The following is a 57,671-nucleotide window of genomic DNA, read 5'->3' on the forward strand; positions in this document are numbered from 1 at the left end:
CCGTTCAATTAACGGCAGTTCAAAACGTCAAAGTCACGACGACGATTACACCAGTTGATAGTGCTGGTAAGCCGATTCCTAATAGTTCAGCGACCACGGTCAATGACTTTCCTGGCACGACCGTTAACGCACCAACTGTTAAGGGTTATACCCCGACAACACCAACAGTCACCATTCCGGCCGTTAAAGACGGTAATGTCAACGTCACTTACACGCCAAATAGCGTGACAGGTAACGTGACCATTCCAAGCAATAAAGGTGATCAAACCGTTGCTCACGTCACTGGTCATACCGGAGATGACGTTACTGTAAATGTGCCAACTGTTCAGGGTTACACACCTGATAAGTCGACTGTCACAGCCACGGTCAATCCAGACGGTTCCATCACTGTGGATGGACCAGCTGCTAAAACTGGTGATAAGGGTTACGTCACTTATAACCCGAACCAAGTTACTGCAGCCGTCACTATCCCAAGTAATAAGGGTGATCAAATTGTTCAAGGCGTGACTGGTAAAACGGGCGATAAAGTCGATGTTACTGTACCAACGATTGCTGGTTACACGCCTGATCAGACCACGGTGCCGGCGACTGTCAATCCAGATGGCACGATTACCACGACTGATAAAGTCACTTATACCGCCAGTCCACAGTCCGTTAACTTGAACTACGTTGATGACAATAATAAAGAAGCCGTCGTTGGCAACCCAACCAAGGTTTCCGGTGTCACGGATGGGAGCACGACTTGGAAAGCCGTTGCGCCTTCGGGGTATGATTTTGCTGCCAACCAAGCAACGACCGGTTCCATCACGTTTAAAGCGACTGGTAACAGTGATATCACCATTCACTTGGTTGAACATCACGATACCGGCACCATCACGACCACCAATACCGTGACTTTGACGGGTGTGCCAGCTGGTGCGCCAACGACTGCGTCTGGAATCACGACTTGGAATACTGATACCAACACCGCCACTGGCGTCACCACTTATACGCCGGCAGATAATCCAGCGGTTACCCTGCCAAGTGTTGAAGGGTACACGCCAGCACAATCGAGTGTCAACTTTGACGTGGCTGCTACGACGACTAAACCAGCTGGACAAACGGCTACAATAGCTTATACGCCAAACAGCGTCACAGCTGATGTTACGGTGCCAAGCAGTCAGGGTAATTTGACCGTTCACAACGTCACTGGTAAGACTGGCGACCAAGTTTCGGTTAAGACGCCAGATATCCAAGGCTATACCCCAGATAAATCAACCGTGACTGCTACGGTTAACCCGGATGGCACCATTACGGTTAACGGGCCGAAGGCGAAACCGGGAGATGCCGGTTATGTGAACTATTTGCCAAATACAGTTACCAATACGGTGACGATTCCTTCTAATAAGGGCGATCAAAAAGTAGCTGGCGTCACCGGTAAGACTGGTGACACAGTTAACGTGAAAGTGCCTGATATTGCTGGTTACACGCCAGACAAGATCACCGTTCCTGCCACGGTTAATCCCGATGGCACGATTACCACGACCGATAAAGTGACCTACACACCTAATAGTCAAACCATTGTCGTCAACTTCATTGATGATCATGGTAACGTCTTAGGTACCAGCACTTTAACGGGGGTTACCGATGGTTCAGTGGATTACAGTCCGGCCTTCACCGAAGAGCAAAAGCTGATTGATCAAGGCTATACTCCTGCTAAAGGTAATTTGAACGGCTTAGCTGGTGCAACGCAAACCTTTGGAACAGATCAAGTTGCTTACACGGTTCAGTTGAGCAAGGTGACTGCGATTAAAAAGACCCAAGTACCTGGGGACGCACCACACACCACCACTACGCAAAATCCAAATGGTGATCTTGGAGTGACACCAGATGAAAGTGGTTCAACGCATGTTTATACTAAGGTTCAAGTGCCGACGGATGCGCCACATACGACGATGGCCAATAATCCGAATGGTAGCTTAGGTGTGACACCAACTGAGGATGGCAGCACCCATGTTTATTCAAAGGTTCAAGTACCTGGGGATGCGCCGCATACGACGATGGCCAATAATCCGAATGGTAACTTAGGCGTCACACCAACTGAAGATGGCTCGACTCATGTTTATACCAAAGTCAGTTCCCCAGATGGGCCATTTGTCACGCCAAACGATTACTATGACAACACGAAGCCAACTGCGCCAGTTACTCCAACTAATCCAACGAACCCGAAGAATCCACAGCAGCCTCAGCAACCGAATAAAGGAAATTCAGGCAGTGGACAGCAACCCGAGGGCAACGTCATTGGTAGGTTGAAACAGCACCACAATAATGGTAACGATCAAACAATGCAGGGTGGTTCAAATACCACTGGTATGAATACTGGTCGAAATGGGAATGGTGCTTCTAAGATGTCTGCGGCTGGCGGTAATCAGGCTGCTAACGTCGCCAGTGCCACTGTTGAACCAACTCAGAGTGCTCAAAATAGGACTCAGAACACAACTGATCAGCAAGGTAAACTACCTCAGACCAGTGATGCTAATGAACGTAACTCAACGCTCTCTGGACTGGGCATCCTAGCACTTTTGGGTACCTTGGTCAGTGGTGCTTGGTTCCGTCGTAAGAAGACTAATAAGTAACGTTAGACTGAGCTTTAATCACTAAAGAGAACCCCTATTTTCATAGAGGTTCTCTTTTTTAGTGCTGATTTTCGTTAGTTTATTCGGTGGCTGTTTTTCAGCTCACATTTAGTTTAAAAAGCGAATGGCTTCGCACTATCAACCTTCACTTTGTAAAGACGATTTTGGATGGATTCCCCAAGCAGCAACCGCCACAACCAGACTGAGGCCAAACAATAACGCGTAGCACCACCAAGCACTATTTGCTGTGGCGGCGGCAGTTGTACCCCGCATTGCCAACATAGCCGCCATCAAAGTGGTACCCAGAGAGCCAGCGTATTGTTGCAGAGTGTTAAAGCTGGCATTGCCATCGCCGATATTTTGCTTCGGCAGTTGTTGTAAGCCAAACGTTAGTGTGTTGTTAAATACAGCACAGAAGCCCAATTCATAAAGAATATTGCCAGCAAGCATGATCGGCAAAGTTAGGTGACCAGCCAGCAGCCAGGTGCCAGCAGTACTGATCAGCATTAAAGAACAGCCGACAGCTAAAACAAACCGAATCCCGTACTGATCGAACCAGCGGCCAGTAAGTGGTCCTAAAAAGGCGGATAGCACAGCGCCGGCCATCAATATTAGCCCCGCACCAAACGAGCCCAAATGCCAGACGATTTGTGCGTAAGTCGGGATCAGTATCGTTTGACCGATTTGCATGAACTGAACCAAAAAGTAGATCAGTACCGCACGGATGAAAGTTCTGTGGGTAAAAATACGTACGTCAATTAACGGTTGCCTGATATGGGTAGCCATCCAAATAAAACCGGTCAGCGCGATAAGACCGATTACCAGCGCTGCGACACCCAGTAGTTGACGAATTTCGGTGATGCCAATCACGAGGCCGCTCAGTGCAACGGCAATCAGGCAAAATTGGACCAGTGGGAAATGGCGTTTATCCGTGGGTGTCTTAATGGTATTTACAGCGGCTAGCGTGCCAAAAATGATACCAACCGGTAAAATGAACCAAAAAATCATTCGCCAGTTCAGCATCTGGTTGACCAGACCGCCGTAAGTGGGGCCAAGAGAGGGGGCTAGGGCAATGACGACGCCACCGGTCCCAACGTAGATTCCTTGACGGCTGGCTGGAACTTGCCGCATGATGGTACTGAAAAATAAGGGAATCGCTATACCTGTAGCAACGCCTTGGATGACCCGGCCGGTGAGTAACCAGATCAGATTCGATGCCAACGCGCAAATCACCCCACCGATAACAAATAAGCTGGTACCAGTGATAACCAGTTGTCGAGCAGTAAAGCGGGTTTCTGAAAATGCAGTGACGCTCATCGTGATCGCCACCACGAGCAAATAAGCGGTGGTGACCCACTGTGCAGCAGTTAGACTGACGTTAAACTGCCGCATTAGCGTTGGAAAGGTGACGTTGAGTGAGGTTTCAACTAGAATGCCGCAAAAGGCCAATCCCGCGAGACCCAAAATAGTAAGTTTAGTGCGTAACGAAACAACTGTCAAAAAAAGACCTCCTGAGCCAAAGCCTCTTACACGGGGCTTTGGGACCGAGGTCCTTACGGTTTATCCGAGCCACACATGTGTGGCTTTGGCGAAAATATCTAGTGCTTACTTTAGCAAATTTAAAAAATCCTTGCAAGTGCAATTCACCAGGCGGTTCATGCACTAATGATTCTGGTCATACAATTCAACTAATCGTTGTCTCAAAGCATCATCGTAAGCGGTCAGATACAGCCCGTACTTACCACGCTTCATTAATACGTTTAATACGTTAGCGATGAAGGTTTTGTACTCCTCGCGGGTAAATTTGATATCCTTGCGCTTCTTGAAGACTTCCTTATGTGAATACTTTTCCGGAATGATCGTCATGGTATCAGTTTTAGCATCATAGCCAAAGGAAGGCCCAATAATCATGCCGACGTAGTTCAAATCAAAGCCTTGCAAGGTATAAATCGTTCCAACTTGAGTAATTGAGCCTTCACGCTTTGCCCAGTGCGTTCGTTGCGGATCCCACTCATCCCATGGCAGACTGAAACTGTCCATTTCGACGTTGTGGCGCCCGTCGATTCGTGGAAAACCAGACGTGGCCACAACCCGGCTCATACCATACTCCTTGTTGCGCTTTTTAATGTCTTCAAATAGTGCACCGGCAGTATCGTAAACCTTGAATTCAAAATCACTATTGTCTGGAAAGGGCTTGAGTGGTTTTTCTTCGGTTAAGTCATCCATCCACTGCACCTGTTCATCGCTGGCAACCATTCGATACTGAAAATTCATGTCGAACATTTTGTACGGGTGGTTGCCAATTGTTTTGAACAGGAGGTCTTTATCCCAGTACATCTTAGTTTGGAAAACCTGGTCGAAGTCGTAAACGACGACCACCACTTTAGCAAGGTTCATCAGGTCGGTCAGTTGGTTGGGACCGCGATAATGCGCGTAGGGCTCAGGCTTTGAATAGAGCAGGTGCGCTTCATCAACGAAAATAATGTCGTACTTTTGGTGGTTTTTTTGAGCGTAGTTGATCAGCGATGTTGGGCGACGAATGTCACCGGCCTTCATGTGTGGAATTGACTCGGCCAGATCGCGGTAAGCCTTATAAAGTTCGGGGTGATTGACGACCAGAGAGGTTTTGTAGTGCTTATCCGTCATGTATTTTCGAACCAGCTCCATCAGCACGACTGACTTTCCGGTTCCAGCGGCACCGTCAATAATTGCCACGGACGTCTTTTTGTCATTTAATGTCTGTTGAATATAATCATTAATATTGGTGATCACAGTTTTTTGATCGTCGGACAGGTCATCCACGAAAAACTGCTCCTTTAAAATTTCATTCATTGGAAGAACTCCTAATTATGTTTTCATTTACGATTTTATGATAATGTCATGACCGTTTTCAGTCAGACCCATATTATACTGCTTAGTTGGGGTGGATTTCCAGTCAATGGCAGGCCCTTCTAAAATTCTACGGGGTAGGTGGCAATGGCTCCCAATCAAAAAGCGACACTAGTAAAATCCCCATTAAGTTGGGGATTCAGCTGGTATCGCCCTATTGTAAAATCAATTATTCAATTCTATGCGGCCAGACTAGGGTGATCAACGCTTAAAAATAATTGCCCCAAAGTCTTCCGTGCCCTTGTAATTACCCGTAAGTCCATAAGTGTGTTTGGGAATAAAATCAAAGTGCTTAGAACTATAGATTTTGATCTTAATCAGCTGGGAAGATTTCTTTGAATAGTGCAGGCGACCATAATAGATAGTTTTGCTGTGACGTTTGAGACCGGTCAGGTTCCAGTGGTAATAGTGGCCATAGCTTTTAACGGTCATCCTATTACCCTTAAAGATCGTTTTATCGTGGTACCCACCTTGAGTCCCGTCAGTTGTCCGGTAAAAAACGTGGCTGCGAATCGAACGTGGCAGGTAGGTTGTTTTGGCGCTTGCCGTGTTAGCAGCCGTCCCTAGCGGCATGATAAAGGCAAGTGAAAATAAGGCCGGTGCGATGACTTTTTTCATCATAATAATATCCCCCTAAATAGATGTTTGATCGATTTCATTATATCCTAAAAGAGATAGGTTATTAAGGAAAATTCAGTTGCCATGGTACAATTATTAGGAGAATTAATTTCTGGATACAGGATAACAACTAGGATTCATAAGAGTTCCAACGAAAGGGGTGTTGGTAATGAAACAAGAGTCACTGTTTTCTGATCCGCAAAGGGATACACCTCTAGCAAGCCGTGTTCGTCCAAAAGATCTCGATCAGTTTGTTGGTCAGCAGCATTTGTTAGGACCGGGAAAGATTTTAAGAGAAATTATTGAAAATGACCAAGTTTCTTCGATGATCTTCTGGGGGCCGCCGGGAGTGGGCAAAACGACCCTAGCTGAAATCATTGCCCATAAAACTAAGTCGCAGTTTCTTAGTTTTAGCGCGGTTGACAGCAGTATCAGCAAAATCAAGAAAATTATGAAACAGGCTGAATCAGACCGTGAAGTCGGTACGCGAACAACGGTCTTTGTCGACGAGATCCATCGCTTTAATAAGGCCCAGCAGGATGCCTTTTTACCCTATGTCGAACGGGGCGTGATCACATTGATTGGGGCAACGACTGAAAACCCGTCGTTTGAGGTTAATTCAGCGCTGCTTTCACGCTGCAAGGTATTTGTGCTTAAGGAACTGACCCAAGATGATATTGTTCAGCTACTTAAAAATGCGTTGAACAATCCCGATGGGTTCCCCAAGCAGCACATTGAGATCGGTGAAGATGAGATTCAAGCAATCGCTAACTTTGCGGATGGGGACGCTCGGATGGCATTGAATACACTCGAAATGGCCGTTTTAAACGGCATTAAAGATGGCGATAAGGTGACCATCAACATGGACGATTTAAGTCAGTTGATCACCAAAAAATTTGTGCTCTACGATAAGAACGGCGAAGAACACTACAATATCATCTCAGCGCTGCACAAATCCATGCGTAACAGTGATGTGGATGCCGCTATTTACTGGTTATCACGGATGCTGGAAGGCGGTGAAGACCCGCTCTACATCGCTCGTCGACTAGTCCGGTTCGCCAGTGAAGATATTGGTTTGGCTGATACTAATGCACTTAACGTGGCAATTAACGTTTTCCAGGCCTGTCAATTCATTGGGATGCCAGAGTGCGACGTTCACCTGGTTGAGGCTGTGACCTACTTATCGCTAGCACCAAAGTCCAACGCGATTTATAAAGCGCGCCTGGCAGCAGCTCAAGATGTGAAGCACACTGCTAATGATCCCGTACCACTGCAGATTCGCAATGCACCAACTAAATTGATGAAGGATCTGGGCTACGGTGCGGGGTACGAATATGCCCACAGTACCAAAGATAAGTTAACGACGATGAATACGATGCCGCCGTCAGTTGCCGGGCACGAGTATTACGAACCGACGGAGCAGGGAAACGAGAAACGCTTTAAGGCCCGTCTTGAGCAGATCAAAGCCTGGCACCGACAACATGATGGTCAGGAGGATTAGCAGCCTGATTGTTAAAATGACGAATGGGTCTCACTGGAATGTTCCACATGAAACATTTCAGTGAGACTTTTTGGTGGTTGATTATCAAATGCTTTGACTGATGTGCTGAGTAAATTCAAAATTGACTTATCGCCTGATATATTAAATCCAGGAGGGGTCAGATGATTGGCATGGAAGCCTTTCATCAAGTGTTTATCTGGCGAACAAATAGGGTATTGGCGGATGAAAATTGCTAGACCACTATCCACTTCTTATAGTCATTCACATGCTATAATCTGGGTGATTATGAGAGGAGGGGAGTGGCATGAACAACCTAAGCCAGTACTTGAAGCATGAGGGTTCGCATTTAGCTGTTGCTGAGGAACAGGAGATCAAAAAGCTGCAGACGGCACTGCGATCGCTGTGGATCAATATCGTAACCTACTTAGCCATTACCGCCATTGAGTTTTGGCTGGCTGATCTGGGCCACTCTCAGGCGCTGCGGGCAGATGCGATGAATAATTTGTCGGGCGTTATTTCAACGCTCTTTCTAATCGTTGGCTTGCATACCGCGACGGACTCCGATGATCACTTTTTGGTGGGTAAGCGCATCCCGTTACTTAACGGGCGAAATGATGACCGAATGCAGCTCTCACGGTTCCGGATGGCAACGATTTTCACGTTGATCACCAGTTTTATCATTATCTACATGTCAGGGCAGATCATTTATCAAAGTTCGTTTGCATTACTCACGCGCGGTATTAGTCATCACCCCAATATTTTCTCGGCATACGGGGCAGCTGCAGCGACCCTAATGATGGGTGTGGTTTGGTACCTGAACTGGCATAATGGGAAACGGTTGAATAATTCTGTTTTGCTGGCAGCTTCAAAGGACAGTATGGGTGACGTTGCAACTAGCTTGGGGACTTTAATTACTGTCACAGCCGCTTCGCTTTTTGATTATCCCTGGCTGGACAGCATTGTTAGCATTATCATTGGTTTATTTGTCCTGTGGTCCGGACTAGTAATTTTTCAGGAATGTACGTTGAACCTTGCTGATTACGTTGACCCTAACTTAGAAGACCGGATCAAAGCAGCGGTTGCTCATTTTGATGAGGTTCACCGGATCCTGGAATTTCGCAGTCGGTATAACGGGGATGTCCTGATCGTTGAAATGCTGATTATGGTGGATGCCAATATGAATGTGATGGCACTGTATGAACTGACCGAAAAAATTGAGAAACAATTAGAAAAACAGTTTCAAATCTTCGATGTTACGACGCAAGCAGTACCTGATCCGGGGGATATCCTAGATGAATCATGAATGGAAAATCCGTTTGATGCAGTTTAAAAACATACGGAAAGTTTGCCACTATTACGGTATTTTTAAAATAGCTAGAAAGCTGATTAATTCAGCTTATTACAGGGATTAAATCGAATCTTCTTACAGGATACTCGCATGAATCATTGCCCATTAAATAACGATATGTTATTCTCAACTTGGGTAATTCCTCTGCCGCCGGGCAGCACACCGCAAGCACATCCAGCAAAACTTGATCTGGGTGCAGTTGCGGTGTTTTTCTGTCATGGGGAGCAACAATTTCTTGTTTCTACCTCAAAGAGTTGACCGGTTGATTAATATCTTTAAAATGAAATAATAGTCTTATTGAATTTTTTTGTAAGGGAGGTTAGCTCATGAAACGTATCGTAACTGGAATCATCGCCCACGTGGATGCAGGCAAGACGACTTTATCAGAGGGCTTGCTCTACCAGGCGGGTGCGCTTCGGCAATTGGGGCGAGTCGATAACGGTGATGCGTTTTTAGACCCGGACGCGTTGGAGAAAAAGCGTGGTATCACGATCTTTTCGCATGAAGCGCAATTTGACTACCAGCAACTGCATGTGACCCTGCTGGACACTCCCGGACACGCGGATTTTGGTGCCCAGATGGAGCAAGTTTTAAACGTTCTCGACTACGCTATCCTGGTGATTTCAGCTACCGATGGCGTCCAGGGTTATACGCGAACACTGTGGCGGTTGTTAGACCGGTATCAAATCCCAACGTTTATTTTTGTGAATAAAATGGATGCTCCAGGGGTTGATCAAGTGGCTTTAATGACACAGATCCAGTCTGAGTTGTCAGCTGGTGCACTGCCATTTGCTGGGGAGATTAGCGATCAGTATGATGACCTGGCGTTGCAAGACGATACTGTGCTGGAGGATTATATGAGTTCTGGTACCCTGAGTCAGGATACCATCCGGCAGATGATCAGCAAACGAGCTGTATTTCCAACCTACTTTGGAGCGGCCCTGAAACTAAATGGGGTTGAGACGTTAATGGCCGGCCTTCAAACGTGGACGGTTGAACGGGCAGCGCAACCTGATTTTGGAGCGCGAGTCTTCAAAGTTTCCCATGATGAAAAAGGGGAACGACTGACGTGGGTCCGAGTTTTAGGGGGTGCGCTTCATCCCCGAGATGAGGTGCTACCCGACCAGAAGCTAAATGAATTAAGGGTGTATAACGGGGTTAAATACACGGTGAAATCCTCAGTAACTGCTGGTGAAGTCTGTGCAATTACTGGGCTGACGGGAACCCGACCTGGTCAAGGCCTTGGCGTGCTGAAAGATAGTTCTGCACCGCTTCTCCAACCCGTTTTGAACTATCAAGTCGATCCTCGAGGAAACGATTTACACGCCTGTCTCACAGCTCTTCAGCAATTGGAAGATGAAGATCCCCAGCTGCACGTTACATGGTCCAATGAACTGCGGGAGATTCGGGTGCAATTGATGGGTGCCATGCAGCTGGAAGTGCTTCAGCAAATGCTTCACAATCAATTTCACTTAGACGTTGGTTTTGATACCGGCAGTATCCTTTACAAGGAGACGATTACTGCGCCGGTGGAGGGTGTCGGCCATTTTGAGCCGCTCAGACATTATGCCGAAGTGCATCTGCTCATGACACCGCTTAGCCCTGGCAGCGGCATTACATTTGATGATAACTGTTCGCTGGAAGTGCTGAATAAAAGCTGGCAGCACGCAGTCTTGACTAATTTGGCTGCCAAGGAACACGTCGGGGTTTTAATTGGTGCGCCCATCACCGATATGCAGATCACGTTGATCGGTGGTCGTGGCAGCATCGTGCATACTGTGGGCGGTGATTTTCGAGAAGCTACCTGGCGGGCAGTGCGTCAAGGCCTAATGATGGCAAGACAAGCGGGTCATGCTGAACTGCTTGAACCGTGGTATCAATTTTCGTTAACGGTGACGCAGGACCAAGTGGGACGGGCGATGACGGATATTCAGCGCATGCATGGTGAATTTAACATCCCTGAAGATTCGGGTGGTGCCGTTGTGACCATCTCTGGTACGGCGCCAGTCTCTGAAATGCAGGGTTATGCGCAGGATGTCAACGCCTATACGCATGGTCAAGGCGAGTTAGAATGCGTCGTTGACGGTTACCGGCCATGTCATAATGCGGATGAAGTAATTGCGGCTACTGAATATGAACCGACTGCTGACCTGGACAATACGCCTGATTCCGTATTCTGTGCCCACGGCGCCGGTTATCCGGTCAAGTGGGATCAGTTGCCCGTTATGGCCCACTATCCGTACGCTACGCAGTGATTTTTTAAAATTATCAGCAATAAAAAAGATTTAAAAAGTTAGATAAGTGTTCGGCTAAATTGTTTAATGATTGTCAGGTGGGCGTCTATATCTAGTATAATTATCAGGCGATAACACAATATATAGTTGACTTCAACTAAAAATCACCATATATTGGATACTGTTGTCGTTTCACATCTGCGATATTTCCGCGCGGTATCCATTTTGTGAAATGAATTATTGTCACCGCTGTTTTGCAAAACAGTTTGGTGAATGAACACATATTTACTGGAGGCGCTCGGTTTGAAGGAAAAGTTTCAAGGCAATTATTTACAGTGGATCATGAGTGAGTTAAAGGGGTGGCAGACAATCGTTTGGGCCATCTTTGCATTTGGTTTTGGATTTCAGACCAATATCTGGTTGTCATCACCAATTACACTGCTGACGACGATCACTTATGTAGCGACTTTAGTGGGGTTGCTTTGCACTTGCGCAATGGCAGCTGGGAAAGCCATCAACGGTTTACTTGGGTTCATCTCAGCATTTGGTTTCATCTACGTTAACTGGACTGCGGGTCACTACGCTAGTGTTTTGGATCAATTGATTTTCGTGGTGTTGATTGACGCGCCACTGATGTTTACTTGGAAGACTTGGGGTCAACGATTCCAGGCCAAGGTCAAGTCACTGAACGGCAAGGGTTACGTGGTATCAATTATTGGGATGCTGATCGCTTGGGCCATTCTTTACCCGATTTACGTCGAACTCGGGGATTCCAACCCGGTTTGGGATTCATTGGTTCTGGCCATTGGTGCGACAGCATCGTTGCTGTGCACGCTTCACTTTGCGCAACAGGCTGATTTCTGGTTTGGTGAAGACCTGTTTAACATCGTGCTGTGGTTTACCGCATTGCAGGGTGGCTATTCTCAGGCGGCCTTAGCCATGCTGGTCAGCACGTTGATGTACTTCTCGACTGCGGTATACTCACGGTTCTTCAGTCCATGGCATGAAGCTCGCGTAGTTATCAAGGCTAAGCGGCAAACGAACACGAATTTGAAAACTAATGAAATTAATGGTTAGTTAATAAAATGCACTTTTGGGGCTTTGAGCTCCAGAAGTGCATTTTTATATGATCAATGTGTTTCAGGCCAATGGTATATGGACCAAATCCTTGGTTAACAAGTTCGATGCGGGTGAGTTTAATCTTCTAAGGTATAACGAGATCCTTTTCTTCCCATCAAAAACTCCTCCTAAATAGGCAAGCTTTAATTATTTGCTGGTCTACTTTAGGGGGAGTTTAGCCCACAGCCTCTTGGCGGTTTCAAAGCTAGATTGGTGCTTTTTATTTCATTGAAACGACAATGCGGGTGCCAACTTGATTTAATTAAATAGGCTGAGTAAGCGATCAATGTTAGCCTCAAATTGGCGTTGCTGCTGTTCAGTGTTGCGTCGAACCGACATCAATCCCAAATGACCGATAATAAATTCAATTAATAGTTCAGCATTAGCAGCTGCCTGTTGCGGATCAGAAGTTAAAGATTGAATTATTGGCGTAAAAAGGGAGCGTAAACCGGCCAACGCATCTTGAACGTGGGAGTCCTGACCATAAGTCGCGATCCCAGATACCATGTCACTAAAGGGAATCCCTGATTGAGTGAACTGGATAAAATCCACTGACAACTGGTGCAGCGCTTCTTTACCAGAGTGTGGTAACTCCAGTTGGGAGAGGGCAGTCGTTAATTTTTCAATATATAAGGCGAGGGTGCCACCTCTAACATCGGCAAGATTGTTGAGGTAACGATACATTGATTGGGGCTGGATGCCCACTTCTCGTGCTAGACCATTATAGGTAACTTTGTTTAAGCCGGACTTACTGGCGATTTTTAGCGCCTGTTCTAAAATAATTTCACGGGATAGTTGACCACGTTTCATGAAAAGGTTCCTTTCTCTTGACAAACTCATGATATGAGTTTAATATACAACCATGTTAACTCATACCATGAGTCTATACTTTTGAAACCAACATCACAACTAAAAGGAAGTCTTTAATCATGTCTAAACTAACTCGAAACGGCGCCATCTTAGATTATCAAGTTACTGGTGAGGGTCCTGTTTTGATCCTAATTCCCGGTGCAAATGGGACTGGGAATATTTTTCAACAAGCGGTTCAATTCTTGAAGCATAAGTTCACAGTAGTCACGTTTGATCGCCGCGGTTATGGCCAAAGTAAATTAACTGAGCCTCTGCCAGATGAAGTGACAGACACGAATAGTCGCTACCGGCTCAAAACCGATGCCGGCGACGTGGCAGCCTTGGCAAAATTAGTCAGCCCGAATGCCCGCGTTGATATTATGGGCACTAGCTCAGGCGCCATTGTTGCCATGGAAACGTTGCAAGATCATCCTGAAATCGTGAATCAAATTACCTTTCATGAGCCGCCAATCAACAGTTTCATGCCGAGTGCTAAGAAGGATCAAGCAGATAATGAAAAAATCGTGGAGACTGCATTTAACAAAAGTATTGTAGCGGGTATGCAATTGTTCGGCCAAATTATGAATATCAGCCCACTTGATGCCAAGGCAATGAACAGTCGACCAGCGGTAGTCAATAGCGATAGTGATGATCCCGCGGTTGCCGGTACTAAGCACTGGTTCAAATATGAGGTGCGACAGTACACTAGTAGCCCAATGGATATTGAGGGCTTTAAGAAGTCTCGTGACCGAATTCATTTATTAAACGGGACGGATTCCGTCGGTTCGTACCCGCAAAAAGTTAACCAGTTCCTAGCAAATTATCTGCAGCTGCCAATTTACGATATTCCTGGTGGTCATCTTGGCTATGCTCAAAAACCAGAGGGCTTTGCAACGACGCTAGAGGCGATTTTACTTTAAACGATGGGGCAACGGTGACCGAGAGTCGGTGATGGTGATGACTATCTTCTAATTATCACTTGTGATGCATGTTTCACGTGGAACACGAATAGCAGCCGATGGGTTTGAGGATGTGCGTTACCTTCTCGGATGTTGATTAAAAGACTAAGCGTTGCTGTGACAAAACTTTAATTGTTAAAAGTATGACTAGTTACTTCACTCCAAAATTAATCTTAATTTTCAAACCGCTCAAGACTGTTATCTGGCATAAACGAGTATCATAGCTAAGATATTAGCCAGGTCAACAAATAGCGCCGTGGATTCCTAGTATTGGGATCCACGGCGCTATTTACCTAAATTTTGGGACCTTACCAGGTCTTGGCGCACTTTTTTTCGTCTTCATATTTAACGGGTTATCCCGCCCAAAATATTTCGATAAATCTCCAAACTATGACCAGCTATAATTATTTCATAATTAATAATAGTTGACGGTTGTAAAATATTTGCTGATGATTTATCCTGGAAAAGAGATTTTACCATGTCACTATGTAAAGAAGGGGATTAGATGCTGCAGTTAAAACACATCAGCAAATCTTACACCGTTGGCGACACTGTTACCAAAGCTCAAAACGATGTTAGCGTTGCGTTTCGACAAAAAGAATTCGTTGCGATTCTTGGCCCTAGTGGGTCCGGAAAAACCACCATGCTTAACATCATTGGCGGGCTAGATCGATACGATTCCGGTGACTTATTAATTAAGGGCAAATCAACTAAAAACTTTAAGGACTCAGACTGGGATGCTTACCGCAATAACTCAGTGGGATTTATTTTTCAATCGTATAATCTGATTACCCATCTATCGATTCTGGAAAACGTTGAGATGGGCATGACGTTGAGTGGTGTTTCAACCAGTGTTAAGCGTCAGAAGGCTACCGATGCTTTGATCCGCGTTGGTCTAAAGGATCAGATTCATAAACAGCCCAACCAACTTTCGGGTGGTCAGATGCAACGGGTGGCGATTGCCAGAGCGATTGCGAACGATCCTGAAATTCTGCTGGCTGATGAGCCAACTGGGGCTCTAGATTCCGAAACAAGTCTGGAAATTATGGATCTGATTCGTGACCTCAGTCATGACCGATTGGTAATTATGGTCACGCATAATCCTGATCTAGCGAAGCAGTACGCTGATCGTATCATTAGGTTTGCGGATGGGCAGATACAGGCCGATTCTGCGCCGTATGAAGAACAGCAAACAGATGCTGATTTTTCGTTGACTAAAACCAAAATGAGCTATTGGACGGCGCTTAAGCTGTCATTTACTAACATTAAGACTAAAAAGGGGCGGACGTTTTTAACGATTTTTGCTTCTAGTATTGGCATCATCGGTGTGGCTGTCGTTTTAGCTCTTTCAAATGGCTTTCAAAAACAAGTCAACCAGACCCAGAGTGAGACGCTGTCGACGATGCCGGTTACGGTAGCACCAGTCAACACTGATACGAATGCGATTCGCTCGAACGAGAACGCTTCTAGCGATGCTAAAGGTCACCAGGTTCGGGCTGAAAAGAGTAACTTGGAGCGGGCTCAACATACTAATAAACTGAATCAGAACTACTTGAATTATTTAAAAAAGATGCCCAAAAAAGATGCCAGCAACATTGCCATTAGTTACGGAACTGGCATGAATTTGATCCGAAAAGTCAACGGTAAGTACCAGCAGGTGACCTTTTCTAACGCGGATCCCAACAATGCGGCTAGTTCGGCGGGCTTAATGTTCAGCGGTGGTAGCAGTAGCAATACGGCCAGTGGTGTTTATCCGGTAAACCGCGATGGGAAACAATCCTTCCTAAGGACCTATTATCGGCTCTTGGATGGTAAATACCCGACAAAAGCTACCGATATTGTACTGGTAGCTGATAAACATAACGCCATCAATATTAATGGTCTGCGAAACCTTGGCGTCAACGTAAAAGATGGCCAAACCTTAAAGTATCAAGATTTGGTTGGTATGAAGATTAAAATGGTGGCAAATGACGATTACTATCGGAAATTACCAACGGGCAGTTTCTTACCAGCACGAGATTATAGTGCGATGGCTAATAAATCAGCTACCCGAACTTTAACGGTCAGCGGAATTATTCGGGTAAAATCCAATAATTCAGATGGTATCTTGCCAAGCGGTGTCGCTTACAGTGCTAATTTGACGCAAACGGCACTGTCAATGAATCGTAATTCAAAAATTGCTAAGGCCCAAAAAGGTCAGCGAAGAAACGTGACGACTGGACAAAGTATGAACGGTGCCACTCGTAGTGCGATGTTAACGAGTCTGGGTGCTTCAACGACACCGACAAACATTCAAATTTATCCCACAAGCTTTAAAAAGAAGGACCAGGTTTTAGCGTATTTAAAAGCGTATAACAAAGGAAAGCCGAAGTCTGATCAAGTCCGCTACACTGACTTAGCTAGCACCATTTCGGCGATGACCGGTGGCGTGATGGATGCCATTACCGATGTTTTAGTGGCGTTGGCGGGGATCTCTTTGATCACTTCAATGATCATGATTGCCATTATCACGTATACCAGCGTGTTGGAGAGAACTAAGGAAATTGGGGTCTTAAAGGCCTTGGGTGCACGTAAAAAAGACATCACCCGAGTCTTTGATGCGGAGACGTTTATTCTCGGCTTTGGTGCTGGGATCTTTGGTATTCTCATTGCCTATCTCCTGACGTTCCCAATCAATTCGCTGTTGCTCAACATTACTGGGCTGTCAGGAGTGGCGGTCTTGAACCCGATCCAAGCGGTGGTATTGATTATTATCTCCACTATTTTGACGTTGATGGGCGGACATATTCCAGCCCGAATGGCGGCTAAGAAAGACGCAGCGATTGCTTTAAGAGCGGAATGATGAGAGTTGAAAGGAAGCATTTAGAGTGTTATTTGAAGAAGAACGGCCAACCACCAAAACGGTTGAAGAAATGCTGGCAAAGCAACAGATTACGGAGTTAGTTCACTATGAACGGTATGCCCGAGACTATGGGTTATGGGACGGCATGGCAACTTGTTACACGGATGATGCCACAATTGAGATTTCCTGGTATAAGGGTGATATCAAGGGCTTTTTGGCGGCATCAAAGCCCTCACCCGATGCTCAAACAGATTCTCTACCGGCACACAAGATGCATGACACCTTGGTTTGGCTGCACGGCAATAAAGCAGTGGCGGTCGTCGTGACAACGATGACGGGCAGGACGCCGGTTCAAGGTCAGACAATGGACAATCTCATATATGTACGTCTGGTTTATTCGCTTAAGAAAGTTAATGGCGAATGGAAAATTTATAGCATGACCCCCATCTATGAACGCGATACTTTGCTACCGGTGACCCCTAAGGATATTAAACCAGTGCCTGGTGCTCGTGACAGTTATAAGAACCTTGCCATTGTGTTGAAGGACCTTGGTGTCAAAGCTAGTGATGATCTGCCAGGACTTGACCAGCCGGCTTCCGTACAGAAATTTTTGAAACAGCTGAACGATTGGTATCGAGACGACAAATAGGAGGATCTCATGCGACGAATAATTACGGTTGAAGAGCACTTTGATTTTCCAGATTCTCAGACGATACCGGAGCAGACTGAGCCTGAAAATGATGCTCACGTGAATCCAAAGGGCAATGATCCAGCACTTGTCACGACCTTATTAGCTAATTTTGACCAAAAGTTAGCCTATATGGATCAGTACGGTATTAGTTTACAAGTCCTTTCTGATCCAAATGCCGTTGCCTCAACGATAACGGATAAGCAGAAAGCCGTTGCAAGCGCTCAAAGAACTAATGATCATTTAGCGCAAAAGATTGCTCAGTATCCAGGACGCTTTGCGGGGTTAGCAGTACTGCCCCTGATTGATCCAGAAGCGGCTGCCGAAGAGCTCCATCGGTCCGTCACAGAATTAGGCTTTAAAGGTGCTTTGATCGGTGGTGTGCCTTTCGGGCATTTCTTGGATGAACCGCAGTATTTGCCAATCTTTGAGGCGGCTGAAAAACTAGAGGTGCCTATCTATCTCCATCCAGGCATGCCAAGTAAGGCCCAGCGGGAGCTGCTGTATGAAAGTCCGTCTTACTCTGATAGCCTGGCTGGGATGTTAGGTTCAGCCGGCTGGGGATGGCACGCTGAACAGGGCGTTCAAATGATCCGACTGATTGCGGCTGGCATCTTTGACCGGTTTCCAAACCTCCACCTGGTCTCAGGTCACTGGGGCGAGATGGTGCCCAATTTTCTAGAACGATTAGATGAATTCATCGGTAAGATTCCAACGCCACTAGAGCGAAAATTTTCTGATTACTACCGCCAGAACGTTTTTGTGACGGCCTCTGGAATGTTTACCAAACCACAGATGCAGTTAGCGGTTACTGAGATGGGTGCAGATCACGTTTTATGGGCCGAAGATTTCCCGTTTCTCCGGCGCAAGCAGCAAGTGACCGACTTTTTGGAAGCCGCTGATTTAACGGATAAGCAGAAGGATCAAATTGCATTTCAAAACTCCCAGAAATTATTCGGGCTTGCGAAATAAAGGATTGATAACTTGTTGAGTGGCAGTTAGAACAAGCGTCATAGTAGACTCCTTAAAATGGGGTTCTACTATGACGCTTGTTTTATCACTCTAATAATCGATGTTTGGTGGTTGATCAGCCGCTTTTAATTTTAACTAAGATGCAGTAATTTCTCCGCATTGCCATGGGTGAACGCCTCAAGCTGACGTGATGATAAGTCGGTCTGATCAAGGAAAGAACGCGTATTTTGCGGTTGTTTGTAAGGGTAGTCAGTGGCATAAAGCAGGTGGTCAGCGCCGACCTCTGACAGGACAAAGTTGAGTTGAGGATTCGTTAAAATACCGCTGGGTGTCACGTAGACGTTTTGACGATAATACGTTGCAAATGATTGCTTTAGATGTGAAATGGGATCAATTTCGCCAGCCAGTCGCTCCAAAAAGAAGGGTACCAGCTCGCCCCAGTGGCCAGAAATCAATTTTAAATTTGGTAATTGATCAAAGATGCCAGAGGTGATCATCCTAATAATTTGGATGCCGATATCCATGTGCCAGCCGTAAGCGGTAGTGGAAAGGTTGCCGGTAACGATGTCCGACCACTGATCACTCTCGAAGTAGTGCTGCGTAATGGTGCTAGGGATAAAGGACGGATGCATGTATACCGGGACATCCAGATGGCTAGCCATTTCAAAAATGGGTCTAAAGAAGGGGTCGTCAAAAAAGTGACCTTTATAATTACCCTTCAACAAGACGCCTTTCAGGTGACAATCGTTAACAGCCCGTTTTAGTTCCGTGGCGGCAGCTTTTGGGTCGCCGACTGGCAGCACTGCGAAGCCACTAAAGCGACTGGGATTAGCCGAAATCACTTTAGCCAGTTCATCGTTAGCCTCCTGGCAGAGCGGCACGGCGTACTGGGGATCCAAATTTTGCGGACTGGCATTACCATAGGATAAAACTTGGCGGTTAATATCATATTGATTCATGAAGTTTAGTCTCATTTTGGTGGTATCCTGCATGATCTCAGCGGTTGGTAAAGTCCGTTGTAAATAAGACTGCATCTCGGTACTCATTTTTGGCATGACGGGGACACCAGGTACTTGCGCTAACTTCTGGCTGATGACAGGTGACTCGAAATGTTCTTCGATTGTAATTATTTTCATTATACGACCTTCTCTATGACTCAAATTGCAACTTATCGCTTGGCTTGATAATGCCAGATTTAACCATTAATTGAATGCTTTTTCGTAAATGCTCAGCCAAAGCAGCTTGTTCTGAATTATTGAGGGTTTGAATGTGACCCTGAATGCGTTTTTCAATGATTTGACGGTGCTTTTGCATGACAGACTGGCCATGATCGGTGCCAAAGACGTTGACCATTCGCCGATTGGTTTGATTATGCTCTCGGCGGACTAAGTTGCGTGCTTCTAAGTTTGTAATCAACCTAGTGAGCTGAGCTCGGGCGATTCCGGTTTCTTCTGCTAAGTCACCCATGCTGATACCAGGGTTAAGGTAGACGTTTTTAAGCGTCATACTTTGTAAATTTGTCAGGCCAAATTCACTTAACGTCCGGTTTTGAAGGATCGCCTGGTTCAACGCCGTGAATAATTGTCCTAGTTCGTGAGGATCGGTGTTCTTTGCTGCCATTCTCTCTGCCCTTCTTTCCAAATCCAGTCTTAATTGAAACTTTGAATTTTAATTGTTGATTATTAATAGTTGACTGTTATAAACTATATACACACATCCAGGAGATGTCAATTTAAACCACCGGTATTTTGACGATGGAAGGTTATAGATAATGATTTCAATGCGAAAGGATGACGATTTTGGCAGAGAGTAAGCAAGTGATGACACTGATCACCGGAGCGGATAAGGGCATTGGTTACGCAACGGCGGAAGCGCTGGGTAAAAAAGGCCAGTTTATTTTGGTTGGCGCTCGAGATCAGGAACGCGGACAAAAGGCTGTTCAAAAGTTAGCAAAAGCCGGCGCTCAAGCGGTCTTCGTCCAGCTTGACGTGACTAATAAGGATCAAATCAAGGCGGCAGCTGACAGAATTAAAGCGGATTACGGTTACTTAAATATTTTGATTAATAATGCCGGTATTGCCCTTGGGAATCATGCACCAGCTTCTAAAGCCAGTACGGATTCTATGCGCCAGGAATTCGACGTTAACTTCTTTGGATTGATTGATGTGACCCAAGCAATGTTGCCTCTCTTAGAGAAGGGCAAGCCAGCAAAGATTATCAACGTTTCCAGTAATATGGGTTCCTTAGGGTTGGCGACCGATCCCAGCTCCCGTTTTTACAAGGTTAATTCGGTTGGTTACCAGGCTTCTAAAGCCTCCGTTAATTTCTTTACCATTACGCTCAGTAAAGAGTTGACTGATGAAGGGATTACGGTCAATTCCGTTAACCCAGGCTGGACCGCGACTAGTTTTGGTGGTCGGCCAGCATCGGCACCAAAGCCGGCCGGGATGCAGGACGTCGCGACCGGCGCAGCGCAAATTATAAAGCTGGCAAGTGCACCGCTAGATGATCTACAAACGGGGACGTTCACCGAAAATGCCGGCAGATTACCGTGGTAATGAGTTTTAATATCCCGGACTCATATTCGTAAAATGCATAGCAAGCGATCAGGGCATTCAATATCCGAAATTACAATTGTACTTGGATGAGCAAGATAGATATACTTCAGTTGGATATGTAGTAGAACCTTAGCACATGCGACTGGAGGTCATAAAATGGTTGTTAAGATCACTCAAGATATGAAGTTTAGTCCCGCTTATGACTATATTGATAACGGTATTGAGCACGGTGTTTTAAGTCCGTTTGAGACTAAGGAAATGGTTTTAAAGAAGGGTCAGCAGATTGCTGAGGGGTTTAAGCCCTTAGATGTTGATATCAAAATGTTGAAGGATGTGCCCGTTAAGTTGCGCGATGGGGTCACGATCTATACCGATATCTATATGCCCACAACAGTTGGTACTTTTCCGACTTTGATTGCTTGGAGTCCATACGGCAAGAGTGCGGGGACGGCGCCGCGCTACAAGAATTTGTTTAATATGCTGGGTATGGGTAATCAATGGAACTCGGGCCTGACAAAATTTGAAGCCCCAGATCCTAACTATTGGGTTGCACACGGTTATGCTGTCTGCAACCCAGATATGCGTGGAATTGCGCATAGTGAGGGTAATACGACCATGATCGGTTCCCAGGAAGCTGAGGACGGTTACGACTTGATTGAATGGTTAGCAGCGCAATCTTGGTCAAATGGTAAAACTGCCATGACCGGGACTTCATATTTGACCTTCTCGCAGTGGTACATTGCCGCAGAAATGCCACCGCACTTAACCTGTATCAACCCAACTGAAGGATTGTCTGATGCATACCGTGATTTAGCCTTTGTTGGCGGTATTCCAGACGAAAACTTTATCAATCGGTTAGCGGTTAACCACGTTAGCGCGACAGGAGCCAAACGGGAGGATTTCACTAAGGAAATGAAAGCTTACCCATTGGCGGATGCACCAATTTGGCAGGATAAAGTGGCCGACCCAAGTAAGATTGAAGTGCCAGCCTTCGTGGTCGCTAGTTACTCCAGTACGCTGCATACCATGGGCACTTTCAGAGCCTGGCGTGCTTTGGGTTCAAAAGAAAAGTGGCTACGAATTCACGATCGGCAAGAGTGGCCTTACTACTATGATAAGGACAACATGGAAGAGTTAAGACGGTTCTTTGATCATTACCTATTGGGTAAGGATAACGGATGGGAACAGACGCCTGCCGTTCGTTTTTCACTGCTGGATCTAGAAGGGCACAATAAGACCGACATTCCGGCTGAAACATTTCCTCCTGCTGGTAGTCACGAGACCCGTTATTACGTGAACGCTATCACTAGAACGCTGCAAACGGCGCCAGTAGAGCAAGATGTTCCCGTAAAGTATCAGGCTGGTGGATTGCCAGGACGAACATCCTTTCAGATGACCTTTGATAAGGACACTGATTTTGTTGGTTATCCGAAAGCCAAACTGTTCATGGAAGTGGATGGTTATGACGATATGGACATCTTCGTTTGGGTGCAAAAAATCGACCGATTGGGTAACGTGCTCAGTGAATTTGTCATTCCCAACCATGGAGCTGCCATGCAAGACTTCACCCAAGATGGCGCTTCTGCACTACGCTACAAGGGCTCTTGGGGACGGCTGAGGGCTTCCAAGAGACACTTGGATGAGAAGACTTCAACACCGGATATTCCTGCTTATAGCTTTGACCGGGTTGAAAAATTATCGAAGGGTGAAATTGTCGCATTAGATGTTATTTTGAGTCCAATGGGATTATCATATAAAGCTGGCGAAACACTGCGTGTGGTGGTCAGTTCGAAGGATGAACTTGGCGCTGTCATGCCGGGTACACCGGGTTGCACACCGGATAATCGGGGTGTGCACATTTTGCACACTGGTGGTCAGTACGCTTCGTATTTGCAATTACCGCAGATGGCCGAACCAATCGTGAAGTAAAAATATAACTTGTTGGAAAGATATGTTTGTAGTAACTTTGTTGTGAAGTTATTACAAGCATATTTTTAGATTGGAGCGCCTAATGAAAATAGCTAATTTAAAGTATTTTGTTGAGGTTGCTACTGAAATGAGCTTTACCCGGGCGTCGGAGAAACTTTTCATTTCGCAGCCGACTCTGAGCCGACACATTCAGGAACTAGAATCAGAACTTGGTGTGAAGTTGTTTGATCGCCAGAGTCATACCCTAAAATTAACCGAGAATGGCCGGCAATTTTTAAATGCAACGACCGATGTTTTAGCACAGGTTGATAACTTAGCGCATATGTTTGACGACCAAGATGAAGAGTCCCGGTCAAGAGGCATCTTTAATATTGGTTATTTATCAAACTTCAACTTCGGATTCATGTTTGAGCTGTTGAATCAGTTTAAGGTCAGTCATCCTAACGTTCAATTTATAATGAACCAGGATATTCCAATGAACTTAGCCGATGGTCTAAGTAGCGGCAACTACGATTTAGTCTTTTGTCAGGCCTCATACTTTTTAAACAGGGTGGATATTAAACGCAAACTCTTTATGGAAAATCATCTGCAAATTGCAATTCCGTTACAGAATCCGCTTAGTCAACGGACAAAGGTAAGCTTTGCAGACCTAAAGGACGAAACGTTTATTTTGTTAGAACGGCAAAAATCACCGGTAATTGTCGATTATGTGATTAATTTAGGTTTGAAGAACGGCTTTAATCTAAGAGCGGACTACTACGTTAACACACTCGATGAAGGGCTATCAATGGTGGCGGTCGGTAAAGGAATTGCTTTTTTGTATTCGGGAATGAACAATGGCACTCTGGAGGATCGGTATCATATTAAGATCGCTGATTTAAAGGAGGAAAGTCTAGATCAAAATATTGTTGCGGCAATCAGAAAAGATAATCAAAATCAGCTTTTACAGAATTTATACGCCGCAATTAAAGTTGCTGGGCACTAGCTTGTGAAGTTGATGATCTGCTTTATAATCCCGGAAAAGATGGCATTATTTAGGGTTGAATGATACAGCGGGACCCCATTTAGCTAGAGAATAGCTTGTGAGGTTTCATACATAAAATAAATGACAGACTAAAATTGGCATTTTCATGCAAAATAGCAATTATACAAGCTTAATTTGACGGGTTATGATAATTATGAACAAAGGGAAATCTCATGAATACTCATCTTTGTTTACAAGTGAACTTTAGTATTGGAAAATGTATGCGCATACATTTCGGCAAATAGCGAACTGAACGAAAGGGGAAAAAATCATGTTGAAGCAAAAATTTGCTCGTCCCGTTTCCGTTATCGGAACAAGTAGTCTTCCTCAAAGAACCTTTGATGATCCAGAGTACAAGGATCTGTCGGTCTATGAATTATGGGCAGCCGCTTGTAATCAAGCCATGCAAGATGCAGGGGTAAAACCTAAGGATATTGATAAAGTCGTTTATTCTCAGATGGCTAACTTCGTTACTTGTGGGAATGTCATGGCGCCAGTTGGTTCACTGGAAGAGTGGGCTGGATTAGCTGGTAAGCCGATCACCCATATCGAACAAGCCTGCGCTGGTGGCTACCTCGCCTTTAACGAAGCCGTTAATTCGGTTGCATCGGGTAAATATGACATTGTCATGTGCGCCGGTATTGAATCGCCCAAGCATTTTAACGCGCGTAATCAACCCGCTTACATGTTACAGCCAATTCAAAAGTATGATGGTTGGTGGTCACCAGGTCGGGCCCTCTTTGATACCGCGTACTCACGGTTTGACGGTGTCAGTGACAACTTACTGACTGAGGAACAAGGCAAGTACTATATCAAGCACTATGGCATCGACGAAAAGACCTTGGATGATACCTATAACGCCATGGCAATTAACCTGCGCTATAATGCCTCTCACAACCCTCGTGCTTTAGCCCGCACGCCATATTCTGAAATTGCTAAAAAGGCTGGATATGACGACGTAATGGCCTACATGCGTTCAAAGAACAATCCAAAGATCACTCAGTACATTCGTAAGAGTGGCAGTGTTTTGCACAACGTTGAAGCTGGTGCGATTATCGTTTGCTCTTCTGACATTGCTAAGAAGTATCAAGATCATCCAATCACGGTTATCGACCACGCTGAAGTTTCTAATACGCAGCGCTTTCCATTCTGCTTCCACCAGATGAACGTGGACGTTCGTGATGCCCTTTATGGTGGTCAGGATAACTTCAACCCAGATGATTTGGACTTGATGATCACCACGGTTATGACTTCTGGTGAACAACTAGACAGTGCCGAAGTCTTCGGTTACTTACCAGAGGGTGAAGGCTACAAGTATGAACTCGATGGTCGGACAAGATTTGACGCTGATAAACCAATTAATCCACACGGTGGTGACCTTAGCTTTGGGCATGGATTTGGCTGTGCCGGTATCAATATGTTAAGTGAAGCTATTTTCCAGATGCGTGGTACTGCTGGGACAGACCAAGTTCCAAAGCCAGTTAATGACGTGCTTGTTCGCGGCATGGGTGGCGGCCACACAACTGTTGGTATTTTGCTAGAGAATCAGGACTAGGAGGAAGCCGTTATGTACAAACTACGTCCAATTTTAAAACCATATTATGACAATTTGGAAAAGGGTAAGATCTTAGGCATGAAATGTGCAGACTGCGGCGACGTTGTTTGGCCACCGCTGCCAACGTGTCAGAAGTGCGGCAGTACTAATCTCGACTGGATCGATTTAGGTACTGAAGCCGTCATTGATGAGATCCGGTTTGAAGATTCCAGTGTTGCTGGTGATTATACGTTTAGAAAAGCCGATGAATTTTTTGTTAGCAAAGAACCATACTGCATCTGTATCGGCCACTTCCCAAAGGGGACCCGTCAATTTCATGCAGCATTGTATGGCGTCACTGAGGCGAATAAGGATCAGCTGATCAGTCAGCTACCGATTACAGCTGATGCTGAATTTATTCAACTTGACGGTGGCTTTAAGTCGGTCGGCTTCAGAGTCCGAGCCTAACAGAAAAGAGCTTGAAAGTGATCGAGCTTTCAAGCTCTTTGTTGAATCTGCTTCAAATACTGACTGGCTTCAGCTGTAAAAACACTGAGTAATGGATTACGATTCTTCTCACGATAGGCTAGCACAAAGTTAAAATTGTCGATTTGACCAGCAATGTCGAGAAGCTGAATGCCAAAATTTTTGATTGGGCTGCTAACTTTATTCATTGAATGCAAAAAGGTGATTCCTTTGCCGGCACCGGCTAACATAAGTGCTCTCTCAGCATCGTTAACGTAGTAGGTCGCGTTTGGTGAAAAACCGTTTTGCATGCAAAGACTGATCATATAATCAACGATAAAGGGTGACACTTGGCGGTTTAGCAGGATAAAGTTTTCGTCGGCGAGCTCTTTTGGATCAACGGATTTCTGCTTGGCCAATGGATGATCATGAGGCACCGCCAACTTGATTTGATTTTTCTGCAGATCGAGATAGTCGATTCCAGTGAAGCCTTCGATACACGGGGTTAAAGTAAAGACAACGTCACACTGATGCGTCACTAGTTGGTTGCGAAGCTCAGCAGGGGTACCACGAAAGAGCGGCATCTCAATATCGGGATATTTTTGACTGACCTGCTTGACGATATCATACATCAAGGATGTGTCCAAGAAGCTTTGATAGCCAATCTTTAAAATACCCGCCTGATTATCAGCGGACGGGTTCACGGTATCCTTGAGGTGGTCAACTTGATTAGTGATCTTTTGGGCCTCCTTAAAGAAACGCTTTCCAGCTGCAGTGAGCTTAAGTGCGTGATGACCGCGGATAAAAAGGGCTGTACCCATCTCGTTTTCTAGGTCGCTGATCTGCCGGCTCAAGGTGGGCTGAGTAACAAATAAGTGTTCAGCGGCCTTGGTGAAACTGGCATAGTCAGTTACCGCAATAAAGTAGCGTAATCCTAACAGGTTCATTTTCGATGACTCCTTAAAGTGGGCCGATTCCTGGTCCAGTGATTAACGTTTATTAGCATCATTATATTTTAAGTAAAATTACAAGTAAATCGTAATCTAGTTGAAAAGGAGAACTAAAGTATGGGACGTTTAGACAATAAAGTGGCAATTATTACTGGCGGAGCCAATGGTATTGGTTTGACAACTGCCAAGCGCTTCGCAGCTGAAGGGGCTCAGGTCGCGATTACCGATGTGAATGTCGATCATGGTGCCAAGGCTGCCAAAGAAATCGGCCACGGTGCGATTTTTATCAAGCACGACGTTTCTCAGGAGGCTGACTGGCAGGCGGTATTTGCAAAGGTCTTAGAGACGTTTGGTAAGGTTGATGTTGTGTTCAACAACGCTGGTATTGCGGCGTTTAACGATGCTGAGCATGTGACCTTGGATGAGTGGCATAAAGTGATGGCTGTCGACCTTGACGGTGAGATGCTGGGGGTTAAATACGGCATCCAGAATATGAAGGATCATGGCGGCTCCATCATCAACATGTCATCCATTGAAGGCCTGATTGGATACCCGAATTTGTTTGCCTTTACGGCGGCCAAGGGTGCCGTTAGAATGATGACCAAATCAGCGGCGCTATACTGTGCAAAACAAAAGTACGGGATTCGTGTCAATTCCATCCATCCAGGGCCGATCCACAAACCAGAATTGGATAATGACCCTAAGGAACAAAAGCTGATTGGTGCCCACTTGGCATCATTACCATTAGGGCGGTTTGGTGAAAAAGATGAAGTTGCCGGTTTGGCACTCTACCTGGCATCGGACGAATCGACCTTCTCAACTGGGAGTGAATTCGTTATCGATGGTGGTTATACTGCTCAATAATTTGAACGATAGTCTCTGAGTATTTAAATGATTTAGGTGGTTGATGATGTTTCATGTGAAACACTGTCGACCACCTTTTTATATTGTCAGGCAAACAGAGATTCCCTCGGTTTAATAAGGCTGGATTGGTTTCAAACTATCTTCGAAAAGGGGGTTCAATAACTGGCAAGGTTTCGATGCAGGCGTCTGCTTTTATTCAGGAACCGCAGTTAATAAACTGCAGTGTTTAGACTGCTTTGACCCTAGATAAAGATTCAGTTTCAGTCGACTGATCGGTTAACTTAATGCACTTAATGAGAAGTAAGAAGCAACTAGAGCGCCCAGTCATGGGAAGCTTAAAATGCACTACAAACAGTCTTTCCAAGTTCAAAATACAAGGGGGCACTTAATGAGTCAAGTCCGACTATAAAAAGGAGAAATAATCACTACAAACAGCACGTGACCCACTCACAAGCGACAAAGAAAAGCCACCGAATATGTCGATGGCTTTTCTCATCCAGTTTAGTTATGGCTGTAACTTTAGCTGTTGTTATTTAACTGATCCTTCAGGTTGAAGCAGTGCCTCTGACTCTTTGGTGATTTGTGTCAGTGTGTGCATGTCGCCTTCAAGGTCCTTGTATAATTGACGATAGAGTTTGTAGAACTTGTTGTAAGCTTCGTGACGACGCTTGTTTGGTTCGATCTTGTCGCCAAGAACTTGCCACTTTTGAACGTCGTTAACGGTCAAGATACCAGTTCCAAGTCCGGCTAGCATAACGTCGCCTAAGTTAGCTTCGGCATTTTCAATTGGTGTCCGAACGGCGTAGCCAGTAACATCAGCAAACATTTGTACCCAGTCTGGTGAGTTAGTGACACCACCAGCGATAACAATGTAATCACCTAAGTCGCGGCCAGTACTTTCGATACTATGGCGTAATGCGTAGCAAACGGCTTCTTGGAATGCATGGAACAAGTGGGCCTTCGTGTGAACTAGTGAGAGACCAAAAATCATGCCCTTAGCGTCTGAGTTCCAAACTGGTGCCCGTTCACCCATGAAGTATGGCAGAACAACCAAACCGTCACTACCAACGCTAATATCATGAGCTTCTTTACCTAGAGCAACGTAGGCGTTATCGCCACCGTTTTCTTGTTCAGCGACTTCTTTTTCACCCAAGTTGTCACGGAACCACTTAGTAATGGCGCCGGCTGTTGCTGAACCAGAGAAGTTATAAACTAAGTTCTCTGATTTGTAAGGGTATGGCCATACAATTAAGCCCTGACCTTTGATGGGATCCTTGCTGACCAAAGCAGCGTTCATTGAAGAACCAATGGCGGCAACGTAGCGGCCGGGTTCAAAGACGCCCATGCCAACGTTAGCAGCACCAACGTCAACACCACCGGAAACGACAGGGGTGCCTTCGTTGACACCTAAATCAGCGGCAGCTTCTTTAGTAATGCCACCAACAATGGTCGTTGAATCAACGATCGGTTCTGGCATCATGCTTTCAGGAATCCCCATGTCCTTCAGTAATTCCTTTGACCAAGTATGCGTGTTGATGTCATACAAACCACCCAAGTTACCAGCGGCAGTATGGTCGATGCAAACAGCACCAGTCAATTGATAGATGGCAAAGTTGCTCGGTGGCAGGAACATGCGAATCTTACGCCAGTTTTCTGGTTCGTGATTCTTGATCCATAAGATCTTAGTGTAGCCGTAGTATGGGTCAACCACATCGTCACCGGTGATCTCTGTCAGTTTTTCAGTTGAGATGTGGGATTTGACCCATTCAGTTTCTTCCTGAGCACGACGGTCCATCCAAATCAGGTCTGGACGAACTGGCTTCATATCAGCGTCTACTGGGACCCCTGAGCCACCATATAGACCACTGATCCCGATGCCCTTAATATCGTCAGGAGACACGCCAGATTCTTTCACAACGGCGCGAATTGAATCTTTGACACCCTTTACCCAAACGTCAGGCCATTGTTCAGCCCATAGAGGCTTGGGAGTTAATACGTCATATTCTTCAAGATCTTGAGCTAGCAGCTTACCAGTAGTATCCATTAAGATACTCTTGGTACCTGAAGTCCCAATATCTGTACCAATTAAGTATTGCATAGCAGATAACTTCCTTTCGTTTCGTTAGTTTGAAATGTTTGAAGCGATGTGAAATGAAAATACAGTTTGGTGAGTGCAGTTTACCTGAACTGCATTTTGCAGACAAGTCACGCAACTCGGAGGTGCTTGTCTGTGAGATACTTGTGTGTAGCCAGACTCTGACCAAGCTCCCAAAACTAGTTGGGGCCCTCGTCAGAGTCGGCCTGCACGCCGACCTCTAAATTTCCTGTTAGAAACGTTTGGTTTACCAAGCGGTGAAGGCACCATCGACAAGGTAATCATCACCAGTAGTGAAGGTACTGGTATCACCAGCCAAGTAAACGGCGATACCTTGTAATTCATCTGGACGACCTAAACGACCAAGTGGTGCCCAGTCGTTCCAAGTCTTGATCAATGGCTTCAAGTCTGGTGAGCTCAAAGTCAAATCAGTACCCATGTAACCAGGACTAATAGTGTTAACACGAACACCCTTTTTAGCCCATTCAATCGCCAGCGACTTCGACAATTGAATAACACCATTCTTAGTTGCGTTGTATGAACATTGTGGTTGTGGCCGGTTAACGATGTGAGCTGACATTGAAGCAGTGTTGACGATTGAACCGCCGCCCTGCTTGATCATGTAACGACCAGCTGCTTGTGAGCAAAGGAAGACGGAGTTAAGGTTCAAATTAACAACGGTCAACCAATCCTTGTATGACATTTCTTCGGCTGGGATGTTCTTGCAAACACCAGCGTTGTTGAATGCGGCATCCAAGCCACCCAACTTTGAAACCACTGTATCAACCATGTTTGTAACTTGGTCAGGATCAGTGACATCAGTTTTAACGGCAATGACCTTTCTGCCAGTATTTTTAGCAATTTCATCAGCAGTTGCTTGAGCTTTGTCACCATTGATATCAACGATAGCGACATCAGCACCAGCTTCTGCTAATCCGGTTGCCATGGCCTTTCCTAAACCTTGTGCACCACCGGTAACGTAAGCTTTTTTATCGGTTAGTGCCATACGATCTAAAATACCCATGTTTGTTCCTCCTTAGGAAATTAAAGTGATTAAAATTTGCGGGTTTCAAAATAAATCAATTAAATAAATTCATTTTGTAAAAGCGCTTTATTTAATTCACGACTAATGTAAACCCAGACGATTCAGATGTCAACGATTTTTTTGAAAACGTTTTCTAAATTGCAATTTGGTTGCCTTAATGGTAATTTTAAATTAAAAGTATTTGAAAGGAGTAACGCATGAAACGTAATGAGAACAATGAATCTAGCCATTATAGCGAAATGTTTGAATTAATTTATCGATCCGAAAAAATTTCCAAGCAAGAAATTGCGCAGCGTTTAGATTTAAGTTTACCCACGGTCACACAGACGCTTCGTCAGTTAATGGATGATGAGCAGATCGTCACCGATGGTAAATTTTCGTCCAACGTTGGTCGGCGTGCAGTGGTTTATTCACCAAATAAGGGCAAAATTTATGCGGTGGGCATTGAGTTGTTTGCTGACCACGCCACGTTGACGTTATTGGATGTCATGTACACGGATCTGGGTCATGAAACGATCAATTTACAGTTCACCATTCAAGATGAATATTTCAACCGATTGGGTCACTGGCTCCACGACTTTTTGCACGACCAAAAAATTGCGGTGGAAAAGATTGTTGGGGTTGGTGTTGGTATCCAGGGATTAATTTCAGCGGATGGCCGAACGGTGCTTTATGGTAAGATTTTAGATTGTACCGGCTTAACGAGTGATGTTTTTGAGCGAGCTTTTCAACTACCAGTGACGTTATACCATGATGCGGACTGTGTCGCGATTGCTGAACAAGCGCTCTCCGGTGACCATCAAGATGCTATTTACCTATCAATTGGTGAACACCTAGGGTCGGCCATTATCATTAATGACCAGATCTATACCGGGCAAAATGGCCGTAGTGGGACGATGGAACACATAACCCTGAACTCACAGAATGGTAAGTTATGTTATTGCGGACGGCGTGGCTGTCTCGAAACTTTCTGTTCACTGAGTGCGCTGCTTAAGAGTAACGAAACGATTGATTCGTTCATTACTCAAGTTAGAGCCGGGGATCCAGAATGTGTTCAGCGGTGGAAGAATTATTTGAATGATCTTGCTGAAGTCATTAATGATTTACATATGTTCGTTGACAATCGACTGGTGATCGCGGGTGTCTTAGTGAGGTATCTCGATCAATCAGTTGTGGATCAAATTAGTGAGAAACTAAAGAAGATCACGGCATTTCCAGAAGATCGGCCATACGTTGAACTAGGCATTATTAAAGAAAGAGCAGTTTCGATCGGGGCTGCGGTACCGTTGATTACACAAGTTTTACAGGATATTTGAAGGGTCAATAATTAGCGGGTGTGACGAAAATTGGTAAGCATAAGCAAATAGCGTCGCGGATTCCTGATTGGAATCCGCGACGCTATTTGCTTACCTGGTCAGAATTTGAGTTTTGACGCATGAATTCGCTAGATAGCAGTCTTGAGATGATTGAAAATTAAGATTGATTGGGGCGTAAAGCACCTGGTCACATTTTTAGCAATCCTAGCTTTATTGCACTCCTTTTATTGTTCAATTAATCACATGGGTAAGTTATAAAAAATTTAGTAAATTTATTTTAAAAGGGTAGAATCGCTTTATGAAAGCGTTTTAGTCACCCCTGAGACGGTTTAATTTCAAATTAATTCCAAAACTATCTTGCAAATTGAAACCGGTTACACTTATAATACTGCAGAAAAGTAATTTGATTTTATAAAATGATTTTCTAAATCAAATTAGTTTAATTTGAAATGATGATAACTTAGGAGGGATCCCATTGAGAAAATATTTATCATACGCGTTTGGGGCGTTCGGACATGATGCGTTCTATAATACGTTGAGTATTTATTTTATGATGTTTGTGACAAGTCAACTCTTCACTAACTCAAGTGATATTAAAATGGTGGGCTTTGTGACAACCTTGATTGTTTGTATTCGGGTTGGTGAAATCATGTTTGACCCTGTGATTGGTGGGGTGGTTGATAATACCAACACCCGTTGGGGTAAATTTAAGCCCTGGATCATGATTGGTTCAATTATTGCGGCTACAGGTTTAATCCTGATTTTTTCAGACTATTGGGGCTTAACCACTAGTAACCCAATTCTCTATCTAATCATCTTCGGTATTACGTTCCTGATTATGGATATTTTCTACTCGTTTAGCGATATTGCCTTTTGGTCAATGCTGCCTGCTTTGAGTATGAAGAATAAGGAACGAACGATGTATGGTACCTTTGCCCGGTTTGGTTCAACGCTTGGTGCCCAAGGTGTTATTATCATTATTACACCAGCCATTATCCTCTTTTCTAAGTTATTTGGTGCCAAGAACGGCCAGCAGACGCAAGCTGGCTGGTTAGGTTACGCCTGCGTTGTTGCGGTTCTGTGTGTCGGTGGTGCTTTATTGACCTGCCTCAACACCCATGAACAGCACAATAAAATTCGGAGCAACACTAAGCACACTGGTGTCATTGAAGTGTTTAAGGTGATTGCACGCAACGACCAATTACTTTGGATCGCGCTGGCCTACTTCTTGTTTGCTTTCAGTTATGTGGTCACCAATTCACTGATCATGTACTACTTCCGTTATCGTTTAGGTGATGCCGGAGCCTATACTTGGGTCGGTGTGATTACTTGTATCCTTGGGGTCATCTCAGTTGCCTTATTCCCAACTTTGGAAATCAAGATCAAACGGAAGGCCATTTTCGTTGGTGGCATTGGTTTAATGCTCATTGGTTATATTGTCTTTGTTCTCGCTGGTACTAACTTATACTTGGTACTGCTTGCGGTTGCACTGTACTTCTTCCCGTACCCGTTGATTTTCTTAGCCACGTTAATGGCGATTACCGATAGTGTGGAATATGGTCAACTATTGAGTGGGACTAGAAATGAATCAGTGACCCTCTCCGTTCGGCCATTGATCGATAAACTTGCCGGTGCTGCTTCAAACGGTATCGTTGGTATTGTTGCCGTGATGGTCGGAATGACTGGCAACGCCAAACCAAGTGATATTTCCGCTTCAGGTGTTCAAACCTTTAATTCATTTATGTTTTACATCCCAATGGTTCTGCTGTTGATTTCAGGTGCGATCTTCTTTGTAAAGGTTAAATTATCGGAGCAAAAGCATACTGAGATCGTTAAGAAATTGGAAAAGAAATTAGATGCAGAACCAGTTAACTCGTAGTTCATTTCAAATTAAAAATATTTGTATATGATTGTGACAGTCAATAGACGAGAGTAGGACAAAACTCGTTTAGAGCCCAGAATATAAGTAAAGAGCGCCGTGGATTCCAGGTTTTGGAATCTGCGGCGCTCTTTTTATATAGCCAGGATCTGAGTTTTGACGCACGTTTAGACCATGGACAGTCTCGAGGCTAAGTCAAATTTTTAACTACCTCTGCGTTAAGATATTGGTTCGATCCTTACCAATATTAACTTTTGTGCCAGCCTCGTCTTTTTTTAGGAAAGCGGAACGGCTTAATTATCTTGTTAAATTAGGTTGGCTATTTCTCATTCTGACTGGTTTTTAAAAATGGTGCCACTTCATCCATGGCGAAGTTTTCAATGGTGAGGGGTGGTCGGTTAATTACCTTTGCTAGAGTGTCAGTGGTTTGTTTTGCATTTCCCAGACGAGTAATGACGTACAGCATGACCATCACGTTCACAAATTCCTTCTTGATCCCCCGCTGGAGCATGACGTGTCGAAAATGCAGGAGACCCGGGTGCGAATAGGTAAATGTTTGACCGAGTTTAGCAGACAATTTTTCAGCAACTTGGTTATACGTCAACGATTCCGGACCAGTTAACGTGAGAGCTTGCCCGAGATACTGCGGATCCTGTAAGGCAACCGCAGCTGCTGCCGCGATGTCTCGACAATCAATAAAACTCGTTCGCGCATGGCCTGCTGGGATAAAAAGGTCGTGACGCATCTTCAGATCTTCACCATGTGAGGTAATCAAGTTTTGCATGAAGAAGCTTGGTCGTAGAAAGGTGTGCGGGATGTCTAAGTCAACAATCATTTTTTCGATTTTTCGATGCGGTACCATAGGATTCTTTTCCACGCCCATGAGGGAAACGAAGACTACCTGTTGAATTCGGTGCGCTTTGACAGCTTTTAAGAACGGCAGCATATCGTGTTCGGGGTCTGCCAATTGGGGTGGCCGAACGAAGAACACTTTGTCAATTTCCTGTAATGCTGGGCCAAAAGTGTCAGCTTTCAAAAAATCAAATTTCACGGTATCAACATCTAATTGCTGCATCGCTGGTGTGGGCTGATTGAAAATGCCTGCTCGCACAGAGATGCCAGTGGTGTTGGCCAGGATCTGCACGAGTGGCCAGCCAATGTTACCAGTACTACCGAGGACTAATATTTTCGTCATGATTTTGTTCTCCTTCCAAGATGGTCAAAATAGCGCTTAATTGTTGTTGCTGTTCAGGACTCAGTGGCGATAAGAAGTGGGCAATTGTTTGATCAGCGATCTTAGCACACTGCTGGTAGGTCGATGAACCTAGCTCAGTCAGTAAGATTTCTCTAGCCCGTTTGTCCGCTGGTTTAGGATGCTCTTGAATCAGCTTCTTTTTAAGCAGTCGGCGCACAACACCAGAAACTGTTGGCTTATCCATCTCTAGTTCCTGCGCCAACTGAGCGGCAGTTTTTGGTCCGTCTGCACGGGCAAGTGCTGCGATTACGGCCCATTGTGTGACGGTCAGCTGCTGCTTTTCTAAAGCGTGTTTAAGCTGGCTCTTTAGGACTTTAGTTTGATCCATTAATAGGTAGCCAAGATTAACCATGTTTCTACTCCTTATCAATATAGTAAGTACACTAACTATATTAGATTAATTTACCCGAAAGTCAATTGCTATTTCAGCAAATGCCCTAATACTGAGGCGTTGAATTGTAATTGCTCGGCCTTAACCGTGTCGATTGGGGATTCTATCGCTTAGGTGTTAAAAAAATTCTGATTATTGACTTGAAAGCTTAGAAATTTAAAGAAGAGGTATACTCAAGTTAGTTTTTTAAGGGGAGGTATCTTCATCATGCGTAAGATCTATTTTTACGGGGCAATGAGTCTGGATGGCTACTTAGCGGATGAACATGATAGTATCCAGTGGTTATACGATTCTGATGCTGGTGGTGTCTCAACGTTTGAGGATTTCCAGCAACTTTTTGATACGATGGTCATGGGGAGGATTACTTACGATGTGACGCTGAAATTACTAGATGGGGCGCCATATTTACCTGGCAAAGAAAAAACGTGTTCTCAAATAGCCGTCGAGGTGACTTTCAAGACGGCCATTTTGTGAATGAGAATCCGGTCAGATATCTGCAGCAATTGCGCCAGCAAGAAGGTGGCGGTATCTGGATCGTAGGCGGGGGCTGGTTAGTTAAGGAACTGTTGGCAGCCCATTTAATGGATGAAATGTGGGTTCAAATCGCACCCGTAATGTTAGGCCATGGCAAACGCTTATTTGAACCTGGCGATTATGCTCAGCGTTTAACAACAGTCGGGATCACTAAAATGGGCGAATTAGTGGAAATGCACTTTAAGTGTTAACGATGACGGTGTTGGACAAGGATGCAAAACCTTGAGTACGTTACCCGGTGTGACTGTCCCAGTCATCCAAGTTAATTTCAGCCGAACTATCGCTTTTAAATTGCACACAATGTGTTAGAATAATAGATAAATAAGAACCATTCTAAATTGAACAGGACTTATAATCTGTCACTTCTGAGGAGGAATACCCATGGCAATTGATTTAAAAGACGTCCAGGCGGTCTATAAGGATGCCGGTAGTAATATTATTTTTTCAACAATGGATCTCAAGCGTGAAGATCATGATAGCGATTTAGAAATGATCCAAGATTTAGCTGAACACTTACCAGCGTTTGAGAATTCTTTGAACATTCGCTATCCAGAGGCCGGCTTGGCAATCGCGTTCGGCTTTTCTCGTAAGGCCTGGGACTACTTATTCCCTGATGCTAAGCGACCGAAAGAACTGGAGGAGTTTGAACCAGTGGTAGGGCCAAAGTACACCGCACCGGCGACACCAGCAGACCTATTTTTCCACGTTCGGGCTAAGGACTCAGCCGTTCCGTTCGAACTAATGAGCATGGTGATGGAGCGGATTCAAGACAACGTGAACGTACTTGATGAGACCCATGGTTTTCGCTATTTTGAGGGTCGTGCGATCATCGGGTTTGTCGACGGTACAGAAAATCCCAGTGCTCTAGATACGCCAGATTATGCCGTGATCGGTGATGAAGATCCTGATTTTATTAACGGTTCTTATGCATTTGCCCAAAAATACTTACACAACTTAGAGGCGTGGAACAAACTGAAGACCGAACAACAGGAGCAAGCAATCGGCCGAAAGAAATTTAACGATGTCGAATTAGAGGACGACCAGAAAGCGACAAATGCCCACAATGTCGTTTCACAAGATAATGAAGGCGGGATTGAACATAAAATCGTCAGAATGAACGTGCCGTTTTCAAATCCCACTGAAAACGTGAACGGGACGTACTTCATTGGCTACGCCCGTCACTGGACGGTGACCAAGCGGATGCTGGAAGGAATGTTTAGTAAGTCAGACCGGTTATTGGACTTTTCTACTCCTGAGACTGGGGAAGTCTTCTTTATTCCGTCTCGTTCCGTACTTGGGAAAATTGCGGATGGCGAAGATTTTTAGATTCTTTCATTGACTTGTTTACTGATTAGCATGCGAAACCAACAAAGCGACAGCTAAACTCAGCGATGAGTTGGCTGTCTTTTTTGGTGTTTGTAAGTGAGATTGGGAAAAGTCTTCCTATCAGCCTGTTCGGCGAGTCATTTCAAAGGAATGTCACGGGTGACACAACGGCTGATCATTTATTGAGATTAGTGCGCTCATCACAAGTTAAATTCGTTGACTATGTCGTATTTTCTGGCATAATGACGGCAAAATTAAAGTATTAGGGGTGAGTAACATGACTAAGCTAACAGTTGTTGTACCGATCTATAACCTCGGGCATTACTTCGATGATGCCTTAGAATCGCTGGGAAACCAGAGTGAAGACTATGAGCTTTGGTTAGTTGACGATCATTCGACTGATGGCACAGCGGAGAAGGCAGATGCATTTGTTAAGGGGGTTCCCATGTTTCACGTGGAACATTTTGCGCAGCACCAGGGTGTTTCGGTAGCTAGAAACTTTGGGATCGATCACGCAACGGGGGATGCAGTAGCATTCGTTGACGGTGATGACCGGGTTCATCCGGACTACGTAAAGACCTTGGTCAACGGTTTTCAGAGTGATACACCAGCTGTAGCGGTTGGCTATCAGTGGTGGCATACCCCGTTTGATCAGCGTGATCACTACGAAAAATTGACTCAGCGACAGATGTTTCGTCAAGCGGTGCAGCGCGGCTCCGAAGTTGGTGGCTACATTTGGAATAAAGCCTACTCACTAGCTGCCCTTCGAGACGAAAATCTGCATTTTGATGAAAGCCTGAACATTGCCGAAGATTATCTGTTTACCGCAACTTTTGTGGCAAATACACCAGGTACCTATCTTTATGACCCTGCAATCAGGTATACTAAGATCAATCGACCAGGCAGTACGATCCATTCCCGCAGTATGGCGGATCGGCAGGTCGAAGATCATGTATTCGACGAAATATACCGACTGGGCGACAAACTTTAAACCCCCGAGTTTAAACTCTAAGTGCAACACAAATTAACTAGACCAAAAGGCCATGATGACCTATTCTTATAAGCAACCACGCAAGTAAGAAAGTAGGAATTCATCATGACCCAAACTCAGATTAGCATGACTCACCACTATAAACAACTGTCCTTTAAAGAAAGAGGCCAAATTGAAGCTTGGCGAACACCACAGCTGCAACCTGACGGTACTTTAACTCAGCCGTTATCAATTTCTCAAATTGCGCGCATGTTAGGCCGTCATAAGGCGACTATTAGTCGAGAAATTAAGCGGGGCACTACTACCCAGATTAAAGCAAATCATAGATTCACTACAACTTACTTGGCTGATACTGGGCAGGCCATTTATGAAGATCATCGCCAACATTGTCACCCAGCTTTCAAACGGGAACTGTGTTCCGATTTCTATGCCCAATTAACCATTGAGCTAAAACGCCGACCCAGAGTTCATAGTGTTGATACTTTCGTTTATTTCTATCGTCATACTTATCCAGAACGACCTTGCCCTTCTACAACCACTGTTTATCGTGATATTAATGCTGGAGTATTGTCATTGCGAAACAGTGACTTACCGGTCAAATTACGGCGTCGCGTTAAAGGTACTGGTCAGTCTCATTCCCGCAAAAATCAACACGTTCTTGGTGATTCCATTGAAACGCGACCTGCAGTTGTTGACCAGCGCACTGAGATTGGTCATTGGGAAGGAGACTTAGTTAAAGGCAAAAAGACCGAAGATCAACCTGCGCTAATGACATTGACCGAAAGGGTCACAAGGTTTCAAATTATTTTCAGAATATCCAATTATCATGCCACTACTTGTCGAGAAGGACTTGAAACCATCCTTGCTGATTACGGCAAAGAACACTTCAAATCCATTACTTTCGATAACGGCAGCGAGTTTGCTGAACTGGCTACTATTCAGGACACACAGATCTATTTTGCACATCCTTACTCACCGTGGGAACGTGGGACCAACGAAAATCATAACGGACTTATTCGTGAGTTCATCCCTAAGGGTCATTCATTGTATAACTACGACATCACAACGATTCAAGCCGTACAGGATGCGCTTAATGCTCGGCCAAGGCGACTGTTAGGGTACCACTCACCAGGAGATCTGATGCCTGGCCTTTAACCATTATTAGACCAATTATGAGAATAGGCCATTAGTGTTGCACTTGATTTGACAATTCAGGCAAACTTTAAACCTAGTGATTCGGGAGGAAATATTATGGCAGAAACTGGTATTATGCAACTAAAAATCACGTTACAACATGTAAAACCTTCAACCTGGCGCCGCGTGCTGGTGCCAACAAGTATTCGCTATGACCAGTTGCACGCTGTGATTCAGATGTTATTTGGTTGGACAAACAGCCACTTACACAGCTTTGCGCCTACACAACTCCCAGCTGGTCAACCCTACTTTGAATATGGCCTGGTTGACCCAGAGCTAGATTCAAGTGAGTCGACTTTAGATGAGACGGAGCACTTCCCGTATTTGGACCTAGAGAAGGGCAATCTGAATTACACTTATGATTTTGGGGAAGACTGGAGCCATAAGATTGTTTTGGAGAAGATGGTCACGATGCAGGAATTCGTCGAAGCTGATCATAAGCAGATTCCAGTCGTTTTAGCTGGCCGGGGTCCGGAACGCATGGAAGATATGCAAGATGAAGTTGGCGAAGCATACAATACCAATGATTTAAACGACTATCTTGCTGAGCTATCAGACGGTTGGGGTGAGGTTTATTGATTTTTTGACGTGTAAATGCACTGAGGGTAGACTGCTCGATCGTTCAACCTTGCTAACTAACATAGGCGATAGTTTTCTCACTTTTTTGAGGAACCATCGGCTATGTTTTTGGGGCTAGTTGGTTAAATGAGTGGCAGGTCAGGGTTGTGATCTTGCTGGTTAAAGGCGTCTCACTAATATTTTCGTTTTGGAAATTTATAAACAGTCTTAATACTTTTTCAAGATTCTCTTTGGTTAATTTTAAGCTCCCAAATCTATACTGTTTATAGTTTCAAAGATAAGGAGCGTGAAGTCATATGCTACTCGATCATGATTCAAAAATCTCGAACATTATTGCTGCACAGATCACCAAGGTGTTCTACCCCTTTGTGCTAGCTAAAACCGAAACTGGTGAATATCTCCATGTTAATATATCCGATACAGAACGCGAAGATCCCTTGTTTTGGGACGAAATTCGCAGCATCTTAAGTGCTAAGTTATGGGTACCTATTGGCCGTCACTATCATCAATTGCTGGATAACGGCTGGTTAGTCTCTGATCCAAAGGACGATGACGACTGGTTAGTATCAGGCGAAATGGCCAGTGCTTAAATGCAGTTTGGGGCGTGTCCCCACGTTAATTAGACTTAAATTAAAGTGCTCAGTTACTGTGTCGATGAAGTGCAAATTCAAGACAGCGATTCTTAAGCGCACACTACCAAATTTTTTCTTGGTGGTGCGCGCTTTAATTGTATTTTACGAGCAAATTTTTTAAACTATAGTCAAATTTATTGCGGGGTGATTAAAATGAGTCCACAGGAGCAATTTCTTAACTATCTTTTGGATAATGTACAGGCAGGTAAACAGGCGGATGCCAAGCAGGTTTTGGAGGTTGCTTTTGCGCAGCTTGCTGCAGGGACCTTTGATCAAGATGTCATAACTGCCGCCGCTACCGAATTAATGCCACTACTGAAGGCGGAAAAGGTCGCCGAAATTCGCCAAATGATAGCTCAATTTGGCAGTCAAAGCAATCACGAAACGTGATATAATGCTCTACAAGTAAATGACTATCATTAAGCACTGAGCCTTACTCGTGTCCCTTCTGAGAGCTAATTGGTTCAGTGCTTCGTTTGAAAGGAAGGATCAGCGTGAAAATGACGGTTAAGAAAACTTCTGAGCTGACGGTTTCGGAATTACTGGAAATTGTTAAGGCTCGGATCAAAGTTTTCGTTGTGGAACAGGAATGTCCCTATCAGGAAGTCGATGAGCAAGATGATGATGCCATTCACATGATCCTGCGAGTGGATGGGGTACTGGCCGGGTATACCAGAATCGTGTCGCATGCTGACCATGAACACGTTAGCTTTGGCCGGGTACTGGTGGCAAAGGAATTTCGAAAACATCATTTAGGACGGCAGATCGTTAGCGCGACCATTGATCAAATTAAAGAGACCTATCCCGGTCGTGATATTAAGATTGCCGCACAGAGTTATTTGGGGAGCTTTTACGAGTCATTTGGCTTCAAAGCAGTTTCTGAAGTGTATCTAGAAGATGAAATACCGCACCTGGATATGGAATTAAAGGTCATTGAATAGAGGATCCTGATAATGAGTGTGATCACAGATTACATTGCCGAGCAACCAGCTGCTCAGCAAGCCCAGTTACATCGGGTGTATTCGTTGTTAAAGCAAGCTTTGCCAGCGGCCACTGAAGCAATGGGTTACGGCATGCCAGTATTTAAACAGCCAACAGCTTTGATCTATTTTGCGGCCAATAAAAAACATATTGGGATCTATCCGACGAGTGAAGGTATGAACTACTTCGCCACAGAACTAACGCCCTATGTCACTACCAAAGGCAGTTGGCATCTGGATTATGATCAGGAGTTGCCGGCCAAACTAATTGTTGCGATGGCAAAGCACCGATTATCAGTTGTGACGGGAGCGTAAAACGATGGTAGCCATTAAAATTTTGCCTGCCTCAATAGAAACGGACTTTGATGCCGTGCGTCAAGTGTATTTCCAGACTTGGCAGGCAACTTATCGAGGACAGTTACCAGCTGCATTTTTACAGAAATTGACACCAGAGACGTGGCAGCCTGAACGGCAATTTCGCAACACTCAGTTAGCTTTGACACCGGGTGGTAAGATCGTCGGTGTTTGCAGCTATGGACCGGCACGTTGGGACCGCTATAGTGGTTATGGAGAAATTTATTCGATTTACATTTTGCCGGCATATCAGCACCTAGGCATTGGGCAGCAACTCATGCAGACTGCTCTCGAAATTTTAACTCAACGGTATCAGCAAATTTACTTAGAAGTGTTGGTGACGAACCGGAGCGCACAAAATTTCTACCAGCAGTTTGGTTTTCAAAAAACAGCGGTAGTGAGGACTGAACAGGTGCCAGGCGGCGAATTGAAAACAGTGGTGTATCAAATGGGCCTGACCAAGAGTTGACCAATATAGTGACTAGTGACAGCAAACTTTAATCTGGTTTAGCTATTATTTTAGTCAATTAAGTATAGAATGGTCATTATTGAAAGTGTTTGAAACCCTTTTGATCAATTTAGATAAACGAGGACTGTAAAATGAGCTATAAGGTAAATTTTAAAGACGTTGAACAAGTTGGTTTAAAATCTTCACCTGTTGCCCCAGCATTAGCTGGTCTTCGGGCAAATGAAGCCCGGTATTTTTGGAATAAATATAAGCATGAATTTGTAACAGAACCAGCCAGTGATCATCCAGAACTAGTTGATTATGTTAATGAGGTGTTAGCCGAACGTGACTTGAAAATTGCTGCTAAGCCTTTAGAGGTAACCCAATTCGTAGTCGATGGCCTGAAATGGACCTACGTTTTCTACGAAAGTGGTCTGGCAATCAACGTGCTTTACTCGATTGATCCTGATGGTAAACGAGCGGTGGGTTTTAAACTGTCTGATGGCATGGCAGTTCCGGATGAATTAGCTGACAAGTTTAAGTTCGCCAGACAACGCTCAAAGCTTGCTGGCACCATTCGCGGCAGTTATTTTAAAATTAAGGGTGAACATTAAAAATGAGCCGGTATCAAAACTCAGATTCTTGAGTTTTGATACCGGCTCATTTATTGGCTTAATTGATTAGCCGGGCCACTACGCTGGTCATATTTTAAAAGACTTACTCATCTAAGAAATTGGCGTCCTTATAAGCTGGATTAGGATACTTATAAAAGCCTTCGCCAGTTGCCACACCTAGTTTACCCTGATCGATCATTTGCGTCTTCAGTAGGTCGCCTAACTGAGTAAATTTCTCATTGCCGGTTGTTGCAGCGTAGTTCAAAATAATGTTATACGCGGTGGTGATACCGACGATGTCCAGGATCCCAAATGGACCAGCAGGGGCACCAGTCGCCTTCATCCAAGTTTTGTCAATTAATTCAGGATCGCCTACGCCGTCGAGATACAGCATTTCAGCTGCATCCAGGAATGGTACTAAAACGGAGTTGAGGATGTAGCCGGGCTGTTCCTTGCGAACGGGAATCGCTAACATGCCAATGTCTTTAGCAAACTGGATAATTTCATTGAACACGGCCGGGTCAGTGCCTGCATGGCCCATCACTTCTGCGGTATTATTGATCCAAATTTCGTTGGCAAAGTGCATCGCCAAAAAGCGGTCTGGTCGGCCGGTATACTCCGCAAATTGACTTGGTACTAATGTGGATGAATTAGTGGTAAAAATCGCTTTCTTAGGCGCGACGCGAGCTAATTTTTCGTAGAAATTCTGCTTGATATCTTCACGTTCAGGAATTGCTTCAATAACCAGATCGGCGTTGGAAACTGCATTGGCTAAATCGGCCTGATAACTAATGCGAGAAGGGGTTGTCTTGGCAGTTTCAATGGATTTATTAATCAACGCATTGATACTGTCATTTAAATGGGGGAGTAAATTGCTATTATATTTGACACCTTTCGCAGAATCGGTAAATTGTTGCTGATTTTTAGCGATTTCCTGCTGGTAGGTATCTTCTAATCCAATCATTTTAGTTTTGGCCTTCGCGAGTACATCGTCGTTAATATCATAAACGGTCACATTGAAGCCCTTAAAAGCAATTTGAAATGCAATTTGACTGCCCAAAACACCACTACCTGCAACCGTGACATTTTTAATCATAACAATACTCCTCCTTTGGGGGTGTGTAAACGTTTTCTGAAGCAATCACATTATATTATTTGCTGTGTCAAATTAACACTAAAGTGCCCTTATTTTTAGGACTTCAGCCTCATGATGAGATAAAAAATACCCGACAATCGTTTTGGCTAACAATTGTCGGGTATTTTTTCAAAGCATCTAAATGAGCTTAGGTACTTTTTCAAATTTAAAAGTATTAGTAAATGTTGGCCACCTGTGCCTGGGCGACTTCGTGGGCCATGAAATCATCATAGGTGGTGTCAGCACGGTCAACAACACCCTTGGGGCCAACTTCGATGATGTGGTTGGCAATCGTTTGAATAAACTGGTGGTCATGGCTGGTAAAGACCATGGACCCAGGGAAGTCAATCAGGGCATCGTTAAGGCTGGTGATACTTTCTAGATCTAGGTGATTGGTTGGATCGTCAAGTAACAGCACGTTGGCTTTACTCAACATGAGCTTCGAAAGGTAACTGCGCACTTTTTCACCACCGGACAGGACAGTGACTTGTTTCAAGACCTCATCGCCCTTAAACAGCATTTGACCCAGAAATCCGCGCAAGAAGGTGTTATCACTTTCCTCCTTGCTGGCGTATTGTCGCAGCCATTCGAGAATGTTAAGCCTTTCATCGCTAAATTCGGGGTTTAGATCCTTTGGCATGTACGCCCGATTCGTGGTCACACCCCAGGTAATTGAGCCGGTGTCTGGTTTGACAGTTCCGGCAATCAGTTGCATTAGCAGGCTGGTGGTGACGTCAGAACGAGAAATTAACGCTGCTTTGTCACCCGGTCGGAGAATGAAATTCACGTTATCGAGGACTTTGACACCATCGATTGTTTTGCTGACATTTTCAACTCGCAGAAAATCGTTGCCCAATTCGCGCTCAGGAGTGAATTTGATAAACGGGTATTTCCGAGAACTAGGTTTAATATCATCTAGTGTGATTTTTTCAAGTTGCTTCTTTCGGGAAGTGGCTTGTTTTGATTTTGAAGCGTTCGCCGAAAAACGAGCGATGAAATCTTGTAGCTGCTTAATTTGCTCCTCTTTTTTAGCGTTGGCTTGGTTGCGCAACTTCATGGCTAATTCAGAACTCTGCAGCCAGAAGTCGTAGTTACCAACAAAGAGTTCAATTTTACCGAAATCCACGTCACAAATGTGGGTGCAAACAGCGTTCAAAAAGTGACGGTCATGACTAACGACTAGCACGGTATTTTCATAGTCCGCTAAGAAGTTTTCCAGCCAGTCAATGGTCTGCGGGTCTAGCCCGTTAGTCGGTTCGTCCAGTAGTAACACGTCGGGTTTACCAAAGAGGGCTTGTGCCAGCAGAACTTTGATTTTTTCGCTTTCTGGCAGTTCTTTCATCAGGGTTTGGTGCTGTGCTTCGGGGAGGCCCATGGATTGTAGTAATTGGCTAGCGTCACTCTCGGCGTTCCAGCCGTCCATTTCAGCAAATTCACCTTCTAGTTCAGCGGCTTTAATACCGTCTTCATCTGAAAAGTCGGGTTTAGCGTAAAGCGCGTCCTTTTGGGTCATCACTTCGTAAAGGTGTTCATGACCCTGTAAAACAGTGTTCATGACGGTCTGATCGTCAAAAGCAAAGTGGTCTTGCTTTAAGCTGCTCATTCGTTCATTAGGACCAAGCTTAATCGTTCCGGTTGTTGGTGTAAGGTCACCTTCCAATAGTTTAAGAAAGGTTGATTTACCAGCACCATTGGCACCAATAATGCCGTAACAGTTGCCTGGAGTAAATTTCAGATTAACATCATCGTACAGTTTGCGGTCCGAAAAACTCATGGACACGTTGGTTACAGTTAACAAGTTCGTACCTCGCTTTATGGTTGTTCAATGTCAAGAAATATAATGCGTTCCTATATAGTATCAGATTTAGGCCCGAGTTGCCACGAATGATTACTGTGACGAGTATTTCCTGGCAAATACGACTGTTTGGAGCACAATAATTAATTATATGCGGCACTGACACTACATGATTAAAAAACTAATTAGTGTGTATTTAAAGAATAAATAGTATTTAGAACGCTTCAAAGAGAATCGTGAATTAACTTAATGAAAAATGCCGCCAAAACGATGAGAATAATGGGCTTAGCAATGCGGCAGCTACGCCGTGTAAATACTAAGCGCCTAAGAAATTACTGGCAATACCGAAAAGTGCCGCAAAGATGTCTAACAATAAGAGAACTTTACCGCTGAACAAGAAAACAGTTAACCCTGTAATATTAATGGTCAAAATAAGCCCGTATTGACACATTTTCAGTGTTAATACGGGTTTCATGTTTTGGTTTAGTTTTCCTAGCAAAGGTTACATACGTAACTTGTTTAAAAGGGTGTAATTAGGGGGGTGCAGATAATTTCGTATAACTTTACGATGCTTTTGCTTCGTTCATAATGGGGATTGCGGTTTCAATCGTAGTTTGTTTTGGATCTACTTTTGTCGGGTCAAGAATAATAGAACCGATGCTTCGGGCGCGAATGGTGCCACTGATGGGGTTCTTTACACTTATGATATCGCTGATGATATCTGCATCAATATTTCGGCAATACTCAAAAGCCAAATCCGTCTGTAGCAATTTACACTGTTTAAGAGTCAGGTAGTCGACGTAGCACAATCCCTGATCTGATTGAATAGTGCAGTTGATCAGGGTCAGACGCTTGGTGTTCCATGCTAAATATTCCCCAGAAATAGTGGAATCATAGATAGTGACATTTTCACAGTTCCAAAATGCGTCTTTAGACACAAACGTTGAATTGTGAACCGTCACATTTTTTGCGCCATCAAAGCAATAGTTGCCGACTAGATCGACTTGATCGAGGACTACGTTGGTGCTGTTCATCCCAAAATAATCCCCGGTCACTTGCACGTCAGTGAGACTAATGTCGTCGCAGTTCCAAAGGGTTTCTCCTGCATTTGCAAAATACACGTGGTTAAGCTTGATCTGTGAAGAACGTCGAAAAAGCTTAGGCGCCTGCAAAGTGCTATTGGTAATTTGGATATCATGCGTGTACCAGATACCAGAGCGCGACATCGTTTCAAAAATGGTGTGATCGACACTAATGTGATTACTGTACCATAGGGGGTATTTCCACTGAAACACCGAATCCTTTAGAGTAATGTTGCGGCTCTCCTTAAGTGGGGATTCGCCCTTAGCAAACGTGGTATCTATAATTTCCGCGTCTTCTTCGGCGAAGAGGGAGCGCTCACCCTCAAAATATTGGTTTTGATATTGTCTCATCTAGTAATTTCCTCTTTTGACTTTTATAGGCAAAGGCATTCGAGCCTTCATAAACTTACCTGGCAGTAATGAGCTACTCGCAGGCTCTCATTCAGGATTGCTAACGAATCGATTATGCGGTCTGACCCGCTAATTGGGCAAAGACATCATCTGACTTAGCTCGGATATTCAGATCACTTCTGTCATCGAAAATCGTTGAAGAAGGGTTAATCTGAACGACCTTGGCAGTCTCGTTAAGATCGCTATAAAACCCTGTGGAACCAACAATAATTACTAGCTCCGCTGATTGCATTAATCTCAAGGCTAATCTCAGTGCTGGGACTGATTCGCTGGGGCCGCCGTGTAATGGTTCTGTAGCCAAGAAGCCGCCATCTTTAGGACAGGTTGGAATCGCTTGGCTGGTCAGTGCACTAATTGAATAAGTTCGCCCACATCGCAAACAGTAGTTGGTGTTGAAACTGCCCCATACATCTGCGACCGTACGACTACCAGCTAACTCGTGAAGGTAATCAACATTAGTTGTCACAATACCATCAAGCTTCCCTGCTCTTTCCAAAGCAGCCAACACGCGATGGCTGAGTGTCGGTCCAGACTTGGTGATAGGGTCGAGAAACAAGCGATGGAGTATCCCGTAAAATTTTTTCGGATCTCGGATCAGCTCACGCTCGTCTCCCAACATTTCTGCCACACTTTCCGGAAGTTGGGATAAGTCAGGAATACCTATGGGAGTTGATATTCCTGCTCCTGTTAAAGCCACAGTATGCTTACTTTGTGTCAGCATGGTGCTGAGTTGATCGACTTGTGTCATTAAATCCATGTTTACTCCTTCTTTCTTGTCAATGCTATCTGACTGAATCTCAACAGCCATTAAACTTAGTTTTTTAGTCAGACATTAATTAACAATGTCTATACTAAATATATATTTAGTATTTGTCAACAGAAAATAAAATTAATTTGACTTTATCTATCGTAATAACCCTATTATATAGGTGAAAATGTATATAGGACACTAAATAATTCGTTATTTTAATAATAAATATTTATTATTAAAATTAAAAATAAAAAATCTGGTGCCAAAAGGATTGTTTTAACACCAGATAATTTAGACGTTTATTAGTTTGAAGTTTGCTAGGCTTTAGATTCGGATTAAATTAATCCTGAGGAAGCCACTTCTAATCAGTGTGCTTAATCAGTGCTGCTAGTGACATGTTGATCATCGTTGTTAGTTCTGATAGGGTCACAGGCTGCCTAGCTGCATGACGAGTTGCCATGAAATCCATAAATGGGGCGAATAAAAGTGCGTTAATATAGTCTTCGCGATTCGTCACTAATATGTCTGCCTCAATGGCTTTTTGATAAAGATTCCGCATTGTTGAGGATCGGGCTGAGCCTTGTTTTATGGCCTCTGGAGTCACTGCTTGAGGATTAGCACGGATTGCCCTTAAATACACCGTCTCTAAGGGGTGAGCTAGCATGTTACGAGCAAAGTGCAGGGCACCTAAGAAAAGTTGATCTTGCAGGGTGGTTCCTTGTGATATCTCTTCATCGAGGCCTGCGTCCATTATCTCCTTCACTTGAACGTATATTTTCGACAACATATCTTCTTTGTCATGAAAGTAGATATACGGAGTGCCTGAACTCACCCCTGCCTGTGTAGCAATTTTGCCAAATGTTAGCCCCTGAATACCGTTAGATTGTACAAGTTCAAGCACGGCTTGCTCGACTCGCTGTTTTTTTGTTTCATCGATTGTTCGCATAATTTAAGAGTAAATGTTTATTTAATTAAAGTCAAGCTAGTTGTCTGTTACAGAAAAGACTGAGAGCTACCCTTTGTTTTAAGAAATTAACTCACACTTATAAACCTTATTTCCAGATATAAAAATCACCTACCTGAGCTCGCTGTCTCAGCGTAAGTGATTTTCAAATTTACTATATAAACGAGTACTTAATTTGCAGCTTTTTTAACGTCTTCACCACGACGCATTTCCATTTCAATCTCTTCCAGTGTCTTACCACGGGTTTCTGGAACCGCGTAGATAACGAAGAAGATGGAAACGATGGCAAAGAAGCCAAAGACGGCAAATGGGCCACCAACGTTGTTATGAAAGGCATTCAACAATACTAAGAAGAATTGTGAAACGATGAAGTTGCCAATCCAGTTAGCTGCTGAACCGATTGAATTACCAATTCCACGAACGTTCAGTGGGAAGATTTCACCTAGCATCAACCAGCAAATTGGACCCCAGGATACCGCAAAACCAAAGATGTAAATGGCAATTAGAATCATGGTTGGAACAGCAGCTGCTTTAACATTCAAGGTGAAGTTTAGAATTGACAGAATGATGATCGATACCGCCATGACGATTGAACCGAAAAGAAGGATCGTGCGACGATTGAATTTATCCATGATTTGGTAAGCTAAGACCGTGCACAAGAAGTTAACGATCCCAATGCCAACGGAGATCCAAATGGCATTGCCTTCAGCAAAGCCGAATCCCTTGATGAATACTTGTGGCAGGAAGTAAATCACGGAGTTGATACCAACCAGTTGTTGCAAGAACATTAAGCCAATGGCCACAAGTACGGCTGGTCTTGCGAACGTAAATAATTCCCGCAAGCCACCTTTAGGCTGATTGGCGACTTCTTCAATGTCGGCGAGTTCTTTATCCGGATCTTCATCGGTGTTGGCTCGCAAATCATGCAGAACTTCTTTAGCCTGCTCAGTCTTGCCTTTTTCAACTAAGAAACGTGGCGATTCAGGTAAGATAAGTGAACCGATAAATAGTAGAACGGCAGGAATCAAAGCTGATCCTAACATCCAGCGCCAGTCACGAATACCCAGTAGGTTATGCCCAAGGAAGCCTAAGTTTGATACGTAAGCTAACAGAATACCCAGCGTGATCATCAGTTGGAACATGGTCCCCAGTGAGCCACGGTGAGGGGCATCGGCTAATTCTGCTAAGTAAGCAGGTGTCAGCGCGGATGCCGACCCAACAGCGAATCCCAAGATGATCCGAGCAACAACCATTGAAACAAAACCGCTAGCGGTCATAGAAAGACCGGATCCAAGTAGGAACAAGATGGAGGAGACTAATAGTAGTCGCTTCCGTCCAAACTTGTCAGATAATGTTCCGATGGACAAGGCACCAATTGAGGAACCGATTAGAACAGAGGAGGTAATGAACCCCGTCTGTTCAACATTCAGATGAAAATTAGATTCGATCAGTGGAGAAGCACCTGAAATAATCCCGGTATCAAAACCGAATAACAGGCCACCCAGTGCCCCGAATACGAAGATAAAAAAGGTGCTTAAATGACGTGTATGCACGATAAATCGCTCCTAACCTATAATAGCTTTTTCAACGCTTCCAATTGTATGCCGCCTGATTGGAAATGCAAGCGTTTTCACTTAGACTTGAAAGGAAAGATGAAAAGAATTTTCATTTGGTCTGGACTTGTTTAGCATCGAATATTTCGATATTTTTATCGTGTCCAGTGGTTCAAATCCCCCGTGTCTAATCAGGCTATGTTTAATTGTCAACGTTTCTCCAATTAAAAAATAACTGATAAATTTTCAATTTTTCGGTCAATGGTATACCCCGAAAAAATTATATCATTATTTTTATATTTAGCATGTAATAGCACTCTCGAATTTTGAGATAAGCTAACTATCAATTTTTGAATCAAGTGGTTGTAGATTGGTGTTTGATTTATCATTTTCCACGTGGAACAATGTAGGCAGGTAGGTCATTAAGTTAAAAAAGGATCGTGAGAGTTTGAAGAATACGCGGATTAGCATACAGGAATCCTTTGTTCAAGGTAAGGTAGATCAAGACCATTGTGAGGATACGATTGTCGAGACGGCAGATTTTGTTGCCATTGTTGATGGAGTTACTTCGAAGTCGGCGTTCAGATATCAGGGACAGACTACGGGTAAAATTGCATCTAAGTTGGTTGCGGAGGTTCTCAAGAGCTGTCCAAGTCGGGCCACTATTCTGGAATTTATTTCGTTGGTAAACAAACGCTTTGCTAGATTTTACCAAGAGGTTGATTTTCCCTATGACCGTCAAAGCCAAGGACTGCAAGCAGTAGCTGTTATCTATTCCCGTTTTCAAAATGAAGTTTGGCAGATCGGCGATGCCCAGGTCAATATCGATCACAAATTGCATTTAAACCCTAAAAAAAGCGATCTAGTTCTTTCTGATTTTAGAAGCTTAGTGTTAACTTCATCAGATGATACTCCAGAAATTTCAAAGCCAGATCCTGGTCGTCAGCTTATTTTACCGTGGATACTAAAGGCGACTCAATTTGCTAATCAAGCTGACAGCGAATGGGGGTACGCCATTTTAAATGGGGATCCGATCCCCGAATCATTATTGAGAGTTTACGGCGTTGATCTTCGTCTCGGGGGAGGTTTTATTGCACTCGCTAGCGATGGCTACCCTGCACTGAAAGAACCGTTTTTAGAAGATGCTGAATCAGATTTAAAACGGGTTTTAAAAAATGATCCAATGTGTTATAAACAGTATCGCTCTACTAAGGGCCTTGTCGCAGGTAACCAATCATTTGACGACCGCAGTTTTATCTCTTTTAAGATTGAAAAGTTAAGTTAAAGAAAAGCATGAGATACATAAAATGAGCTCTGAACGATATCGTCCGGAGCTCATTTTATATCTGGCACGTGGATATTTTTAGACAGTCATTTTTAGGATGTCGGTGGTGTAATTTTTGATCAATCCTAGCAGGCGACTAATATCGTTAGGAGATACTTCGCCAATGTTTCCGATCCGAAAACTATCACATTTTGATACCTTTCCAGGGTAGATGATAAAGCCCCGGTCTTTAAGGTATTCATAGAAAGCGTGGAAATCAAAGTCATCAGTTGGATATTTGAACGAGGTGATAATTGGTGATTGAACCTCGCTATTGATGACCATTTCGAAGCCGAGGTCGTGCATACCTTCGCGTAGCAGAGCTTCATTAGTGCTATAACGGTGTGTGCGCGCACTCACGCCACCTTCCACTACCAGCTCCCGAAGTGCTTGAGCAAAGGCATAGACGACGTGAGTTGGGGAAGTAAAGCGCCACTTTCCATCATGGTCTTCAAAGGTTTTGTACTGGGCATACAGATCTAGTGATAATGAGCGCGCATTGCCCTTAGTCTGTTCTAAAGTTGCTTTCTTTGCTAATACAACACTGAAGCCTGGCACACCTTGGACACACTTATTAGAACTAGTCACAAGATAATCTACGTGGAGGCGTTCCAGATCGATCGGAATACCGCCAAAACTCGACATTGCATCAACAATCGTTACGATACCTCTTTCGTTCATGGCAGGTATTAGCTTCTCAATTGGATTTAAGATACCAGTTGTTGTTTCGCAGTGGACGACGGCAAAGTGCGAAATCTCAGGGTGAGCTGACAGCGTCTCTTCAACTGTCTCAAGGCTAACCGGCTGATCTTCTGGAATTTCTAAACTGACATGGGGAATATCGAGATATTCGGCAATCTCAATCATTCGTTCACCGTAGGCACCATTGGCAGCAATTAGTAAAGTGGCATTCTGTTTAGGAATGGCAGTCCCAAGTGTAGCTTCAACGCCAAAGCTACCACTGCCTTGCATTAAAACTGCCGTGTAGTTTGCTTCTGTCGCGTTACCGATTGTGACTAGCTCACGGCGAACCCACTGGGTAAGCTCCTTGTAGTCGTCATCCCAAGTTCCATGATCAAGTAACATTGTTTCTTTAACCGTTTTACTGGTTGTGAGTGGTCCCGGGGTTAGCAGAATTGGCATTTCGTGCTGACGGTCGTTGATTGATTCAATTAACGGGATCAAGTCAGCAATGTTGTTAATGATCTCATCCGCGCCAGCTTCCTTTAAAATGGCTGCTGCCTTAATTTGATAGCGGTCGCGATCTTGAATCTCAAGTGATTCAAACGCTGCCTGCGATAAACCGATTAAATTACCGCCTTCAACAACCCCAACTGAGATTGTCCCAGCGTTGCGTCCCTCTAAGACGTCATTAATCGTATCACCGACTTTGATGACGTGAGAAGGGTCAGTAATATTCATCTTTTTCATCGCTAATTGGAGCATGTCTGGCTGTGGTCGACCAACTTTTTGGGTCTGCTCTGAAGTGATATTGTAGCGTGGCTCATAACCCTGGTCAGCAGCCAATGGTAAGATTTGATCTAACATCGCTTGGGTATAACCTGTGGTGGTTGCTAATTGAATATGATGCGTATTCGCAAAATGAATGAGTTCAGTCATCCCGGACTTTAGCTTGGCAGTTTCACCAAGCACCTTACCAATTTCAATTTGAAATTGAGCATAGACCTTGTCAGCTGCCTGTGCTAATGGGATATCAGGGTGACTAGTTTCCCAATTTTCTGAGATTGCCGACTCCTGTAACATCTTGCGAACGTGAGTCATTTTATCTAAACCAACGTCTTGACGGATCGTGTTTTCACTCAGTTGAATGCCAAAGTGCGCAAAGGCATTCTTAAAGGCGATTATTGGTGCCCGACTGCCGTAATCAACGGTTGTACCGGCCCAGTCTAAAACAATTGCTTCAATCATAAAAAGGTGTCCTCCTGATAGTTTCGTGGTAGTTAAGTATCAAGTGCTTTTAGTGGGAATTAGTCATCATTCTTAGGCGGTATGAGATCACTTCTAGGACGATTGCGAAAGCCATGATCAAGTACACCATGACACCGACTTCGTGGAAATTAAAGTAGAAGCTGCTGGACATAAAGAGTTGATAACCAATCCCACCAGCACCTGCGGCAGCGCCAACGGCGATGGCGTCTGCAAAGTTAATTTCAAACCGGATGAAAGTCCAGCTCAGATAGCTTGGAATCAAGTAAGGAATGACTGCTTGACGGATGATAGCCCCCTTTTTAAGTCCCATTGCCTGCATCGTATCAATGATATCTGGTGAAAGTTCATCCATGCTATCTGCGTATACTTTGGTCAAATACGCAACACTGTGGAAGGTGATACCAATCACTGCTGCGTTGGCCCCTAAACCGAAGACAACGCTGTAAATCAAGACCCATAGAACAGTTGGAATGGCTCGGATTACAGCCATAAAACTTTGAATGCCTAATATTAAGGCTGTGGGCGCTAGTCGACGGGTACTGGCTAAAGCAAAGAAGAAGGCAATTACTGAGCCAATTAAGGTCGTGAGGAAGGCCAATAGAATACTTTGTCCAAGTGCAATCAGTAAGCTCATAAATGAGGTATTCGTTAGGCTAGGTTGGAGAAACATAATTTTAATGTTCTCAAGGAAGCTAACCACTGCCTCACTTAATTTGAAGTCGGTCGGCATCATTAGGGGCAAGGTACTGAGTGTAATGACACTCAGTACCATCAGTGTCAGCAGAATTGTGACCCGTCGCCGATCTCTAAAACGAAGTGGGATCGAAAAATGCGGTCCTGTAGGAGCTTGAGTAGGTAACGTAACAGGATTATCAGGTTTGATCATGCTAATAACCTCCCAACCAGATTAGAGATCAATTCGACTGTGACGACGAGTATGATCACTGACAAGACAACTAAACCAGCAGCACCGTAGCGAAGGCTTTTAAAGTAAAGGTTAAATATAAAACCAATTCCGGTACCGGTTAATAGACCAACTAAAGTTGCATCCCGTACGTTATTTTCAATCATGTACAGCACCCATGTGAGTAATGCAACCGCGACTTCTGGGAGCAAGCCCTGAAAGATAACTTGCAGATAAGTGGCGCCAGTAGCCTGCAAAGCCTGAATCTTCTCCGTGCCGAAGTCTTCAATGGTCTCCATGAAAGCCCGGGTTAAAAAACCAAGTGTCATGAAGAATAAGGCTAGAAAACCAGTTAAATCATTTTGTTTAAATGAAAATAACAGGATCATAGCCCAGGCTACGATTGGAATATTTCGCATCAAAGATGAGAAGCCACGAATGAGCCAACTTAGCGCTTTACTAACGGTTAGTGTTTTAGCACCAAGAATGGCAAGAAACAAAGAAACAACGGCAGCACATGTGGTGGAGGTTACGGCCACTAAGAAAGTCCGGTACAGTTGCTGAAGAATTTCTGACCAATAACCATTTGAGGTCGCATTTGGTACAAAATTTTTCAGTAGCCAAATCATGCCGTCTTGGACCCCAAGTAATGATTGCGTTTGAAATCCTAAGCCGAAAGAAGCTCCAACGTAAGCCATACCCAAAATCAGAATCAAAACGGTTAATCGAAAGCGTTTTTTATTAAAGAAGGTTGTCACCTGCTGAATATCAGAGTTCATACATAAGACTCCCTTCTTGATTGGCATCCTTTCTGTAAATATTAGTTACTGCGACATCTGTTAGTGCACTCGTTGCATCGTCAAAAACGACTTGACCGTTGTTGATGCCAATTACGTGATCTGCGTAGTGACGGGCAATATCCACTTGGTGGAGATTAATCAGAACTGAAATTCCTTCAGCAGTCGCCAAATTTCTCAGAATATCCATTACTGTAATGGTTGATTTGGGATCTAGTGAGGCAATCGGCTCATCACATAAAATGATTTTGGGGTGTTGCATTAATGCTCTAGCGATACCCACCCGTTGTTCTTGACCGCCGCTTAGATTGCGGCACTGTTGGTAAGCAAAGTCACGTAAGCCAACTTTTTCAAGCAACTTTAATGCTTCTTGCTTTTCGTCGGCACTATAAATTGAAAACATGCCTGCAAGATTTGATTTAGTCCCCAAGCAGCCGTGAAGGACGTTTTCAATTGCCGTCAAAGGTTCAATTAAGTTATAGTTTTGAAAGATCATTCCAATTCGAGTACGAGCACGTCGTAGTTGCGAGCGATTGAGCTGACGCATATCAGTGCTGTCAAAAAGGATTTCACCGTCATCATCCCGAATCAACTGATTGATACTTCGTAGAATAGTGGTTTTACCAGCACCGGAAGGTCCGATAATAACCGTTACTTCACCTGGCCGGACACTAAACGAAACGTCAGTCAGTGATTTCTTTTCACCATCGTAACTTTTGGCTAAGTGTTTAACTGTAAGCATGCGGATCCTCCTTTGATCTGGACTTATTCACCAAGTACCTTGTGCGTAGGTGCATACCACTTATCGGAGATCGCAATAAACTGTGTGTCGCCATTTTTGGGTAGTAAACTGTGAACTTTAGCGTCAGATGGTGCGAAGAAAGCCTTGTCATTGGCAATTTTCTTGGACGTCAATGCTTTAACAATTTTTTGAGTGTCAGCTTTACTGATCATCTTTGAATTGACGGCAATTGGTTCGTTTTGAACGGGATAAGCAGCTAAAGCAATACTTTCCTTGCCGCGAACACTGTTAAACGGTGCGGGAGCATTCGCGTTAATCTTAAAGTCGGCACCCGGCTTAGTTGAATCATTGGTAAATTTTCCATAGGAGACTAGATCCATGTCATCGAAGGCTGCTACGTCTGCGTCACCCTTCAATAGGTTAACTGCTGAGCCCTGGTGTGAACCACCAAAGAGAACTTTTGAGAAGAATTTGCCACTTTGCTGTAAATCATCTTTATTTGATAATTTAAAGGCTGTTTGAATAGCACCAGCTGGGATTGCAAAACCTGAAGTCGAAGTGTTTGAAACAAATGACATCTTCTTGCCTTTGATCTTTTGTAGACTATATTTACCGTTCACTTTGTACTGACTGGCTTTATCCTTTGGCACCATGATGTAACTATGGTATTGC

The 57,671-nt window shown here is 44.3% G+C and carries 52 protein-coding genes and 1 pseudogene (2 of these 53 cut by a window edge); 30 read left to right on the forward strand and 23 right to left on the reverse strand.

Annotated elements, in window-relative coordinates:
* Nucleotides 1-2,615: the final stretch of a mucin-binding protein gene (locus tag GM612_RS02200; protein WP_173021196.1), read on the forward strand. It extends 5,290 nt beyond the left edge of the window; the window shows 2,615 of its 7,905 coding nt (coding positions 5,291-7,905); its start codon lies off the left edge, out of view; its stop codon occupies nucleotides 2,613-2,615.
* Between the two features lie 138 nt (nucleotides 2,616-2,753).
* On the opposite strand, the gene GM612_RS02205 is transcribed toward GM612_RS02200, so the two are convergent.
* The 3 genes from GM612_RS02205 to GM612_RS02215 form a co-directional block, all read right to left on the reverse strand.
* Entirely contained in the window at nucleotides 2,754-4,115 is a 1,362-nt protein-coding gene (locus GM612_RS02205; protein ID WP_155430753.1) for an MFS transporter, read from the reverse strand.
* A gap of 162 nt (nucleotides 4,116-4,277) precedes the next feature.
* Nucleotides 4,278-5,447, reverse strand: coding sequence for a DUF2075 domain-containing protein (locus GM612_RS02210; protein ID WP_155430754.1), 1,170 nt, complete (start codon nucleotides 5,445-5,447; stop codon nucleotides 4,278-4,280).
* A 258-nt stretch (nucleotides 5,448-5,705) separates the two neighbouring features.
* Entirely contained in the window at nucleotides 5,706-6,125 is a 420-nt protein-coding gene (locus tag GM612_RS02215; RefSeq protein ID WP_155430755.1) for a hypothetical protein, read from the reverse strand.
* A gap of 166 nt (nucleotides 6,126-6,291) precedes the next feature.
* On the opposite strand from GM612_RS02215, the gene GM612_RS02220 reads away from it, so the two are divergent.
* The 4 genes from GM612_RS02220 (at nucleotide 6,292) to pnuC (ending at nucleotide 12,282) form a co-directional block, all read left to right on the forward strand.
* Nucleotides 6,292-7,623 carry a replication-associated recombination protein A gene (locus GM612_RS02220; protein ID WP_155430756.1) on the forward strand — a complete coding sequence of 444 codons (1,332 nt, stop codon included), beginning with the start codon at nucleotides 6,292-6,294 and terminating at the stop codon, nucleotides 7,621-7,623.
* Nucleotides 7,624-7,927: 304 nt separating this feature from the next.
* A complete protein-coding gene (locus GM612_RS02225) occupies nucleotides 7,928-8,926 on the forward strand; it encodes a cation diffusion facilitator family transporter (protein WP_155430757.1) in 999 nt (332 codons plus the stop codon).
* Nucleotides 8,927-9,297: 371 nt separating this feature from the next.
* Nucleotides 9,298-11,226, forward strand: coding sequence for an elongation factor G (locus GM612_RS02230; RefSeq protein WP_155430758.1), 1,929 nt, complete (start codon nucleotides 9,298-9,300; stop codon nucleotides 11,224-11,226).
* A gap of 282 nt (nucleotides 11,227-11,508) precedes the next feature.
* The gene (gene pnuC, locus GM612_RS02235) at nucleotides 11,509-12,282 is read left to right on the forward strand and encodes a nicotinamide riboside transporter PnuC (RefSeq protein WP_246147493.1); all 774 of its coding nucleotides are present in this window, start codon (nucleotides 11,509-11,511) and stop codon (nucleotides 12,280-12,282) included.
* Nucleotides 12,283-12,582: 300 nt separating this feature from the next.
* Here the strand turns inward: pnuC and GM612_RS02240 are convergent, their stop codons facing one another.
* Nucleotides 12,583-13,134 (reverse strand): TetR/AcrR family transcriptional regulator, encoded by a 552-nt coding sequence (locus GM612_RS02240; RefSeq protein ID WP_155430759.1) that lies wholly within the window; start codon nucleotides 13,132-13,134, stop codon nucleotides 12,583-12,585.
* 119 nt (nucleotides 13,135-13,253) lie between these two features.
* Between GM612_RS02240 and GM612_RS02245 the strand changes: the two genes are divergently transcribed.
* The 4 genes from GM612_RS02245 (at nucleotide 13,254) to GM612_RS02260 (ending at nucleotide 18,634) form a co-directional block, all read left to right on the forward strand.
* Nucleotides 13,254-14,093 carry an alpha/beta fold hydrolase gene (locus tag GM612_RS02245; protein WP_155430760.1) on the forward strand — a complete coding sequence of 280 codons (840 nt, stop codon included), beginning with the start codon at nucleotides 13,254-13,256 and terminating at the stop codon, nucleotides 14,091-14,093.
* Between the two features lie 544 nt (nucleotides 14,094-14,637).
* Entirely contained in the window at nucleotides 14,638-16,974 is a 2,337-nt protein-coding gene (locus GM612_RS02250; protein ID WP_155430761.1) for an ABC transporter ATP-binding protein/permease, read from the forward strand.
* 25 nt (nucleotides 16,975-16,999) lie between these two features.
* Nucleotides 17,000-17,623: a nuclear transport factor 2 family protein gene (locus tag GM612_RS02255; RefSeq protein WP_155430762.1), complete on the forward strand. Its 624-nt coding sequence runs from the start codon at nucleotides 17,000-17,002 to the stop codon at nucleotides 17,621-17,623.
* A 9-nt stretch (nucleotides 17,624-17,632) separates the two neighbouring features.
* The gene (locus GM612_RS02260; protein WP_155430763.1) at nucleotides 17,633-18,634 is read left to right on the forward strand and encodes an amidohydrolase family protein; all 1,002 of its coding nucleotides are present in this window, start codon (nucleotides 17,633-17,635) and stop codon (nucleotides 18,632-18,634) included.
* Between the two features lie 131 nt (nucleotides 18,635-18,765).
* Here GM612_RS02260 and GM612_RS02265 read toward each other — a convergent pair whose 3' ends face one another.
* Nucleotides 18,766-19,770, reverse strand: coding sequence for an amidohydrolase family protein (locus GM612_RS02265; protein WP_155430764.1), 1,005 nt, complete (start codon nucleotides 19,768-19,770; stop codon nucleotides 18,766-18,768).
* 13 nt (nucleotides 19,771-19,783) lie between these two features.
* On the reverse strand, nucleotides 19,784-20,254 hold the full coding sequence (locus tag GM612_RS02270) for a MarR family winged helix-turn-helix transcriptional regulator (RefSeq protein ID WP_155430765.1): 471 nt from the start codon (nucleotides 20,252-20,254) through the stop codon (nucleotides 19,784-19,786).
* Between the two features lie 170 nt (nucleotides 20,255-20,424).
* Between GM612_RS02270 and GM612_RS02275 the strand changes: the two genes are divergently transcribed.
* The 5 genes from GM612_RS02275 (at nucleotide 20,425) to GM612_RS02295 (ending at nucleotide 26,147) form a co-directional block, all read left to right on the forward strand.
* Nucleotides 20,425-21,192, forward strand: coding sequence for an SDR family NAD(P)-dependent oxidoreductase (locus GM612_RS02275; protein ID WP_155430766.1), 768 nt, complete (start codon nucleotides 20,425-20,427; stop codon nucleotides 21,190-21,192).
* Between the two features lie 156 nt (nucleotides 21,193-21,348).
* Nucleotides 21,349-23,121 carry a CocE/NonD family hydrolase gene (locus GM612_RS02280; protein ID WP_155430767.1) on the forward strand — a complete coding sequence of 591 codons (1,773 nt, stop codon included), beginning with the start codon at nucleotides 21,349-21,351 and terminating at the stop codon, nucleotides 23,119-23,121.
* An 82-nt stretch (nucleotides 23,122-23,203) separates the two neighbouring features.
* Complete coding sequence (locus tag GM612_RS02285) at nucleotides 23,204-24,106, forward strand: LysR family transcriptional regulator (protein WP_155430768.1); 903 nt, start codon at nucleotides 23,204-23,206, stop codon at nucleotides 24,104-24,106.
* Nucleotides 24,107-24,416: 310 nt separating this feature from the next.
* Nucleotides 24,417-25,700 (forward strand): thiolase family protein, encoded by a 1,284-nt coding sequence (locus tag GM612_RS02290; RefSeq protein WP_155430769.1) that lies wholly within the window; start codon nucleotides 24,417-24,419, stop codon nucleotides 25,698-25,700.
* A 12-nt stretch (nucleotides 25,701-25,712) separates the two neighbouring features.
* Nucleotides 25,713-26,147: a Zn-ribbon domain-containing OB-fold protein gene (locus GM612_RS02295; RefSeq protein ID WP_155430770.1), complete on the forward strand. Its 435-nt coding sequence runs from the start codon at nucleotides 25,713-25,715 to the stop codon at nucleotides 26,145-26,147.
* Nucleotides 26,148-26,176: 29 nt separating this feature from the next.
* Here the strand turns inward: GM612_RS02295 and GM612_RS02300 are convergent, their stop codons facing one another.
* Nucleotides 26,177-27,091, reverse strand: a complete 915-nt coding sequence (locus tag GM612_RS02300; RefSeq protein ID WP_155430771.1) for a LysR family transcriptional regulator — start codon at nucleotides 27,089-27,091, stop codon at nucleotides 26,177-26,179.
* A 120-nt stretch (nucleotides 27,092-27,211) separates the two neighbouring features.
* Here GM612_RS02300 and GM612_RS02305 point away from each other — a divergent pair, with 120 nt between their 5' ends.
* The gene (locus GM612_RS02305; protein ID WP_155430772.1) at nucleotides 27,212-27,958 is read left to right on the forward strand and encodes a glucose 1-dehydrogenase; all 747 of its coding nucleotides are present in this window, start codon (nucleotides 27,212-27,214) and stop codon (nucleotides 27,956-27,958) included.
* 529 nt (nucleotides 27,959-28,487) lie between these two features.
* On the opposite strand, the gene GM612_RS02310 is transcribed toward GM612_RS02305, so the two are convergent.
* Nucleotides 28,488-30,056 carry an FGGY-family carbohydrate kinase gene (locus tag GM612_RS02310; RefSeq protein WP_155430773.1) on the reverse strand — a complete coding sequence of 523 codons (1,569 nt, stop codon included), beginning with the start codon at nucleotides 30,054-30,056 and terminating at the stop codon, nucleotides 28,488-28,490.
* Between the two features lie 244 nt (nucleotides 30,057-30,300).
* On the reverse strand, nucleotides 30,301-31,077 hold the full coding sequence (locus GM612_RS02315) for an SDR family oxidoreductase (RefSeq protein WP_155430774.1): 777 nt from the start codon (nucleotides 31,075-31,077) through the stop codon (nucleotides 30,301-30,303).
* Nucleotides 31,078-31,295: 218 nt separating this feature from the next.
* Here GM612_RS02315 and GM612_RS02320 point away from each other — a divergent pair, with 218 nt between their 5' ends.
* Together GM612_RS02320 and GM612_RS02325 are read left to right on the forward strand one after the other, a co-directional pair.
* Nucleotides 31,296-32,414, forward strand: a complete 1,119-nt coding sequence (locus GM612_RS02320; protein ID WP_155430775.1) for an ROK family transcriptional regulator — start codon at nucleotides 31,296-31,298, stop codon at nucleotides 32,412-32,414.
* A 475-nt stretch (nucleotides 32,415-32,889) separates the two neighbouring features.
* On the forward strand, nucleotides 32,890-34,293 hold the full coding sequence (locus GM612_RS02325) for a glycoside-pentoside-hexuronide (GPH):cation symporter (protein WP_155430776.1): 1,404 nt from the start codon (nucleotides 32,890-32,892) through the stop codon (nucleotides 34,291-34,293).
* 319 nt (nucleotides 34,294-34,612) lie between these two features.
* On the opposite strand, the gene GM612_RS02330 is transcribed toward GM612_RS02325, so the two are convergent.
* Both GM612_RS02330 and GM612_RS02335 read right to left on the reverse strand, forming a co-directional pair.
* Nucleotides 34,613-35,488 (reverse strand): NmrA family NAD(P)-binding protein, encoded by an 876-nt coding sequence (locus GM612_RS02330; protein ID WP_155430777.1) that lies wholly within the window; start codon nucleotides 35,486-35,488, stop codon nucleotides 34,613-34,615.
* A complete protein-coding gene (locus GM612_RS02335) occupies nucleotides 35,463-35,900 on the reverse strand; it encodes a MarR family winged helix-turn-helix transcriptional regulator (RefSeq protein ID WP_155430778.1) in 438 nt (145 codons plus the stop codon). The genes GM612_RS02330 and GM612_RS02335 overlap by 26 nt, the downstream gene beginning before the upstream one ends.
* Before the next feature lie 246 nt (nucleotides 35,901-36,146).
* Between GM612_RS02335 and GM612_RS12365 the strand changes: the two genes are divergently transcribed.
* The 12 genes from GM612_RS12365 to GM612_RS02390 all read left to right on the forward strand — a co-directional run bounded on the left by GM612_RS12365 (nucleotide 36,147) and on the right by GM612_RS02390 (nucleotide 43,591).
* On the forward strand, nucleotides 36,147-36,413 hold the full coding sequence (locus GM612_RS12365) for a dihydrofolate reductase family protein (RefSeq protein ID WP_246147496.1): 267 nt from the start codon (nucleotides 36,147-36,149) through the stop codon (nucleotides 36,411-36,413).
* Complete coding sequence (locus GM612_RS12370; RefSeq protein ID WP_343031760.1) at nucleotides 36,410-36,664, forward strand: dihydrofolate reductase family protein; 255 nt, start codon at nucleotides 36,410-36,412, stop codon at nucleotides 36,662-36,664. Before GM612_RS12365 ends, GM612_RS12370 begins: the two co-directional genes overlap by 4 nt.
* A 190-nt stretch (nucleotides 36,665-36,854) precedes the next feature.
* Nucleotides 36,855-37,799, forward strand: coding sequence for a Dyp-type peroxidase (locus tag GM612_RS02345; RefSeq protein ID WP_155430779.1), 945 nt, complete (start codon nucleotides 36,855-36,857; stop codon nucleotides 37,797-37,799).
* A 268-nt stretch (nucleotides 37,800-38,067) separates the two neighbouring features.
* Entirely contained in the window at nucleotides 38,068-38,790 is a 723-nt protein-coding gene (locus GM612_RS02350; protein ID WP_343031761.1) for a glycosyltransferase family 2 protein, read from the forward strand.
* Nucleotides 38,791-38,895: 105 nt separating this feature from the next.
* Entirely contained in the window at nucleotides 38,896-39,945 is a 1,050-nt protein-coding gene (locus tag GM612_RS02355; protein ID WP_155430781.1) for an IS30 family transposase, read from the forward strand.
* 96 nt (nucleotides 39,946-40,041) lie between these two features.
* Nucleotides 40,042-40,563, forward strand: coding sequence for a plasmid pRiA4b ORF-3 family protein (locus tag GM612_RS02360; RefSeq protein ID WP_155430782.1), 522 nt, complete (start codon nucleotides 40,042-40,044; stop codon nucleotides 40,561-40,563).
* 296 nt (nucleotides 40,564-40,859) lie between these two features.
* Nucleotides 40,860-41,153, forward strand: a complete 294-nt coding sequence (locus tag GM612_RS02365; protein ID WP_155430783.1) for a hypothetical protein — start codon at nucleotides 40,860-40,862, stop codon at nucleotides 41,151-41,153.
* 195 nt (nucleotides 41,154-41,348) lie between these two features.
* A complete protein-coding gene (locus tag GM612_RS02370; RefSeq protein WP_155430784.1) occupies nucleotides 41,349-41,585 on the forward strand; it encodes a hypothetical protein in 237 nt (78 codons plus the stop codon).
* A 104-nt stretch (nucleotides 41,586-41,689) separates the two neighbouring features.
* Nucleotides 41,690-42,136, forward strand: coding sequence for a GNAT family N-acetyltransferase (locus GM612_RS02375; RefSeq protein WP_343031762.1), 447 nt, complete (start codon nucleotides 41,690-41,692; stop codon nucleotides 42,134-42,136).
* Between the two features lie 12 nt (nucleotides 42,137-42,148).
* The gene (locus GM612_RS02380) at nucleotides 42,149-42,490 is read left to right on the forward strand and encodes an iron chaperone (protein ID WP_155430785.1); all 342 of its coding nucleotides are present in this window, start codon (nucleotides 42,149-42,151) and stop codon (nucleotides 42,488-42,490) included.
* Nucleotides 42,491-42,494: 4 nt separating this feature from the next.
* Nucleotides 42,495-42,998: a GNAT family N-acetyltransferase gene (locus tag GM612_RS02385; protein ID WP_155430786.1), complete on the forward strand. Its 504-nt coding sequence runs from the start codon at nucleotides 42,495-42,497 to the stop codon at nucleotides 42,996-42,998.
* A 131-nt stretch (nucleotides 42,999-43,129) separates the two neighbouring features.
* Entirely contained in the window at nucleotides 43,130-43,591 is a 462-nt protein-coding gene (locus tag GM612_RS02390; protein WP_155430787.1) for a phage tail protein, read from the forward strand.
* A 103-nt stretch (nucleotides 43,592-43,694) separates the two neighbouring features.
* Here the strand turns inward: GM612_RS02390 and GM612_RS02395 are convergent, their stop codons facing one another.
* The 6 genes from GM612_RS02395 to GM612_RS02420 all read right to left on the reverse strand — a co-directional run bounded on the left by GM612_RS02395 (nucleotide 43,695) and on the right by GM612_RS02420 (nucleotide 51,282).
* The gene (locus GM612_RS02395; RefSeq protein ID WP_155430788.1) at nucleotides 43,695-44,687 is read right to left on the reverse strand and encodes a 3-hydroxyacyl-CoA dehydrogenase; all 993 of its coding nucleotides are present in this window, start codon (nucleotides 44,685-44,687) and stop codon (nucleotides 43,695-43,697) included.
* Nucleotides 44,688-44,901: 214 nt separating this feature from the next.
* Complete coding sequence (locus tag GM612_RS02400) at nucleotides 44,902-46,524, reverse strand: ABC-F family ATP-binding cassette domain-containing protein (RefSeq protein ID WP_216644503.1); 1,623 nt, start codon at nucleotides 46,522-46,524, stop codon at nucleotides 44,902-44,904.
* Between the two features lie 560 nt (nucleotides 46,525-47,084).
* On the reverse strand, nucleotides 47,085-47,954 hold the full coding sequence (locus GM612_RS02405) for a DUF3737 family protein (RefSeq protein ID WP_155430789.1): 870 nt from the start codon (nucleotides 47,952-47,954) through the stop codon (nucleotides 47,085-47,087).
* Between the two features lie 112 nt (nucleotides 47,955-48,066).
* Nucleotides 48,067-48,771, reverse strand: coding sequence for an SIR2 family NAD-dependent protein deacylase (locus GM612_RS02410; RefSeq protein ID WP_173021197.1), 705 nt, complete (start codon nucleotides 48,769-48,771; stop codon nucleotides 48,067-48,069).
* A 355-nt stretch (nucleotides 48,772-49,126) separates the two neighbouring features.
* On the reverse strand, nucleotides 49,127-49,666 hold the full coding sequence (locus GM612_RS02415; RefSeq protein ID WP_173021198.1) for a TetR family transcriptional regulator: 540 nt from the start codon (nucleotides 49,664-49,666) through the stop codon (nucleotides 49,127-49,129).
* Nucleotides 49,667-49,899: 233 nt separating this feature from the next.
* Nucleotides 49,900-51,282: a sugar porter family MFS transporter gene (locus GM612_RS02420; RefSeq protein WP_343031763.1), complete on the reverse strand. Its 1,383-nt coding sequence runs from the start codon at nucleotides 51,280-51,282 to the stop codon at nucleotides 49,900-49,902.
* A gap of 448 nt (nucleotides 51,283-51,730) precedes the next feature.
* On the opposite strand from GM612_RS02420, the gene GM612_RS02425 reads away from it, so the two are divergent.
* On the forward strand, nucleotides 51,731-52,567 hold the full coding sequence (locus GM612_RS02425) for a hypothetical protein (protein WP_155430792.1): 837 nt from the start codon (nucleotides 51,731-51,733) through the stop codon (nucleotides 52,565-52,567).
* A 78-nt stretch (nucleotides 52,568-52,645) separates the two neighbouring features.
* On the opposite strand, the gene phnW is transcribed toward GM612_RS02425, so the two are convergent.
* The 6 genes and pseudogenes from phnW to GM612_RS02450 form a co-directional block, all read right to left on the reverse strand.
* A complete protein-coding gene (phnW, locus tag GM612_RS12375) occupies nucleotides 52,646-53,749 on the reverse strand; it encodes a 2-aminoethylphosphonate--pyruvate transaminase (protein ID WP_246147512.1) in 1,104 nt (367 codons plus the stop codon).
* Nucleotides 53,750-53,788: 39 nt separating this feature from the next.
* Nucleotides 53,789-54,535, reverse strand: a pseudogene (gene phnX / locus GM612_RS12380) (phosphonoacetaldehyde hydrolase); the annotation flags it as partial.
* Nucleotides 54,536-54,584: 49 nt separating this feature from the next.
* Nucleotides 54,585-55,442: a PhnE/PtxC family ABC transporter permease gene (locus GM612_RS02435; protein ID WP_155430794.1), complete on the reverse strand. Its 858-nt coding sequence runs from the start codon at nucleotides 55,440-55,442 to the stop codon at nucleotides 54,585-54,587.
* Nucleotides 55,439-56,239, reverse strand: a complete 801-nt coding sequence (locus GM612_RS02440) for an ABC transporter permease subunit (RefSeq protein WP_155430795.1) — start codon at nucleotides 56,237-56,239, stop codon at nucleotides 55,439-55,441. Before GM612_RS02440 ends, GM612_RS02435 begins: the two co-directional genes overlap by 4 nt.
* Complete coding sequence (gene phnC, locus GM612_RS02445) at nucleotides 56,229-56,999, reverse strand: phosphonate ABC transporter ATP-binding protein (protein ID WP_155430796.1); 771 nt, start codon at nucleotides 56,997-56,999, stop codon at nucleotides 56,229-56,231. The genes GM612_RS02440 and phnC overlap by 11 nt, the downstream gene beginning before the upstream one ends.
* Before the next feature lie 23 nt (nucleotides 57,000-57,022).
* On the reverse strand, nucleotides 57,023-57,671 hold the 3' portion of the coding sequence (locus tag GM612_RS02450) for a phosphate/phosphite/phosphonate ABC transporter substrate-binding protein (RefSeq protein WP_155430797.1). 377 nt of this gene lie beyond the right edge of the window; only the last 649 of its 1,026 coding nucleotides appear in the window; its start codon lies off the right edge, out of view; it ends in the stop codon at nucleotides 57,023-57,025.

This window comes from Secundilactobacillus folii (assembly GCF_009720675.1).
Classification (GTDB): Bacteria; Bacillota; Bacilli; order Lactobacillales; family Lactobacillaceae; genus Secundilactobacillus; species Secundilactobacillus folii.

Bases quoted from the DNA above. Each gene is read 5' to 3' on its own strand.
- GM612_RS02225 (WP_155430757.1), top strand. From the start codon at position 7,928: ATGAACAACCTAAGCCAGTACTTGAAGCATGAGGGTTCGCATTTAGCT.
- GM612_RS02230 (WP_155430758.1), top strand. From the start codon at position 9,298: ATGAAACGTATCGTAACTGGAATCATCGCCCACGTGGATGCAGGCAAG.
- GM612_RS02265 (WP_155430764.1), bottom strand. From the start codon at position 19,770: ATGAAAATAATTACAATCGAAGAACATTTCGAGTCACCTGTCATCAGC.
- GM612_RS02210 (WP_155430754.1), bottom strand. From the start codon at position 5,447: ATGAATGAAATTTTAAAGGAGCAGTTTTTCGTGGATGACCTGTCCGAC.
- GM612_RS02370 (WP_155430784.1), top strand. From the start codon at position 41,349: ATGAGTCCACAGGAGCAATTTCTTAACTATCTTTTGGATAATGTACAG.
- GM612_RS12365 (WP_246147496.1), top strand. From the start codon at position 36,147: ATGCGTAAGATCTATTTTTACGGGGCAATGAGTCTGGATGGCTACTTA.
- GM612_RS02240 (WP_155430759.1), bottom strand. From the start codon at position 13,134: ATGAAACGTGGTCAACTATCCCGTGAAATTATTTTAGAACAGGCGCTA.
- GM612_RS02220 (WP_155430756.1), top strand. From the start codon at position 6,292: ATGAAACAAGAGTCACTGTTTTCTGATCCGCAAAGGGATACACCTCTA.
- GM612_RS02250 (WP_155430761.1), top strand. From the start codon at position 14,638: ATGCTGCAGTTAAAACACATCAGCAAATCTTACACCGTTGGCGACACT.
- GM612_RS02405 (WP_155430789.1), bottom strand. From the start codon at position 47,954: ATGAGACAATATCAAAACCAATATTTTGAGGGTGAGCGCTCCCTCTTC.
- GM612_RS02285 (WP_155430768.1), top strand. From the start codon at position 23,204: ATGAAAATAGCTAATTTAAAGTATTTTGTTGAGGTTGCTACTGAAATG.
- GM612_RS02275 (WP_155430766.1), top strand. From the start codon at position 20,425: ATGACGATTTTGGCAGAGAGTAAGCAAGTGATGACACTGATCACCGGA.
- GM612_RS02270 (WP_155430765.1), bottom strand. From the start codon at position 20,254: ATGGCAGCAAAGAACACCGATCCTCACGAACTAGGACAATTATTCACG.
- GM612_RS02345 (WP_155430779.1), top strand. From the start codon at position 36,855: ATGGCAATTGATTTAAAAGACGTCCAGGCGGTCTATAAGGATGCCGGT.
- GM612_RS02440 (WP_155430795.1), bottom strand. From the start codon at position 56,239: ATGAACTCTGATATTCAGCAGGTGACAACCTTCTTTAATAAAAAACGC.
- GM612_RS02300 (WP_155430771.1), bottom strand. From the start codon at position 27,091: ATGAACCTGTTAGGATTACGCTACTTTATTGCGGTAACTGACTATGCC.
- GM612_RS02215 (WP_155430755.1), bottom strand. From the start codon at position 6,125: ATGATGAAAAAAGTCATCGCACCGGCCTTATTTTCACTTGCCTTTATC.
- GM612_RS02330 (WP_155430777.1), bottom strand. From the start codon at position 35,488: ATGACGAAAATATTAGTCCTCGGTAGTACTGGTAACATTGGCTGGCCA.
- GM612_RS02380 (WP_155430785.1), top strand. From the start codon at position 42,149: ATGAGTGTGATCACAGATTACATTGCCGAGCAACCAGCTGCTCAGCAA.
- GM612_RS02385 (WP_155430786.1), top strand. From the start codon at position 42,495: ATGGTAGCCATTAAAATTTTGCCTGCCTCAATAGAAACGGACTTTGAT.
- GM612_RS02355 (WP_155430781.1), top strand. From the start codon at position 38,896: ATGACCCAAACTCAGATTAGCATGACTCACCACTATAAACAACTGTCC.
- GM612_RS02290 (WP_155430769.1), top strand. From the start codon at position 24,417: ATGTTGAAGCAAAAATTTGCTCGTCCCGTTTCCGTTATCGGAACAAGT.
- GM612_RS02365 (WP_155430783.1), top strand. From the start codon at position 40,860: ATGCTACTCGATCATGATTCAAAAATCTCGAACATTATTGCTGCACAG.
- GM612_RS02320 (WP_155430775.1), top strand. From the start codon at position 31,296: ATGAAACGTAATGAGAACAATGAATCTAGCCATTATAGCGAAATGTTT.
- GM612_RS02245 (WP_155430760.1), top strand. From the start codon at position 13,254: ATGTCTAAACTAACTCGAAACGGCGCCATCTTAGATTATCAAGTTACT.
- GM612_RS02395 (WP_155430788.1), bottom strand. From the start codon at position 44,687: ATGATTAAAAATGTCACGGTTGCAGGTAGTGGTGTTTTGGGCAGTCAA.
- GM612_RS02435 (WP_155430794.1), bottom strand. From the start codon at position 55,442: ATGATCAAACCTGATAATCCTGTTACGTTACCTACTCAAGCTCCTACA.
- GM612_RS02335 (WP_155430778.1), bottom strand. From the start codon at position 35,900: ATGGTTAATCTTGGCTACCTATTAATGGATCAAACTAAAGTCCTAAAG.
- GM612_RS02295 (WP_155430770.1), top strand. From the start codon at position 25,713: ATGTACAAACTACGTCCAATTTTAAAACCATATTATGACAATTTGGAA.
- GM612_RS02410 (WP_173021197.1), bottom strand. From the start codon at position 48,771: ATGGATTTAATGACACAAGTCGATCAACTCAGCACCATGCTGACACAA.
- GM612_RS02390 (WP_155430787.1), top strand. From the start codon at position 43,130: ATGAGCTATAAGGTAAATTTTAAAGACGTTGAACAAGTTGGTTTAAAA.
- GM612_RS02315 (WP_155430774.1), bottom strand. From the start codon at position 31,077: ATGGGTATTTTAGATCGTATGGCACTAACCGATAAAAAAGCTTACGTT.
- phnW (WP_246147512.1), bottom strand. From the start codon at position 53,749: ATGCCAATTCTGCTAACCCCGGGACCACTCACAACCAGTAAAACGGTT.
- phnC (WP_155430796.1), bottom strand. From the start codon at position 56,999: ATGCTTACAGTTAAACACTTAGCCAAAAGTTACGATGGTGAAAAGAAA.
- GM612_RS02310 (WP_155430773.1), bottom strand. From the start codon at position 30,056: ATGCAATACTTAATTGGTACAGATATTGGGACTTCAGGTACCAAGAGT.
- GM612_RS02280 (WP_155430767.1), top strand. From the start codon at position 21,349: ATGGTTGTTAAGATCACTCAAGATATGAAGTTTAGTCCCGCTTATGAC.
- GM612_RS02305 (WP_155430772.1), top strand. From the start codon at position 27,212: ATGGGACGTTTAGACAATAAAGTGGCAATTATTACTGGCGGAGCCAAT.
- GM612_RS02260 (WP_155430763.1), top strand. From the start codon at position 17,633: ATGCGACGAATAATTACGGTTGAAGAGCACTTTGATTTTCCAGATTCT.
- GM612_RS02360 (WP_155430782.1), top strand. From the start codon at position 40,042: ATGGCAGAAACTGGTATTATGCAACTAAAAATCACGTTACAACATGTA.